This window comes from Pontibacter sp. JAM-7 (genome assembly GCF_048548695.2).
Lineage (GTDB): Bacteria > Pseudomonadota > Gammaproteobacteria > Pseudomonadales > Balneatricaceae > Neptuniibacter.
Window position 1 is genome coordinate 178855 of the sequence record NZ_JBLYIF020000006.1, and the last position, 57671, is coordinate 236525.

Below are 57671 nucleotides of genomic sequence, written 5' to 3' on the forward strand. Positions count from 1 at the left end.
AAGCGGGAATAGCTCAGTGGTAGAGCACAACCTTGCCAAGGTTGGGGTCGCGAGTTCGAACCTCGTTTCCCGCTCCAGTTACATACCTAATGTGTCCCATTCGTCTAGTGGCCTAGGACACCGCCCTTTCACGGCGGTAACAGGGGTTCGAACCCCCTATGGGACGCCATCAATGCTCTCTTCGTGCTATTGCTTTTAGACTGTAGTTCAGTTGTACTCGGTATTGCTTGGGTCTACTCTTTAGACTCGCGTAGTTATAGTGGCAGGCATGAAAAAATTCCTGATTTTATTGATAATTTTTTTATTCCTTCGGCCCGGCTTAGGTGTCGCTGGCATCATTGTTAATCCTGATGTTGCTGTCGAATCGCCGGTTAGCCGATACATGCTACTGTCGATTTTCTCCATGCGCTTACGTACCTGGCCGGACGGTCAGGAAATTCGGGTCTTTATCTTGCCCGAACAATTCCCCAGTAATGACCAGATTATTAAAAGTCAGCTGGGCATCTTCCCTTATCAGTTACAAAATATCTGGGACAGGCTGGTTTTTTCCGGTGCCGGTCAAGCGCCTGTTGTCGTGGCTTCGCCACAGGATATGCTGGAAAAAATCAGTTCTGTACCTGGCGCTATAGGCTATACCACAGCAACCATTACAGGAGAGCAAAATGTCAAAGTTCTGCAAGTGGACTAGGGTGCTGTGTGCCTGTGGTTTGCTGCCGATGCTTGCCAATGCTGCTCATGATCATGAAATTGTGGGTGACACAGTATTTAACCTGCATGGCTTCATAACACAGGGCTATTTCGTCTCCGATGATAATAATGTCAGCGGTGATAGCGAAAGTGGTAGTTTGGATTTCCGTGAAATTGCCCTGAATAGTAGCTGGAGCCCTGCGCAAAACTGGTTGTTATCTGCTCAGTTAATGTCCAGGCGTATGGGCGAAGTGGACGATGGTAATCTCAGAGTCGACTTTGCCCAGGTGGATTATCGTTTTTTTGATCATACTTCCGGCTTTTTGGGTGCGCGGTTGGGGCGGGTGAAAATTCCCTACGGAATCTATAATGATACCCGGGACGTAGCGTTTACCCGGCCTTCCATTATGCTGCCACAGTCCATCTATCAGGAAGGGACGCGTAATCTATTGCTATCCGCCGATGGATTGATGCTATATGGCAGTCACGGTTTTAGTCAGGGGATAATCGACAGCGAACTGTTGGCCGGTTATCTGGTGGTAGATACCGAACTGGAGCAGGCGCTGATCGGATTTGACGCCCCTGGCAAACTGGATGATAGTCCGGCCGCTTTTTGGCGGGTCATGTATAAAAGTTATGATCAGACAGTACAGTACGGGCTTACACTGGCCCATGCCAAGGTGCGCTATGATTCGGTGGGAGCGGGTGACCTGTTTCCTGCGGATGGCGAGATTGCCGTTGATCAGGCGGTGTTGTCCTATCAATATAACTGGCAGCGCTGGGCGTTTACGAGTGAATACCTGTTTCGGGAATCTGAGGTCAGGGGATTTGGTGGAATTTTCGATAGCCAGAAGCCAAATATGGGGGATGCTGTGTACGGGCAACTGGAGTACCGGGTGTCACCCAAAGTCAGCCTGTTTGTTCGCCGGGAACTGGGCTACGCCAATAAACACGACCGTAATGGTAAACAAGCGGCTGCTGAATCAGGTATGCCGGCTCACCGGGGCTACCTTCGCGACTGGACTTTAGGTGCCGGGTGGCAACCGGCGATGCATTGGCTACTGCGTGCGGAGCTGCACCACCTGAAAGGTACTATGGGTTTGTCACCGCTAGATAACCCCGATAGTTCAGAGCTAGAGCAAAACTGGAATCTGTTTATCCTGCAAGCAACCTACCGGTTCTGATTGCGATGATTTTTGGGCGTTTTTCAAAACAGCATTTTCTCAGCCTGAAATGGAAGGTGGTGGTATACCTTGCATTGGTGCTGCTGGTTACCCAGTTGATCTATGCTGTTTATGCTTATCGCCAGTTGACTCACAATTTGGATGTTAACCAGCAACGCTCCATTCAGCGCGATCAGGCGACGTTACAGGGGCTGGTAGATAATTCTTTTGAACGCTTACTCGAGGCTGGGGGAGTTGTCCCTTTGCTTGCCGCGGTTAGCAACACTAATCCAAGCCAATTTGACTTTATTGCAGCTATTCGGGATTACTTACCGGATATGATGATCTCCGGCGTATTGGATGGTGCTTTTCTGTATAACTCCAAAGGCGAATTGCTGGAACGTCAGGGCTATATCTCAGCGTTACCAATAGCCTTGGTGCAAGATGTATTGACCACTGAAACTCCCAAGCGCCATTTTCACTGTGCCAGAACTTGTGTGCGCTCGGTAGCGATGCCCGTTTTGTTTAATGGTGTCAGTACCGGGGTGTTGGTCGTGAGCCGTGAACTCAGGGATATCGTGCTGGAGTTCAAAACCCAGTACGGGCGTGATATCGGTTTGGCGGTCAGACCGGGCGGCGGGGATAGGCAATTTGATCTGCAATACTTGACGCAACGGGAAGAAAACTTAAGTGTCATTAATCGTTTGCTTAGCACGGAAAATATTGGCAGCGATGGTGGTATTTTCCCGCTGGAGTTTGAAACGCATTTCTATCAGGTTGTGCTGCAGCCCGTATCAGCTGAAACTGCTGAGGCATTCTGGGTGCTGGTCTATGACCGCACCGAGTTACATCAACGGGCGGCCAAGGAATTAATTCGGCAACTGACCATTGCTGCTATAGGCCTGTTGTTTGCGGGGTTGGTCCAGTTATTGGTGTTGCGGGGGCCCTTGCGTGCGTTAAGTGAAATTGCCTGTTTACTGCCGTTACTGGCCAGCAGTAGTTATCGTGAGGTGCGTCATGGGCTTAAGCGTCACCGACAGGGTAATATTTTCCAGGATGAGTTGGATATGTTGCAGGACTCCACCGGGGAGTTAACCAACCAACTTGAACACCTCGAAGCCTCTTTGATCCAGCGGGCACAGAACCTGCAGCAACGATCACAACAGCTGCAAACTGAACGTGATTTCGTTACCAGCCTGATGGATACTGCCGAAACCATCATTATGACCATGAGCAGTGACGGGCGGGTGGTGACCATGAACCGTTATGGTCGGGATCTGTTTCGTCTTAAGGATGAGCCGATCAGCCTGAACTTTCTTAAACTGCCTCATCAGGCCGGTGGTCTGGAAAAACACCTCCAGGCATTTAAGCAGGTATTTTCCGGTCAGAAAAACAAGCTTCAGCTGGAGACCGCTTTACTGGATGATGCTGGGCACCTGATTCATATATCCTGGTTGCACTCCCGCCTGCAGCTAGTTGATTCCGACGCGGTAATCTTATCCATTGGTATGGATATTACCGAACGTACACAGGCCGAGCAGCAACTTTCGTGGCTGGCCAACCATGACCCACTCACTAAACTTCCGAACCAGATGATGTTTAACAGCAGTCTTGAGCAGATATTAGGCATGCAAGGGGCTGCGGGTGAAGATCAGTCGCGGGTAGGTATCCTGTTCTGCGATTTTGATGGTTTTAAAGATGTGAATGACTCATTGGGTCACCCTGTGGGTGATGAACTGCTGCAGCTGGCTTCGAAGCGAATTGCGAATGTTGTTGGTGGCAGAGGTATGCTGGCGCGGCAGGGCGGGGATGAGTTTTCGGTTATTCTCAGTGGTTGTGATGGTTTCGAGAGTGTCGCCGAGGTAGCGCAACTCATACTGGAAGCATTTCGTTCGCCATTTTCGATCTCGGGTTATGAGATTTTCTCGAGTTTGAGTATCGGTATTGCAGTCTACCCGGACCATGGGGCTGATCGAATTACGCTGGTTAAGCATGCCGATGTGGCGATGTTTGAGGCCAAAGATCGGGGTAAAAACCAGTATTGCTTCTTTGAGGGTGATAGAGGCAGTGACCGTTATGAACGTTTCTCCCTGACCAATGACTTGCGCAAGGCGCTTGAGCGGGATGAGTTTCGGTTGCATTACCAGCCGCAGATTGATGCCCGTAATGGGCAAGTGATAGGGGTGGAAGCGCTATTGCGTTGGCAGCATCCGAACCATGGTTTTATTCCTCCAGATAAGTTTATTCCGCTGGCAGAAGAGACCGGTTTGATTATCGAGATTGGCCGTTGGGTGTTATATGAGGCATGCCGTAATACCCAGCAATGGAATCAGCAAGGCATGCGGTTCCGGATCGGCGTTAATGTGGCGGGGCAGCAAATTTTGCATGCGTCTTTGCTGGATACCCTGCAGCAAGTGCTGGCGGAAACGGAATTGCCCCCTGAGCTGTTGGACTTGGAGGTCACCGAGAGTTTCCTGTTAAAACAGCCTGAGGTGACCTTACCCAAGCTGCGTCAGGTCCGTGAGATGGGGATCTTTTTATCCATGGATGATTTTGGTACCGGTTATTCATCCCTGAGTTATCTGAAAAAATTGCCGCTCAATACGCTTAAAATCGACAAGAGTTTTATCAATGATATTGGTGATCGCGGTGAGGGTGAAACCATTATTAAGGCGATTATCAGTCTGGCGCAGGGTCTGGGACTTGAATGTATAGCTGAGGGGGTCGAAACCCCAAGGCAACTTACTTACCTGTTGAATCATGGTTGCCATCAGATTCAGGGCTATTTTTACAGCAAACCATTGCCCGCAGAAGAGCTGCCGGCTTATGTGCGCCAGCAGATGCGTCAGAGCCTGCAGTTGAAAAAATAATCAGTGCAGGCCGAGGATTCTGGCGCGTACGACTTCGTAGTTAAATTCAGTATTACCCGAGGCTTCGGCTTCATAGCGCAGTTCATCCAGTTGCTGATAGAGACTGATCTCTTCATCCGGCATAAAGTGCAGGCAACTGCCGCCAAAAAACCAGAACAGGTCACGCGGCACCAGCGGCATCAGGTCGGGGTAGGTGATGGCGATTCGTTCCAGAAGTTGCTGACCCAGACTCAGGTCAACCTGATCGGAGAAATGCGCAATAAGCTGCTGCCATTGTGCCATGAGTTCTGCCGATGTGTGGTCATTGGGGTCATCGAAAGGCGTATGACGGGACAGGTTGTTATAGGCCAACTTCAATAGATTTAGATGAAAGGCATGATAGGCATCGTGCATAGCAACTTTCCTGCAAAGTGTCCGGTGAATCAGGGGGACAAGTGTACCCACTGCCAGACAAGCTGTCGCCCCGTAACACTCTGTTGCAGTGGCAACGCTTGAAATCAGGCACCTAAAGCCCCACCTTACAGGCCTAAACTCTGTTTACCGGATGTATCTGATGACAGCAGCATTGCTAATTGAAGACCTGCATAAGGTCTATGACAATAAATTTGAGGCGCTAAAAGGCATCTCACTTGAAGTAAAACAGGGTGACTTCTTTGCGTTGCTTGGCCCCAATGGTGCGGGCAAGTCCACCACCCTTGGCATCGTTTCCTCGTTGGTCAATAAAACCCGCGGTACAGTCAGCGTTTTTGGTCATGACATTGATCAGTCGCTGACCCGCGCCAAACTCTGTCTTGGCGTGGTTCCCCAAGAATTTAATTTCAATGCATTTGAGCGGGTACTGGATATTGTTGTAACCCAGGCCGGTTTTTACGGTATCCCGAAAAAGCAGGCGACGGAGCGCGCTGAGCACTACCTGCGTAAGCTGGGGCTGTGGGAAAAACGTTTTGAAGTCGCCCGCATGTTGTCCGGAGGTATGAAGCGCCGATTGATGATTGTCCGTGCCCTGGTGCATGAGCCACAGTTACTGATCCTTGATGAGCCGACTGCCGGAGTCGATATCGAACTGCGCCGTTCCATGTGGGAATTCCTTAAGGAGATTAATGCCGCAGGCACCACCATCATTCTCACCACTCACTATCTGGAAGAGGCGGAAAGCCTGTGTCGCAATATTGCCATAATCGATCACGGTAAAATTATTCAGAACAGTTCCATGAAGTCTCTATTGTATAAACTGAATACAGAGACCTTTGTCCTCGATCTTGAACAGGATGTTGATGTGTTGCCTGTGGTTACGGATTACACCGTACGCTTGTTAGATGAGCATACCCTGGAAGTGGATGTTGCAAAATCCCAGGGCATCAACCCACTGTTCGAACAATTATCGGCACAGGGTATTGCGGTAAGCAGTATGCGTAACAAAGCCAATCGACTGGAGGAGTTGTTTGTTTCTCTGGTTGAAAAGAACCTGCCACGGGAAGAGGTAACGACGGCATGATTTCAACTGCACCCCCGGAACTTACGGCAGCAGGACACAGAAAACTGCTTTGGACCGCGTTCACCACCATTGTGGCTAAAGAGATACGTCGTTTTACCCGCATTTGGGCGCAAACGATGTTGCCACCGGCGATTACCATGACCCTGTATTTCATTATTTTTGGTAATCTGATTGGTAGCCGTATTGGTGAGATGGGTGGTTTTGGCTACATGGAATACATCGTGCCCGGTCTGATCATGATGTCGGTGATCACTAACTCCTATGGCAATGTGGTGTCATCTTTCTTTGGCAGCAAGTTTCAGCACAATATTGAAGAGCTGCTGGTAGCGCCGGTGCCTAACTGGGTGATCCTGAGTGGCTATGTCATTGGCGGTGTATCGCGTGGTCTGGCGGTGGGCTGTATCGTTACTCTACTGTCGCTGTTCTTTACTGACCTACAGATTCACCATCTGGGGGTGACTGTTGGTGTGGTGATTATGACGGCGGTTTTGTTTTCACTGGGCGGCTTTATCAATGCGGTGTATGCCAATACCTTTGATGATATCGCGATTATCCCAACCTTTATTTTGACACCGTTGACCTATCTGGGCGGGGTGTTTTATTCGATTAACCTGCTGCCCGAGTTCTGGCAGGGGGTGTCGCAGCTGAATCCGATTTTGTACATGGTTAACAGTTTCCGCTACGGCATCCTCGGGGTAAGTGATATCCATGTGGGATTTGCTTTTAGCATTATTTTACTATTTATTGGGTGCCTGTTTTTCTATTCATTGCATTTGCTGAACACCGGCAAAGGGATTCGTAACTGATGAACCAGCCTGACCCGCTGCACACTTCACCATTGGGACAGCAGACGGACTACGTCAACCAGTATGCTCCGGAATTGCTGCACCCGATCGCTCGCCACCTCAACTGGACGGCAAAAGGTATAGAGCGCAGTGCTCTGCCGTTTAAAGGGGTGGATATCTGGAACGCTTATGAGTTGTCATGGCTGAACCTTCGGGGCAAACCGGAAGTTCGTCTGGCTGAGATCAAGGTGGCCGCGAATTCAGTTAATATCATTGAATCCAAATCCCTGAAGCTGTATCTCAACTCGTATAACTTGACCCGGTTCGAATCACAGTGGCAGGTGGAAAAGCAGTTGACTGAAGACCTGTCTGCGGCGGCAGAAGGGGAGGTTAAGGTGCGCCTGTATCATCCTGATCAGGCACCGGCATTTGGCCAGTTCACCGGTTTTTGCATCGATAATCAGGATGTTGAAATTGAGCACTACCAGCCCGCTCCCGAGCTATTGAGTATCGGTGATGATGAAGTTGAAGAGGTACTGTATAGCCATCTACTGAAGTCCAATTGCCCAGTCACAGGGCAACCCGACTGGGCTACGATTGGTATCAGTTATAAAGGGCGCGATATTGAGCGTGAAGGTCTGCTCAAGTACCTGATCTCTTACCGTGAACACGGTGACTTTCATGAGCAGTGTGTTGAGAATATCTTTATGGATATCTGGCAGCAGTGTCAGCCGGAGAGCCTGAGTGTCTATGCTCGCTACGTGCGTCGTGGTGGGTTGGATATTAACCCTTTCCGCAGTTCAGAGATGGACGATATTGATAACCTGCGCCTGAGTCGCCAGTAATCCGGAGGCTAATATGGATGCACTAAGCCTGTTACATGAACGGGTTTCTATGCCTCTGCTGGAAGCACCGGGTCCTACCTCAGAGCAGCTGGAGCAGATCTTTACTGCCGCAGTCAGAGCGCCGGATCATGGTGCTTTAAAACCCTGGCGGTTTCTGCTGATAGAGGGTGAGGATCGCGCGGCGCTGGGAGAATTATTTACTCAGGCGGCCCTCAGCGATAATCCGGACCTACCTGCAGAAAGGCGGCAAAAGACTGCGGGTAAACCCCTGCGCGCGCCCTGTATTGTTGTCGTAATTGCTAAGGCAGTTGAGCATGCCAAAGTGCCGGTGCTGGAACAGCAAATTTCGGCCGGATGCTGTGCGCAAAATATGATTCTTGCAGCTCATGCTTTGGGGCTGGGTGCGATGTGGCGTACCGGTAGTATGGCCTATCACCCTACAGTGCACCAAGGCCTGGGCCTTGTGCCGGAAGAGTCGATTATTGGTTATGTTTACTTCGGGACCCCGGTGCGGCAGCGTCGGGTGCCCAAGCTAGAAACCAGTAAGTTTGTTGCCCGCTGGCCGGAATCTGACAATGACTGATCGTGTCACAGGGGACGCCTTTCTCAAACGCTTGAATCGAGAGATCCCTCTGACCTGTCACATGGGGCTTAGTGCACCGCTGTGGGATGGCCATAACCTGGAGATGCCTGCCGCGCTGTTACCTAATGTGAATGATAAGGGCACCGGCTTTGGTGGCGCTCAGGTAGCACTGGCTACGTTGTGTGGCTGGAGTCTGACGACATTGTGGCTGGAGGAGCAGGGCATTAAAGCTGCCGTGGTGGTGAAAGATAGTCAGGTAGAATATCTAAAACCGGTCACGGGCGATTTTACTGTGGTTTCCCACCTGCCGGAGGCGGACGAGCTGGCTTCGGTGCTGGCACAGTTTGAGCAGCGCGGCCGAACCCGGCTGAGATTGCAGGTTGAAGTACGTCAGGGTGAAAAAGTGGCGTCGCGTCTGCAAGGTCAGTATGTGGCATTTCTGCCTTGAAACAGTGAGATAAAAGGCAGTGCAGGGCTGCACTGCCTGTTAGCATTTACTGAGCGTTCTTGCGGAATGCTTTCTCTATTGTGACATCCTGTTCCGGCACATCACGGTGGCTGCCTTTCATCATCGTGGGCAGATTATTAATCTTGATAACCACATCCATACCATTTACCACCCGGCCGAATACGGTATAACCCATGCGACCTGGGCGCAGGTTAAGCATCGGATTATCTGCGGCATTGATGAAAAATTGTGCTGTAGCACTGTCGGGGTTGCTGGTACGGGCCATGGCAATGGTGCCCTGCAAGTTTGCTAAACCGTTATTGGACTCATTGCGCACGGGTGCTCGGGTAACCTTGCGGTCAAGGTCCGCGGTAAAGCCACCGCCCTGAATCATAAAACCACGAATAACGCGGTGAAAGATGGTGTTGTTGTAAAAACCATCGTCGACATAGGTCAGGAAATTTGCCACTGTTTCAGGTGCTTGCTCCGGGAACAGCTCAAGTTCGATAGTCCCCTGGCTGGTTTGCAGGATGACCTGAGGATTGACCTGTTCTGCCTCTGCATGACTGAAAGCCGCAGTTAGCATCAGGCACAGAGAAAGAAGGATATGTCGCATAGTCGTTAGTCCTTGACGTTATTGTTGTTAATAAGACAGGTTTGCACTTACCCGTAACTGAGTGCCGGGCCAGAGCAAAAGTTCCGAAGGCATTCTAAAGTATTCTGATAAGCAGTGCGAAAAACGTGTTGCACTGAATTTGAGGTGTCTGGATGTTCTCGATTATTGGCATAGACCATGTGGTAATACTGTGCCGGGATATTAAGCGCAGCATGGAATTTTATAACCGTATACTGGGCTGTCGCCTGGAACGCACAGTGGCATCTGTCCCGCTTTATCAGTTGCGTGCGGGCAATACCTTGATTGATCTGCAGCCGGTTGAACAGCAACCAGCGGGGCAGAATATGGAACACTTTTGTTTACGTATTCGGCCGTTTGATGCGGATAAGTTGCTGCCTTACTTCCAAGCAGAGGGAGTCCGACTGTTAAGCGCAGTTGAACGGCGTTATGGTGCTACCGGCTTTGGTGATTCGCTCTACATTGAAGATCCCGATGGTAACTGTGTTGAGTTAAAGGCTGAGTTTGATGACACCTGAGACTAAGGGTTTTTGGTTAATTTTTCTGGGTCCAGCAATTGGCAGAGGGTTTCCCGGTCCAGCTCAGTTTCCTCTTCCGCCACATCGACAATAGGCCGCTGCTCCGTATAGGCCTTCTTGGCAATCGCGGCTGCTTTCAGGTAGCCGATCTCAGGATTAAGCGCGGTCACTAAAATAGGATTTCGGCTTAAAGCCTGCGCCATTTGAGTCTGATTGATCCGGAAGCTGCTGATCGCTTTATCTGCCAGTAGCTGACAAGCATTGGCCAGCAATGACAGGCTGTCCAATAAACTGTGGGCGATCAATGGCAGCATCACATTCAGCTCAAAGTTACCCGATTGTCCGGCAACCGTAATGCTGGTGTCATTGCCCATCACCCGTGCGGCCACCATGGTGACGGCTTCAGGGATGACTGGATTAACCTTGCCGGGCATGATGGACGAGCCGGGTTGCAGTGCTTCCAGTTCAATCTCTGCCAATCCGGCCAGAGGGCCAGAGTTCATCCAGCGCAGGTCGTTAGCGATTTTCATTAAACTCACCGCCAGGGTTTTCAGCTGTCCTGACAAGGCAACGGCGATATCCTGAGAGCTCATATGAGCAAAAAAACTCGCTGCAGGGGTAAAGGTCAGTCCGGTGGCTGCACTGAGTACTTGGCAGAATGTTGTGGCAAAGCCCTCTGCAGCATTAACACCGGTGCCCACAGCGGTCCCGCCCTGAGCCAGGCTGTGGAGCAGGGGTTGCAGTGCAATCAGTTGCGAACGGTTCTGGTCAATCTGGGTTGCCCAACCCTCTAGGGACTGGCTCAGTTGCACTGGCATCGCATCCATTAGATGGGTGCGTCCGGTTTTGATGACCCCACTGACCTGATCGGCTTTATCCCGAATTGTCTGACTGAGGTGGGAGAGGGCAGGCAGAAGTGCCTGATCGAGCAACAGGGCAGCACTGACATGGATTGCTGTTGGAATCACGTCATTGCTGCTTTGGCCGTAATTGACGTGATCATTGGCGGAGACCGGTTGCCCCAGCTGACGGCTGGCCAGCGTGGCTAATACCTCGTTTGCATTCATATTACTGCTGGTGCCGGAACCGGTTTGGTAGATATCCACCGGGAAGTGCTGCATCAGCTGGGGACTGTCACGTAATTGATCTGCGGCTTCGGCAATCGCTTCCCCAAGTTGTGGCGGCAGTTTATCCAGTGTGATGTGGGCGCGGGCTGCGGCCGCTTTTATATGTAACAATGCCTGAATAAACGCCTTTGGCATGGCTTGACCGCTCACCGGGAAATTGTCGACGGCGCGCTGTGTTTGGGCTCCATATAGGGCGTCGGCAGGAACTTCCAGGGTACCCATGCTGTCCTGCTCTGTGCGTGTTTTTTTCATGCTGTTCACCTCACTCATAAGCATAGTGTCTGACAGCAGAACTGGTATTTGTTCACTGGTACAATTCTGAGATCATTAACCTGAGTGATAGTCGGCAGGACCGCTTTTGTCGACATAAGGAAGCTATATATGGCCATGCAGTGGCACCGCCTGTTAACTACCCGTCGATACGGGCATGCAGAATTGCCAGCCGAAGAGGCAGGCCGCAGTCACTTTCACAAGGATCAGGATCGGATTATCTTTTCCAGTGCTTTTCGGCGGCTGGGCCGCAAGACGCAAGTCCATCCGATGTCGCTGAATGATCATATTCATACTCGACTCACCCACTCTATCGAAGTGGGAAGCCTAGGCCGTAGTCTGGGGATTCGTGTCGGTGAGGCGATTCAGGAGCAACTGCCTGATTGGGCCAGTGCATATGACATCGGTATGATTGTGCAGTCAGCTTGTCTGGCGCATGACATCGGTAACCCGCCATTTGGTCATGCTGGTGAATACGCCATCAGGGATTGGTTCAAACGCCACCAGGACAGTGTGCAGCTCAGTCGTCTGACGTCGGCTGAACGATTGGATCTGATGACCTTTGAAGGTAACGCTCAGGGTTTCAGAGTTGTGACCCGGATAGAGAATCACCTGTTTGATGGTGGTTTGAGATTGACCTACCCAACGTTGGGTGCCTTGTTGAAATACCCCTGGAGTTCGGCAGATGCCGGTGGGCGGGGCAAATTCAGCGCCTATCTGACTGAGGTGGAGATTCTTGATCACCTGGGCACAGAGCTGGGACTGGTGGCCAAGGGTAAACACCGTTGGTGCCGTCATCCACTGGCGTATCTGATGGAAGCGGCAGATGATATTTGTTATGCCATTGTTGATCTGGAGGATGCGGTGGAGTTGAGTATTCTGCATTTTGAAGAGATTAGACCAATCCTTATGCAGCTCTGTGGCGTGGATAGTTTTGATGATGAAATCCTAACATCCCAGGCATCCGCCCGGCGCAAGATCTCTGCCCTGCGAGGTCGGGCAATGGAGCATATGGTCAACTCCAGTGTGAGTGCTTATCTTGCTAATCAGGAAGCCATTATGTGTGGTGAATACCAGGGTGAACTGCTGCTGGATGGTGATCCTGATGTGGCGTCGGGTATCCGACAGGCCAAGCAATTGGCTCGGGATCAGGTGTTCCCGGATACCCGTAAGACTGAATTGGAAGTGGGTGCCTACACTATCTTAGGTATTCTGCTGGAAGCGTTTTGTCATGCCGTTTATGAAAATCATACGCGTGAGGGGCAGGAGCTAAGCTACCGCAGTGAGAGAATTATCAGTCTGATGGGCATTCATGCCCCAACGCCTGATCTGCCCTTGTACCCTTCATACATGCGCGCATTGGACTTTATAAGTGGCATGACGGACAACTACGCGACCTATCTGGCGCGGCAGATAGGTGGGCTTAACTGAGTTTAGGGGGGGCGGCGATGTGGTTGGCAGGTCGCTTTGCCGAGTTGATGCCGCTTATATAGCCCATGCTATGATCGGATTAACATGGTTAGTTAACAACAGGAATACATTTTGGCGTCATTGTCAGATCAGTTAACAGGTTTGGTGTACTCAACAGAAAAAGGCAACCTTTGCCCGGGCTGTGGTGAGGCAGTGGCGGAATGCCGCTGTGCGGATCAGGCCGATCAGGCGCGCTTGGCGGGTCTGGACGGTGTTGTACGGATTCGTCGGGAAACCTCGGGCCGCAAAGGTAAGGGTGTGACCACCATCAGTGGTGTTGCTTTGCCTGAAGCAGAACTTAAGCAGTTGGCAGCTAAACTGAAGAAAAGCTGCGGTACTGGCGGTGCCTTAAAAGAGAGCGTGATAGAGATTCAGGGCGATCATCGTGAAAAGTTGCGGAGCCTGCTCGAAAAAGAGGGCTTCACTGTCAAGCTGGCGGGTGGTTGAGTGGCGAATAAGAAAACCTGCCTGCGCTGCTGGATGGGGCGCCTGGTGATGGTATTAATGTTGCTGGTTATGCTGTTCATGTGGCAGGGGCTAGCTGGCTACTTTAACTGATCAATATCACGTGACGATCATAGCGGCAGGATACGCATCATGGAGAAGGGATGAAACGATTTTCAATATTGGTGTTTATTGTGGTTGTACTGGCAGCGTATGCTGCGGGAGTGTCCTATACCGGCCAGCAAGCAGAGCAGGCGTTGGAGGAAGAACTGAGTCGCCTGCAAAGCCGCGCACCCTTCCCAGTTGCACTTAACCTGATAGGTCAACGGGGCTTTTTTGCCTCGAACTATCGGCTGGAAGTGATACTGGATAATCCACCTGCTGAGGTCAGGCAGTTACTGGGAGGGGATATTATTCCCTTCGATCTGGCAGTCAGTAATGGTTTTTTAACAGCGGATTACTTACTGCGTTTTTCTCCTGGTGTGATCCAGGATCACCTACTGCAGTGGCAGAATACTGCAAGTAACGCACTACCAGAGTTTCGTCTGGCACTATCGCTTGATCCGTTTAACCAAACCCTGAGCCACCAATCCAGTCTGAACAGCCCGGCATTGACGATACCGCTTAATCAGGGAACATTCGTGTTTGGCGAATTACAGGCAGATGCTGAGTTCAGTGCAGGCGAGCTGAATATGGCCGCTAACTTTGAAGGTTTGGAATTAACCGTGCCGGCTGGCAGGTTTGCAGTTGGCGTGATGACGTTGGAGCAGCATGCCGTATTGGTGCCGGGCACAGACCTGCACAGTGGTCAGTACGCAACCGCCCATGCTCAGCTGTTGCTGGGGCCGGTGATGATGGATGCCATGCGCAGCCAATTCAGGTTTCAGAGTCTGACCATGGAGATGCAGCAGCAGGCGGATGCCCCGCGCCTCTATCTTGATAGCCGCAGCCGCATAGACGGTTTTGAGATGCAGGACAAAACCAGCGATAAGCATTTTGAATTTAACCACATGTTGCTGGATAGTCGACTTGATGTTGATTTGGCAGCAGCGATGGCGTTAACCGCTACTTTGGCGCAAATGACACCGCAACAAGCCAGTGATCCGCTGACCATTTTGCCGGTATTGGATAGCCTGACAAGGCAAGGTGTGACGCTGCAGTTCAATCAGGTTGAGCTTGAATCTGAGCATGGCAGATTGAATGCTACGGGTGATGTGGTAGTAGGCAATCTGGCGTTGGATCAGTTAATGGCGGATCCGAACCTGTTGCAAAAACGCCTGTTGATAGATCTGGAATTGGCTATGGATATTGCCATGGTGACTAATTTAGATGACCCGCAGGTGACCGGCCGGTTGGAGCACCTTAAGGCCGAGGGTTATCTGGTGGAGCAGGCCGGAAAATTGACCAGTCGGATACAACTGGAGCAGGGTGAGTTGCGCATCAACGAGATTCTGGTAGGGAAATTATGATGCGAAGCGCGATGCTGATCTGTCTGCTACTCAGTATGCCTGCGCTGGTTGAGGCGCGTATTTATCAATATGTTGATGATACTGGACGTAAGGTATTCGTGGATCAGCTATCTAAAGTACCTGCACGTTACCGCAATCAATTGGAAACCCGAGAAGAAGAGCATGACCGTCTTGCGCCTGGAGAGCTGCAGGCACTGGATCAGCAGCGTCAGTTGAAAGACTGGCAACAGCAGCTCAGCTATAACCGCGAGCAGATCAAAGCCGCGATGCAGGATTGGATCACGCCTATTGGTATGCACCACAGCCGTATCACCGTGCCAGTGAAAGTCGTGTATGGCTCACGTAGCCAATACCTGACGCTCGTGATGGATACCGGGGCTACATCTACCGTCTTGCATAAGGGTGCCATAAGTAGCCTGGGTGCTCAGTATTTGCCCTCGGGTTATGCCAGAGTGGCTGATGGTCGTCGGGTGAAGACAGAAGCCATTAATCTGGACCGGATTGAGGTTGGGCCCTATAAAATCAAAAATGTGCGTGCCGGGATCATAGATTTTCAGGGCGGATCACAAGATACCAATGGCTTACTGGGGATGGATTTTCTTTACCATGCGCGTTACGAAATTGATCGGGATAACCAGCAAATCATCTGGGAGCCGGAAAAATATCAGAGTTTGCAGGATGAGCTTAAACGCCTGGATGAAATAGAAGCAGAGATGCTGGCACGCCAGCAGGGTGATGGGGACAAACCTCAGAAATAACGCTCCAGGGTCAACTGCAGGTGGTCATCCTGGCGCAATTGATACACGGGATCTCGCGGGTCATCTGCGCTGAACAGGCGTCCATCCAGACTGATTTTCCAATAACCGCCCAATCGGCGGCTTGCCTCAAACACCAAAGAGTGGCTTTGGTTATCCAGGTCATGACCCACGCCAAACAGGATCTCACTGCTGGCGCTGTCATTCAGCGCCAGCCGGGCACCCAGCAGCAGATCCCGCTGAAAGGTAGTCGTGCTGCTTTCGCCACGCTGATCCCAGCCATATTCTAGCAGCAGGCCGAGATCGGCGAATGAATCGGCCATGCCATACAGGGTGTATTCAACGCCGCCCTGCATCGCCCAGAAATGTTCGGGCTTACTATCCCGGTAAAGTAGTTCTAGCTTCCACAACCAGCTGTCCAGCGTGGCTTGCAGGTCGAGGCCAAACTGATCCATTTGCGGATAATAGGGTACTAATACCGGTGAACCATGCTTGTGTGCGACATTGAGCAGTGGATCACGCTGGGTACCATGAAACCAATATAAGCCGATATCGAACAGGTCAATACTATTGCTCCAGCGCAGGGCTGTATCCAAATGTTTTTCACCTGCAGCGGACTCATACTGAGCTTGATCGGTGTCTACAGGCAACTGACTGCGTAAGCGTCCCTCATCACCGGCAAAGGTACGTTCTCTGAAGCCGGGTAGAAGAAATAGATCGACGATACCCCAGCTTCGTACCAGGGACAGGTTCAGCATGGGCTGACCTAATTTGTCTTCACCGTCCAGGTCTTCTATTGCATCGGTTTGATTGATGACATCCACCAGATGCTGAAACTCGGTGACACCCCAGAATACCCGGCGGATTCCGCTGCGCAGCTCCCAGTCTTCACTCAGATGGATCCAGCTCAGATCACGGATATCAAAGTGGCTACGCTCACTGTCTCGTTGGTCGAAGCGCAGGAAGGGGGTAATCAACAGACTGTCGTCACCCGATTCAGACTGCCAGTAAAACTCGGGTTGGGCGGCGAGCGCAAAAGCAGACTGATAATCCTGTTGATCATACAATCCAGTGTCACCGAAGTACCTTAGCTCAGCAGAGATACTTCCGGACAGCGTTATAGCCTGACTGGTGGGAGCCATAAGTAAGCACAGTAACAGGCCGGTTAGACGAAGATACTGCATAGATCAACGGGCCCGCTTCAGACTGTTGCGGTTGAAATCGGCGGCATCTAATCCGGTTTGAAAACGGTAGTTCTGCCAGGTGAGTTCGGTACTTTTACCGGTTTGATGATTGACCATCAGCATGCGATCCGGACGCCAGTAGTGATTCAGGTATTGCTGATAATCTGAGTGGGTCAGGGTTTTTAATAAGCTGTTTTTGCGGTCATAGAACTCTATTTTCCAGGGCCGGTATTCGTCCACATCCAGCCAGACAATCTGGCGGGTATAACCTGAATGTGGATCATTGGGATAATATTCTGCGACATGACATGTCATCGGCTGGTCGGGGCAAACCTCATCACGCAGGTAGCGGTAATGGTACTTGGCGACTTCGAATGATGCCAGGTCTTCATAGGCAAATTCCGACCCCATAAACGGTCCCGATTTGTTGCGCGAAGAGATACGTTTAACCCGTTTTAATGCCGGTAGGTACAACCACTGCTCGTCGGCTTCCACTGCATGAGAAAAGCTTAAGAATGCAGTGCCTTTCACATCTGCCGGATGATCAAAAATGGTCAGGCTTTTATCGCCATCATCGGCAATTTCCAGGGTTTTTATGCGCAATTCACGACGGCTTTCCTGGCCTTCACTGTTGCTCAGAATCATCGCCATATCGGCCTGACTATCCTGCCAGCCTTGGTCACGCTGTTTTGCTTCTTTAGCAATACGCAGGCCCTTTTCTTCAGCAGTTTCGGCCAGTACATGGTTGCTGGCGGTCAGCAGGGCCAGAAAAATCAGCGGGGTGAATCTAGGATTGTTGAATAACATCATGGTCTCCTGAAATCGGTGGTTCTTGCTTTTGAGGGGCTTTTGCCGGACTGCGATCAAGCAACATCAAAAGCGGTGGCAGGAAGAAAAAATCTACGGCGAGGGCCAGCAGAATGGTGATTGCGGTCAGCAATCCCATATCGGCATTCACCTTGAAGGTCGATTGTGCCAATACCAGAAAACCCGCTACGAGAACTGCCGTGGTAATCCACAGTGCCCGGCCGACACTGTTAAAGGCATATGCGACGGCGGCTTGGCTGTCCATGCCATGTTCCCGCCGGGCCCGCAGGTATTTACTGAGGAAGTGGACCGTATCATCCACCACAATACCCATGGTCATGCCAGCAACAACGGATAGCGCCAGCCCGACCTGACCATCCAACAGGTACCAGACGCCGAAACCCATTGCGGCCGGGGCGATATTTGGCAGCAGACTGATCAGGCCAAAACGCAGGGAACGCAGGGCGATACCCAGTAATACTGAAATCAGCACCAGGGCAAATATCACTCCCAGTAACATGCTTTGCACGTTACGCTGGCCGATATGGGCAAACATGATACTGGGGCTGGCAATTTTCAGGTTGTAGTCGGTAGCCTGAGCAGTGAACCAGTCTTGAACCCGTTGCTCCAGATCAATAAGCCCCTGACTTGTCAGGTTATCGGTGGTGACGATAAGACGGGTGGAGGATTTATCGACATTTAACTGGTTGTTCAGGTCCAGCCCGTAGGGCAGAGACATTTCATATAACAGCAGGTACTGGGCGCTGAGCTGGCGGTCAGCAGGCAGGCGATAATATTCCGGATCATCACCATGCATGTTTTTATTCAGGCGCTTCAGGGTATCGCTGAGGCTGTTCACATGATCAACTTCTGGTTGTTGTCTTAACCAGGCGGTCAGGTCGCCCAGCAGCCTGATAAATGCGGGCTGGTTTATGCCACTGCTTTCACCACTCTCCACCGACAGTTCCAGGTATGCCATCCCGGAAATATTTTCTTGCATGTAGTCTGTCGATTGGCGGAAAGGCACTGACTCATCGAAGTATTTTACAAAATCATCGTTGATCTCATTCTGCGGCAGAAACAGTATCAGACTGCTCATGATCACCACCATACCCGGTAATAGCAGTTTCCGATGGCGGATCACCCAACTGCCCAGGTGTTGCATGAAGGGTTGGGTCTGTTTGGGCTGCACGCTGACGTGCAGGGGTAACAGTTGTAAGAGGGCGGGAAACAGGGTGATGGACATGACAAAAGCCAGCATTACTCCGGTGGCGACCATGGTACCAAGATCCCGAAACGGCGGTGAATCAGAAAAGTTCAGACTGAGGAAGCCGATGGCGGTCGTAATACTGGTCAGGAATATGGGTTGAAAATTAATGCGCAGGCTGTTGTGGATTGCTTCAGTTTTGCTTTTACCCTGGCGCATATCGTAATACATGCTGCTGAGTATATGTACGCAATCAGCTACTACCAGAGTGAGTACCATAATCGGAGTGGTCGCCGAAGGGCCTGTGAGGTAGTAACCCGCCCAGCCAGCAAGGCCCATGGTCGCGGCAATTGAAAACAGAATGATGATTACGGTGGCAAGGGTGCCACTAAAGGTACGTAACAGAACAATCATACTCAGGATGACCACCGCAAACATCAGGGGCACCAGAGTGGCATTATCATGCAGAGAGGCCTCGGCAAAGCTGTTGTTCATCACCACCATGCCACTCAACTGGATATTGATATCCGGGTACTGCTGCATCAGGTCAGCTTGGATTTCACGGGCTTTGCTGATCACTTCAGGGACTTCCACAACCAGATTCTTGCCGGGCAGTTGAATGGTGACATTGACCACGCTGACATGAGCCTGATCAGAGATCAGTTTGCCGATGAGCAGGGGCTCACTCAGCGCTATCTGGCGGCGTTGTTCCAGTGCTTCGGCCGTCATGTTTGCCGGATCGGCGATGAGGTCTTCAACCACCATGTCGTCGCCTTCTGCCCAGGTATACTGAAAATTGGTCACAGAATCGACTCGAGTAGAGTAGGGCAGCTGCCAGGCTTCTTCCGTCAGCGCATGTAGGGCACTCAGCGTGCGGGGCGTGAATACTTCACCGTCAGCGGGAGAGACAATAAATGCTACGTTATCGCTCTTGCTGTAACGCTTTTGCATCTGCTCAAAAGCAGTCAATTGCGGATTGGCTGCACTGAAAAATACCCGGTAATCACTTTTGAATACCAGCAGATGTGCGCCGGCCGCTGACATCATTACTAGAATAATGCTGATGACAACGACCCACACCGGGTGTTTCAGGACAAAATTGAACAGGCGTTGTCTCATTTTTTGTACCGTTTTGTCTGTTGTTTTATTGGCAACGTTAGTAAGTTGATTTTCATGACGTCCCCTTGAGTTGCAGTTTTAAATCGCCCTGGTTGCCCACAATTTTTGAGGGTTTGCTTGATAGTCGCGCATGATGAGTTCAACTTGTCACGCACTATCGTAATGCATCTGTCTGCAACATACCTACAATTGGCTGCCTGCCGGGTTCCAGCTTTTATTAAACAGCGGGTTTTTAGGTGTTTCATGAGCTATGATCCTGCTCCTATGCTGGGGTGCGTTATCTCGAATGCATTGCTTTAAGCCCTGTAGACTCATGCGACTTAACTGACCTTACAGCCGTGAAGTCAGATCTTGTCTGGCATTAAATAAAGCGGACGCCATTTTTAAATGGCGATTTGATGTTGTAATCAGCGAACTGGCTTCACGCATCTTTGATGCCTGAATTTTTGCTTCTGGGCTGATGCCTGTAACCGACTTTGTTTCTCCGTTTTAAAGGTCTTTTAAATGTGGTCACTTTACCGTTGCCCCGCTTAATAATATCTAAGGTTATTTGGTTGTTGCATGTTGACCCTCAAAATCTAAGTTAAGATTGCAGGGCTAGAAAAATGAAATCAATCGCCATAATTGGTTCTTGCGAATAACTGGCAACTTTCTTTTATCTTTCTGGCAAATTTCGTTACTTTTTGCTGTTTTATACAGACTTCTCAAAAAATAAAAAATTTATGGACTTTTCAGGAGTAGTATAAAATGAATAAAATAAAAGCAACAAAGGAAATGAGAACGGTTTTTTTGTCAGAGGTTTATGGTGAAGCGGCATTTAAGTCTGCTTTTACTTTGTCTTCTGGGGATAAAAAAAGAAAAGCAGGTTTGCTTTGGCAGCTAGAGAGTCAGACCAAGCAGTGTGTGGCTGAATATTACGAAAGTGAAAATATTGGTTTGCCTTTGTCTGTGTTGTCTTCGTTTAAAGGTAAAATAATTGGAGCTATATTTCCATTTTTTCCATGGCGTTTGGTTTTGAATATAATTTTATTTGAAACAAAAGGCTATTTTATTTTATTCGAAAGGCTTGAGAGCCAGGCTGATGAAAAACATAAAGCATTTTTTAAATATCTTGTCGATCATGAGATAGCAGTACGTGTTTTTGCTCAACAAGAACTTGACCGTAACCCGGAAGCGGCAGAACAAGCAATTATTACTTTATTAAAGACTTAAAATTCTTGCTTGGGTCGCATGAATATGTATTTTTCATATTTAGTACCGTTGCTCTCATTCATTACCTAGTTTAATCTGATATGATGTTCATGTGTTTGTCAGGTTCATACGTGTATGATTTTTCGAATATTATTGTCTTTTTTGTTGCGTGCTTTTATGGTGGTTCTGTATTGTTATAGCCCCATCAGCTCAGCTGAGAATGAGGCTGTAAAATCAGCTGCTGTTGGTATATTGCACCAACAAAGTTTGTTAATTGAAAAATTTGCAGTAGAGCGTGCACTTACTGAAGTACGATTGCATCAAGCAGCCTCTCCGTTAATTCAAGCCATAGGCATTTGGAGTGACAGCAAGACTATATTTCCCGATCCGGAAGATACCCCTCATATTTTCGATGCTGTTATTGCGCATAACAAAAGTCGTCTTGAATATTTGCGAAATGTAGAGGTACAACCTGCTTTAGAAGCTTTTGATATCCATGCTGATAGGATTTTTTACTGTAATAAGCTGTCTTTTTCGATTTGTCTTCTTGTAAGTGCTGATGAACTGGCGAGTACAATTAATGTATCTAAAGCGGAATTGGTAGCAAGTATTTTCACTAAAGGTAGTGTATCCGCATTAAAATATAATCTGGCTATATTGGTAGGGGTGTTATGTGTCACGCTTTTAAGCGTATATTTAATTGGATTGATATTTAAGTTTTTTATTAAAAGAAGATTTAATGATAATTCGTTGGGAAGGGAGGGCGCGCCGGAAATGGAATCATCTTCACCACATATTATTCATATGGGTGATATGGAGATAGACTCTAAGCGTATGTTTGTCAGGCGTGGTCAGTATCAGGCAAATATAAGCCAAAGGGACTTGAGGTTATTAGTCTACCTAGCTGAAAATCCAGATGTAGTCATTACTAAAGATCAGCTTTATAACGTAGGGTGGGGACGTGAATTTGTGCCCAATAGCCGATCTTTAGAGCAGCATATCCTTACTCTTCGGAATAAAATCGATCCTAAACGTGAACGTGTAGTTCTCATCGAAACGGTACATGGACAAGGTTATCGTTATCCCAAGCCGCTTTAAAATTATTGATTCTTAAGTTTTTTTAGCAATATATTTGCATTTTTCTTACAAAATTCTGACATATATTTGCCGACTATCTTGTACATATCAAGCTTGCCCAGCGCTTAGGTTTAGGCGCTGGCCACTCGCTGCTATTTCGGATGATCTTGGTAATGTTGATGTCTCGCTTGTTGTGCCTCTTGCCACTTTTTTTGTTATACGCCCCTACGGCTTTTACTGCTGGCTCAGTTGAAAGTTCCAGTATTAAGGTGGTGAGCGTTATGAATAAAGTGAAGTTGACCTCATTGTTCCCAGAACCTTACGAAGTGGGTGATAAAGATCCAGAGCTTGAGTTATGGCCACTCATGAAACATGAGGTTACTGGATTGAACTTAATTGGGTATATTTATGAGTCGATTAATTACTCTGTAATTCCAGGATTTATGGGCGTGCCATATAATTTATTGGTTGTGATCGATACGGAAGGAAGTTTTTTGGATGTGCAGGTATTATTTCATCGAGAGCCTATGTTTGTTGGTGGAGTAGGGGAAAAGCCTATGTTCGAATTTATAGAGCAATATAAAGGTCTGTCCCTAATGCACAACATTAAATTTAACGAAAATCAAGGTCAGAGAAAACCGAGTGATGGTAAAAATACTTACCTTGATGGTATTTCAGGTGCAACGGCCTCTATCCGAATACTTAATCAAACATTGTTGTCTTCTGCGTTAAAAGTTGCCCGTGCACGGTTAGGTTTTGGTGGCGGCAAAGATCCAGACTTGATTGCTAAAATTGATACTGAACTTTTTCAGGAAATGGGTTGGCAAGCTTTGTTAGCGTCAGGTCTGATCAAACGAAAAGTGGTCGACAACCAAACAGTAAAAACGCTATCTGTGGATGCTCGCGTTGCAGGTGGAGGAGCAAAAGCTGATCAGCTGTCGGAAGGTCCACTGATTGAGCTGTATGTGATGGATCTTGCTATACCTACGATCGGAAAAAATGTACTTTCGCCGGAAGCTTGGGCTTTTTTGCAGGATAATCTTGATACTGGAGATCATGCGATATTAGTTGTTAGTACGGGGCGGTATTCCTTTAAGCATGACAATACTTTGCGAGGTGGCATCTCTGACAGGCTTTTGCTACGGCAAGAAGGGTTGCCCGTCGAGATGCGTGATTTGGATTTTGATGACCGTACTGACCTTTATGAGATGGACTACAAGGTAAAACTGCCCTTGAGCCTTAAAGATGCGGATTGGATGGTGTATAAAATCATCGATACTTCTGGTATCGATATTGCCTTACCTCTAGATTTCGAATTATCTATAAATGGCGATGGCTTGTCGCAGGCGCCTACTTTATCTAATAGCCTTTTTTTTAGTTATATTGTACCTGAAAATTATTATTTTGAAGCTGATGGTGGAAATAAAACATGGGTTTCTATTTGGTATAAACGCCAATGGGATGTTTTTATTTTGGTCATTGGTTTGGTGGTATTGATATACATATTATCTATGCCGAAATGGATGCTTAAGCAGCCTATAACTTTTCAGCGGATTCGATTTTCATACTTAATTTTTACCTTACTTTTCATTGGATGGTATGCCCAAGGCCAGCTATCTATCGTAAATATAACCGGTGCAATGCAAGCGCTATCTGCAGGCGGAAACCTACATTTCTTTTTATATGACCCTATGACATTAACTCTCTGGATTTTTGTCATATCAACGTTCTTCTTCTGGGGACGTGGGGCTTTTTGCGGTTGGTTATGTCCTTTTGGAGCAATGCAAGAAATGCTTAGTAAAGGTATGGCATTTTTTAGCCTCAAGCCATATGAGCCAAGTGATAGGCTAGATTGCTGGCTCAAACGTGTTAAGTACTGCGTTCTATGTTTGATTTTAGTGGCTGCGTGTATTTCCCCTGTATGGACAGATCGTTTGGTTGAAATTGAACCGTTCAAGACAAGCATCACGCTGTATTTCGTGCGTTACTGGCCTTTTGTGCTTTGGGCCATTTTAACTGTTTGTTTTAGCGCATTTATTTACAAAGGCTATTGTCGATACCTTTGTCCACTAGGTGCGGTTATGGCAATCATGGGTAAATTCAGGCTTTGGGACTGGTTAGTGCGCCGCTCTGAATGTGGAAGCCCATGTCAGTTATGCAAAAAGAGTTGCCAGTATGAAGCGATTAAGCGTGATGGCACTATTGATTATGACGAATGCTTTCAGTGTTTGGATTGTGTTGTTATCTATGAAAATGACACTCTATGCGTACCTAAGATCGTAGAAAAACGAAATGGTAGAAAGCTGAAAACCTCATCTGACGTTATAGCCGTTGAATAATTGATAGCACATCGCGGGTCATGTAATGCTGACGGACAGGGACCTGTCCGTCATGAACGGTACGGTTAGCCTCTTTGTTTGGTTACGACTAGCCAGACAGCGTGGGCGATACCAGGTAACCAGCCAAGGAAGGTAAGGATCAAATTAAGGACCAGGTGCTTGGTGGCACCTACCTGGAGGTAGGCACCCAGTGGTGGTAACAGAATGGCACAAATAAGGTTAACAATGTTCATAACCGGCTCCATTGGTTAAATGTTGTCCGTTTAATCTACTCCAGTTGGAATAGAAATCACAGCTGTTTTTGTGCGCTGCACAAAATAGACTTATAGCTGAGCTTCTGCCAGGCGTAGGTCCACAATTGACTTTAACAGCTTGAATAGCTGAACCGACGCTTCAATCTCTTCTTTGCGATTGGTCAGGCTCTCAATATTGAGGCCGAGGGGGATACCCAAAGGCAGTACTGCTTCAAGAATCTGTTCCAGGTTGCTGCGACAGATTCGGATCGATTCCTGCAGCGGGTTTTCAGCATCCAAAATGCGAATGTTGGTGGCTTGTGGCACAGAGATCCCCAGCCACTCCATGAATTCCAGCGTTTTTGCGCTGCCGCAGGGGGTAAAGGTGAGAATGACCCGCTGCGGGGTTAAGCCCAGTGTTTTGCATTCCCGGGCATAACTGGTCAGCATATCGATTGTGGCTTGAGGGTTGTAAACGGCCTGCGAGACGAAGAACTCGCAGCCATTCTGGCCCTTGCTGATCAAGCGCTGGTGTTCGTTACCTTTTTTTGCATGCCGTTCAGCGATAGTGACTCCGCCCAATTGATAGGGCAGTGGCTGTGCGATCAGGGTGCTGTAGGCATCATTCAGGCTCAGTTTGATTTCCCCCTCTGATGAGGGGCTGCCAACCAGGACAATATCTCGTATCCCGTATTCCTGCCAGGCTTCGTTGAGCCAGTCGGTAAACGCTGCACGATCGCGCTGAGAAACGCTTTTATAGGTGACTACCGGTCGGCCGGAGCGCTCCCGCAGCAAGCGGGAATACACGCGTGGGTCCAGGGTATGCATAAACGGAAATGGGCGCGGAGTGTTAATCCGGCTGCTTTCATCCTGGATGTCGTAGACAATCATGCCATCAAACTCCAGAGACTGGAGCCGGGCGAGCAGTTTGTCAGCGATCTCGGTCATTTTTTCCGCTGATGTGCCCTGTTTAGGAGGTGTGGTGCCAAACAGGTAGACCCCACGCGTAGGGTCGGTAAATTTTTCTCTGAGATCCGTATTCATTATCCATTCTTTCGCTGGCCGGTAAAAACTTCGGCAATTCTAACAACATTTGCAGGTAAGGTGCTGTATGAGACAGATGAAACTTTTTGCAAATAAAATGAATGTTTTTAATGAAGCGTGAATTTATTTGCAACAGCATCTGTTTAAATTTGCGGAGTTTGCTGCCGCCGATAAAAAAACCGCTACCCAAGGGTAGCGGTCAAAAAGCCCAGCAATGTCAGAAAGTGGGCAAGTAGTCCCAAAGGTAGGGGTATGACTACCTAAGGGGCAGGAAGCTCATCCGTGAGCGGGTAGTATCATGAGTGTCAGCCTCAGGCTGACACGATCTCGACATCGTCACCCTTCAGGCGAACCGGCCAAACCGGTACCCGTGTCCCAGCATCCTCCAGGCAAGCGCCAGAGGTCAGGGAAAAGTGTTGTTTGTACAGCGGTGATGCGACAACCAGCTCACCTTTGAGGTCGCCGACAATGCCGCGTGCCAGTACATTGGCGCCGCTGAACGGGTCGTGATTGCCGATGGCAAACACTTCAGTATCATTTCCAGGCAGGTAGAACAGTGCTACCTGCTGGTCTTCGTGCCAGGCTGCGACCCCGGAAAACGGGATCAGGTCGGCCTTGGTACACAGTTTTGTCCACACAGTATTAGGATTTGCAGTCATGGTTTCTTTCCTCACAATCAGGCCGGGCGAATCTGGTCGCGTTCGATGATGTTTACGATCTGTGGATCATCACGCTCGTCATCGTTAACGAAGGTACGGAAACGCTTGAGTTTTTCCGGGTCCTCAATGGTGGATTTCCACTCGCACTGATAGGTTGAAACCACGTGTGCCATCTGTGTTTCAAGTTCTTCACAGATACCCAGTTTGTCTTCGATGACTACTTCGCGCAGGTAGTCCAGACCGCCTTCCAGGTTATCCATCCAGACGGAGGTACGTTGCAGGCGATCACCGGTTTTGATGTAGAACATCAGTACGCGATCGATATATTTGATCAGGGTGTCGTCATCCAGGTCGGTGGCAAATAGATCAGCATGGCGTGGTTTCATACCGCCGTTACCACATACGTACAGGTTCCAGCCTTTCTCGGTGGCAATTACCCCGATGTCTTTGCTCTGTGCCTCCGCACATTCACGGGTACAGCCGGAAACCGCAAATTTCAGTTTGTGGGGTGAGCGCAGGCCTTTGTAGCGGTCTTCGATGTCGATCGCCATGCCGACACTGTCCTGAACACCATAACGGCACCAAGTGCTGCCGACACAGGATTTTACGGTACGTACCGATTTGCCATAGGCATGACCGGTTTCAAAACCGGCATCAACCAGCTCTTTCCAGATCAACGGCAGTTCATGTATCTGTGCACCAAACAGGTCGATACGCTGGCCACCGGTGATTTTGGTGTAGAGGTTGTATTTTTTGGCGACTTCACCCAGCACGATCAATTTGTCAGGGGTGATTTCACCGCCGGCAACACGCGGTACGATGGAGTAAGTACCGTTTTTCTGCATGTTTGCCATGAAGGTGTCGTTGGTATCCTGCAGGGCAACCAGCGGTTCATCCATGATGTGCTCGTTCCAGCAGGAAGCCATGATGGAAGCGGTGGCGGGTTTACAAATATCACAACCCAGGCCTTTGCCGTGTTTCTGGATCAGGTCGTGGAAGCTACGGATGCCCTCAACCCGAACAATGTGGTACAGCTCTTCGCGGGTATACGGGAAGTGTTCGCAGATGTCTTTGCATACTTCAACGCCGCGTTTTTCCAGCTCGTGATCCACCAGGTTTTTCAGCATGGCAGCACAGCCACCACAACCGGTGGTTGCTTTGGTTTCTGCCTTGACGTCAGCCACCGAGGTCGCGCCACTATCAATGGAGCAGCAGATTTGCCCTTTGGTAACGTTAAGGCATGAACAGATCGTGGCAGTATCTGGTAGTGCATCCGGGCCTAGGGTCGGTGCCGCAGCGCCGTCCATTGAAGGCAGGATCAGCGCCTGTGGTTTTTCCGGTAGATCAATACCGTTCAGGGCGTACTGCAGCAACGTGTCATATTTGCTGTTGTCACCGACCAGTACTGCACCCAGCAGTTTGCTGCGGTCTTCGGAGACGATGATGCGGTAGTAGGTCTGCTCATCTTCATCCAGGTAACGGTAGCTGATGCTGCCTGGTGTACGGCCATGGGCATCACCAATAGAGCCAACATCCATACCCAGTAGTTTCAGCTTGGTGCTCATGTCAGCGCCGGTAAACAGGTTGTCGCTGTCACCATTAATAGCGGATACGGCGACTTTTGCCATGGTGTAGCCCGGCGCTACCAGGCCAAAGATCTGGTTATTCCACAGAGCACATTCGCCGATAGCGTAGATGTTTTCATCGGATGTCAGGCACTGGTCATCAACGATGATGCCGCCGCGTTCGCCAATGGTAAGTGCGGAACTGCGTGCCAGGGCATCCTGTGGGCGAATACCGGCAGAGAACAGGATCAGGTCGGTTTCGAGATGTGAACCATCACTGAAGTTCATGCGATAGCGGCACGTCTCGCCAGCGACGATTTCAGTTGTTGCTTTGTTGCAGTGGACGTCTACATCCAGGGCCGCAATTTTTTGCTTCAGCAGTTCGCCGCCATCTTCATCCAGCTGTACTGGCATCAGACGTGGTGCGAACTCCACGACATGGGCTTTTAGTCCCAGTGATTTCAGAGCGTTGGCTGCTTCAAGACCCAGCAGGCCGCCGCCAACTACCACACCCACCTTGGAGGATTCAGCGCTAGCGCGAATCTTATCCAAGTCTTCCAGGGTGCGATAGACAAAGCAGGCCTCACCATCATTACCCGGTATTGGGGGGACAAACGGGTAAGAACCTGTTGCAAGAACGAGTGTGTCGTAAGGGTAGGTGCCTTGCTCGGTGAAGACCTGCTTTGCATCGCGATCGATCTGTGCTGCACCTTCATTCAGGTGAAGGTGAACACCATGTTCTTCATAAAAATTGTCTTTTACCAGACAGAGGTCTTCATAGGTGGAGCCACCGAAGTATTCGGACAGGTGCACGCGGTCGTACGCGGCACGGTCTTCCTCTGCAAGGATATGAATTTCGTAGTCGGCAGCCACACCACTGGTGACGAAATTTTCCACAAAGTGGTGGCCTACCATGCCATTACCGATAACAACTAACTGACGTTTACTCATAGATATACCCAGATTTTCTGCCTGAGTTTGCGACGTACAGAATGGGCTACCAAAAAGCAGCTGTGCTCTGTCGGCACTCAGGTCGTTGTTTTGTTTCAGTTGGTCGAAATACCACTGTCCTTCCCGGACATCGCCGTAGAGTACGGCACCGACCAAGCGGTTGTTGCGCAGCCAGAGTCTGCGATATTCGTTGTGTTGCAGATCCCGATAGACCAGTGTTTCGGTGTCTTCGGCATCTGTCAGGGAACCGCAGGAGAAGAGTTCAACACCGCTCACCTTGAGCTGTGTGGCAACTGCTTCGTCACGGTAAAGGACATCGTTGCCCGCGAAGTTTTGGCTTAGCACATCCGCCTGTTGCCAGATGGGCGCAACCAAACCAAAAATCTGCTCCTGGTGCTGACAGCATTCACCCAGGGCATATATGTCAGCGTCGCTGGTCTGCATCTTTGCATCGACCAGAATGCCACGCTGGCAACTCAGCCCGGCATCCTTAGCCAGTGCTGTGTTCGGTGTAATGCCGATGGCGGTAACTACCAGATCGGCAAGAATTATTTCGCCGTCGGCCATACGTACAGAATCCACGGCATCCTCGCCCTGAACTTCTTCGGTAATGGCATCAAGACGGAATTGCATGCCGCGACTTTCCAGCGCGGTTTGCAGCAGGCCAGCAGCGGTTTTATCTAATTGATTATTTAACAACCAGGGTGCGCGCTGCAGCACGGTGACTTTCATGCCTAGGCGGCGCAGGCCTTCAGCCGCTTCCAAACCCAGAAAACCACCACCAACAACCACTGCATTTTTCTTGTTGGCAGCAAGCTGTTGCATCCGTTCCACATCCTTCAGGGTGCGGAAACTCATGACGTTGTTTTTTTCCAGGCCAGGAATGGGTACTTGAGTGGGGTAAGAGCCGGTGGCAATGATCAGCTTGTCATACGGAATATGCAGGCCTTTTTCGCTAATAACCTGTTTGTGGGCACGATCAATACGAACGACAGGGTCGCCGCTATGCAAAGCAATACCGTGATCGGCATACCAGGAGGTGGACAGGGTCATGACCTGATCCAGTGTCTTTTCACCGCCTAGTAGAGGAGAGAGCAATACCCGGTTATAGCTACCACCCGGTTCTTCACCAAAAACAGTGACGTCGAACAGGCCCGGACTGCGCTCCATGAGGAGTTGCAGCAGGCGGCCTGTTGCCATCCCGTTTCCAATTATGACCAGATGTTGTCTCATGTAATGTCAGACCCCGTAAATAAAAAAAGGCGTTCTTCCCTCAGCAGTTGTCTGCTGGAGTAGAACGCCTTTGTTCTTAATTCTCGGTAAAAAAGTAATGCGGCTTCCGACATTGGAAGTGAACTGATTTTAATAAAGCATGTAGTGTGCCATATTATTTAAATTCTTATAAAACAGTATTTTATGTTTTATTGGTGCTTTTTTGTGCAATAAATCAAGCCCTAACTGGCTTGTTTATGATGCGACTGCACAATCATTGCCCAGTTTTGGTGCGCGATCGATTTATGAGATACAAGAGCTACTTGAACTTCATCGTATGCTTATATATAAATTTCCGTTGGCTTATACTCATTCATTGATTTCCCTGGATAACTTTGACTCAGAGCGGGGGTGGTTCTGAGTGTATTCAATTTATCTATAAACAGGCCGCTTTCAAATCAGGTGTGCTGCCTAAGAGAATCGGTATGACTGACAATAATACAGAAACGGATTTGCAAAATGTCACACAGGAGCGTGGCGATGATGTGCGACTGGAACAGGCAGAGTTACCTACTGAAAAAATGCCTGATATAGAACCGTCAGTTGAGATAGATAAAAAAGACCAGCCTCTGGAGAGGCCTGCTGCCGTCGACCCGGAAAGTTCGCTGATTGTGGTTGGTGTGGGGGCCAGTGCCGGTGGCCTAGAAGCATTACAGAGTATGGTGTCAAATCTGCCGCCTGACATCAAAATGAGCTTTATCGTGGCACAACATCTGTCGCCTTCTTATCGCAGTATGATGGTGGATCTGTTGGAGAAAGATTCCACATTGGCCATTTGTGCAGCTAAGGATGGTGATATTTTGCGTGCCGGGCAGATATACATATGCCCTCCGAATCATAATATCGAGCTGTATCCCGGCGATACCATCAAGCTAACCAGTTACCCAGACGTGCGTTACAAACCGCGCCCATCAGTAGATATGTTGTTTGAATCTATCGCTCTGGTCAAAGGTGAACATGCCATTGGTATTGTTTTGTCCGGTACCGGTAGTGATGGTGCCCGTGGCATCAGGGCGATCAAGGGCGAAAACGGCCTGGGCATCGTGCAGGAACCTTCCAGTGCCAAATATGATGGCATGCCAAATGCTGCCATTAACTCCAGTAATGTCGATTTGATTATTCCCGCCACTCAAATTGGCGATGAACTGCTCAACTACATGATGTTTCGGCAAAATCGGGCTATCGACAGTGAGCAATCGATGGCACGGGAAACCTACAATGGCATTATCCGCCTGCTGAAAAAACACTGTGATGTGGATTTCGGCCTATATAAAGAAAACACCATTTTGCGGCGTATCGAACGTCGCATGACCACGTTGAAAATCCGCAAGGCGGAAGAGTACCTCAAGTATCTGAACAAGAATTTGGATGAGGTGACCTTCCTGTTCCAGGATATGCTGATCGGTGTGACCTCTTTTTTCCGTGATGGGCGCGCGTTTGAGCAACTCAACACTGAGCTCAAACACTATGTACATAATAAGAAAGAGAAGGTGCTCCGGGTCTGGTCGGTAGGTTGCTCTACCGGTGAGGAAGCCTACTCACTGTCGATGATGATCAGTGAAATTCTGGGCGATAAAATCGTCGATTATAAAATTCAGATATTCGCGACAGATATTGATAAGCAGGCAATTGATTATGCTCGTAACGGGGTTTACCCGGAGGTGGCGATTCAGAACCTGCCAAGATACATGAAGGAGAAGTACCTGCTGGTTAAAGGTGACCAGTATGAGGTGATCAAGCAGATCAAGGCGATGGTGATCTTCTCGATCCATGACGTGAACAGTGATCCACCTTTCCTGCGCCTTGATCTTATTACCTGCCGTAACTTGATGATCTATTTCACAGTTGAGTTACAGCGTCAGATATTTCCTACGTTCCATTATGCGCTCAACCCCAAGGGGCTGATGATGTTGGGGCAGTCGGAGTCTATCGGTGTTTTTCAGGAGCAGTTTAGGCCGCTGGTGAAGTCCGGAAAGATCTATGAAAGTGTTTATATTGGTAAAAAACTGCCACCAGAACGCAATAACAAGCGCCGCCCACCTTTGGCCGATTATGTTGACCTGGTGGAACATCCGCCTTCCCGTCAAACCGGTGCCACTAAAAAGCTCGATGATCAGTTTGTGGAGCTGATTATTGAACGTCTGCAACAATTGGTGCTGCCGCATGCAATTCTGATTAATGAAAACCATGACATTATCTTTACTGAGGGGCAAAACCCCCTATTAGTGCGACCGCAGGGGCTGCCAACCAATAATATATTCCGCAATATGCACCCTCAGCTGACGGTGGAGTTGCGCTCTGCCTTGCATTCACTGGAGTGTGGCAAAGAGAAGGCTGATACGGGCTTCCACGCTCTGGTGATCGATGGTGAAGATGTCTGGGTTAAGCTGTTATTGATCCGAATTGTAAAAGAGAATCCGCTGGGCAATCTGACCCTGATATTCAGCCAGATCGAAGATCCGATGAATATCCCTATGGTGAACCAAGAGGGAGACCTCGCCAACGAAGCCATGGTGCAGGAACAGCAGCGCTTGCTGGTTAAAACCAAAGAACAACTGCAGGATGTCATCGAAGAGTTGGAAACCTCCAACGAAGAGATGCAATCCATGAATGAGGAGCTGCAAAGCTCCAATGAGGAGCTGCAGAGCTCCAATGAAGAGTTAGAGACTACCAACGAAGAACTGCAATCCACCAATGAAGAGCTGCAAACAGCCTACTCTGAGCTGCGTGTCGCTTATGAAGATAAAGAGCAGCAACAAGCAGAACTCTTACAGCTGCGCAACGAACTTGAGCAGTCCAACAGCCTGTTAGAAGAAGCGGAGCGAATCGGTCGCACTGGGTCTTGGTTGTGGGAGGTGTCCAGCCGTAAATTTACCTGGAGCCGTGGTTGTTATCGGATCTTTGGCCTGGATGAGCGTGTGTTTCATCCTTCATTTGAAGCCTTTATCGGCTTAGCCCATGCTGATGATCGCAATCGCCTGGAAGAGCACCTTAAGGGCCTGCTGCAAAATAAAGTTAAACAGCCATTTGTCTTTAAGTCACCGGTTGGTGAGACGGGGCTCAAGGTTATCTCGCTGGAAGCACTGGTGTCTTTTAATGACCTTAAACAGGCAGTCAAGGTCATGGGCAGTATGACGGATATCACTGAGAAGGTTGTGTACGAGCGGAATAATTCTGAGCATAAGGATAAAATTAATTTCATCCTGAATAGCAGCATGAATGCCGCATATATTTATGATGTACATGATCAGCAGCTGGCATTTATCAATCCGCGCTTTACTCAGCTGCTTGGTTATTCGCAGGATGATCTGGACGAAATTAACACAGATGATTTCTTAAAACTGTGTCACAGTGCTGATCGTAAACAGTTACAGGCATTGTTCACTCAGTTCCAGTCATCAGCTAAAGCAGGGCAGACCTACCCACTGACCTATCGTTTAAAACTGAAGGGCACGAAAAAATTCCTCAAAATTCATGCGAATCACGCGATATATGAAATGAGTGAGATCACTGGCATGGCCAAACAGATTCTGGTTACTTTCTTTGCCGCGGAGAACGTCGAGAGTTAATGCTGGAAAATGATGACGCTATTACCAATGCGCTTTTAGGGCTGGCTAAGGTCACAGGCGTGCCGCGGACGACCAAGTCTGATGATGGGTTCGATGGTGTCGGTTTTGCCGTCAAGTCCTTACTGCATAGTCCTCTGCCGCTGCTTGTTACCGATGAGCGGCTATGTATTTGTTATGCCAACCAGGCTGCTACGTCTATTATCAACCTGTTACGGGGGCAGCGAGAACAATCCATACTGAGTCTGGGGAAGTGCATTGCCAGTCCATATGGTGATTTCATCCGCTGGTTACAGGGGGACAGTGCCAGCGGTCTCGAAATCCGCTTGATGATCACGCATCCAAATGATTTTGTCGTCTATAAGCACGCTTTTGAGTACGCCGGTAAGCTTTATTATGCCTTGGCATTTTGTTCGCGGGATAATTTGCTGTTTCTTAACCGGGAACTGAATATCTATCAGGCTGCCTTCAAATATGCCCGTCAGGCCATTTTTATTACTGATGGCAATGGCATCGTTATATCGGTGAATCCCGGTTTTTGTGAACTATCAGGGCTTGCTGATCGTGAAGTGGTTGGTCGTTCGATGGAGCAGCTGTTTAACCGCAGCGATATGCTGCAACGTGCGATCAACGACACTCTGGTTGATGCTACCTTCTGGGAGGGGCGGGTGCTGGTGAGAGACCTGACTGGGCAGCATATCCATGCTCAGCTAAAAGTGGTTGATGCCGATCCTGAAGCGACCAATCCTGATGAGGCGGTCCGGATATGTATACTGGAAAATATTGAAGCGCAAATGGCCAGGGAGAATGCGCTTAAGCGCAGTGCTGAAACCGACTCCCTTACCGGGTTGTATAATCGTGCCGGCTTTGATCGCTACTTTATGGAAAGCTTCAGTGAGGCCCAACGAACGGGTGAAGGATTAACCTTATTGTTTGCCGACCTGGATAATTTCAAGGCATTGAATGATAACTTCGGGCATGCGCTTGGTGATCAGGTGTTAGTCCATGTCAGTCAGCGGTTACAGCATAACCTGAAAAAAGCCGATTTTATTGCTCGTATCGGGGGTGATGAATTTGTGGTTGTGCTCAACGGAAGTCTCAGCGACACGGCCAAGAATATAGTGGCTAGCAAGTTGGTTACCAGCCTGGGCCTTCCGTATTTGCTGCAGGGTACAACCTATCATTGCTCTGTCAGTATCGGGATTTCCAGTTATCCTGACGATGCTATTCATGCAAAGGCGTTGATGAATACAGCGGATCAAGCGATGTATCAGGCCAAGGAGTCAGGTCGAAATCAGTTTTGTGTCTATCAAACAGCGTCGCAGGCAGATGACCTGAGTTCTGACGCTTCTGTCGCACTTGCGCTGCCAGATAACGCTGGGCTGGATCAATTAAGTCTTCGGTTCTCCCCCTATTATGCAATCGGCAGTCAACAGGTGGCGGGGGCACTGGTTAGCTTGCAACCGCAAGCGACGTTAAATTCTGCTCTGCCCGAGGGCGCGGAAAGTACCGAAATGACAATGCTGAAGTTGTCGGAGCTGTTTGCATATTTTGACCGAAAGGCAGCTGATATTGTTCGCCTACCGTTGACTATTGCGGTTAAGCCTGCACACCTTATGGCACCTGATGTGGTGCGATTTATGAAAGCCAAGCAACAGACTTATCCTGATCTCGTGGAGCTGATCTGGCTCCAATTAACCGCTCAGGACATTCGTGATGCACAACCGGACTTGATTGCGCAGCTGGGTTATTTGTCCGGCTTGGGTTACGGCCTGGCAGTTGAGGGTATCGGTGAATCGCTGAGCTTGCATAGCTGGTTAAGTGAGTTGAATTTTAATTTGGCTATTCTATCTTCAGATATATGTCAGCCCGGTGATGCTTTAACAGCCACGGTGCAGACTTGGCGTGCTGCGCTGTGCAGCTTTTTACATCATATGAATTCGCGTATGCTGGTAGCGACAGGCACTGACATGGCCGGAAATGAACTGGCGGAATGGGGTGTTGATTACTGGTACCAGGCATTAACGCCTGCATCAGTGGATACTGAAGCGTATATTGCGCTGCTTACCCAGCAATCTTCTTAGTTGTCGTTCTCTTCTACATTGCCAATTTGAGGCAGCTTTCTCATGAAACCAAAAGTTTTAGTCGTCGATGATGAACTCTCTGCGCTGGCGTTGCTCACCTCAGTGCTTGAAGCGGGCGTAGATGTGCTGACCGCCGAAAATGGTCAGCAAGCAATTGCGAGCGCTATTGCGGCCCAGCCAGAGCTTATTTTGCTGGATGCGGATCTGCCCGATATGTCGGGCTTTGAAGTGTGTCGTCGGCTAAAGGAAGAGCCTAAAACCCAACAGATACCGATTATTTTTCTCACGGGTTTTGATGATTTATTGTTCGAAATACAGGCGTTTGAGGCGGGTGCGGTAGACTATGTCGTGAAATCGGTCAGCCCGGTTCGAGTATTGATGCGGGTTCGTGCACATATTAAAAATGGCCGCGATATTGAATTTGGTAATATTTCACCGCTGGTGAAAAGTTATCTGGAAAAAGCGGTTAGGGAAAAATCTTCTACATCTGAGATTGAATAATTGCAGCATAACCAGGACTGATCGCTATGCCCATGGAGCTATTCCGCCGCGCCAGCGCCTTGATGCTGGGAACTCTGTTGCTGTGTTTGTCCTTGTTTGCCTGCTGGCAGTTGTATCAGTCTGATCTCGAGCAGCGGACGGAACAGCTTCGGCAGACCCTGCGAAGTGAAGCCGCGCGCGACTGGGCCCTTTTCAGTGATCGGTTATTGCGTTACTCCTCGAAATTGATCAGCTTAAAGCTGGCAAGTGTCGAGAGTGGCCTCTTTAATGAAGCGGGCAACCCAGAACAGGACATCAGCCAGCGGCTTTTCAGTCAAATATTTAGTGATATGCCGGAGCTGGTGCAAGCGCGGTGGCTGGATGCGCACGGGCAGGAAAAGTTGCGCTTTAATCGTGCCGTCAGTGGCAGGCAGGAAGCCAGCCAGATAGTTGCCAGTACCATTTTGCAGGATAAATCCGACCGCTATTATTTTCGCGAGGCGATAAAGCTGCAATCCGACCAGGTTTATGCCTCAAATTTTGATCTCAATGTTGAATTTGGCCATATTGTTGAGCCTTATCAACCCACCTTGCGATTAGCGAGCCCTGATCGCACCGCTTCGGGTGAGCTGCGCGGTGTGATGGTACTGAACTTCGATGTAACGTCATTGTTTGCCGATCTGGCGTCAAGTTTTGATGAACACATCATGCTGCAAGTGGTTGATCAGTATGGTAGTTGGAAGTTACATACCGAACATCCGGAGCTAAATTGGCATGATCTGCTGCACAACTCTGGGCGCTCTATGGCGACTGAAGCACCACAGCAGTTCGCCAAATTGGTCGCGCTCCAGCGTGGCAAACGTTTGCCAGATGACAGTCCGTTTGAGCTATTGCAGGAGTTGCCGCTCAATCAAATTTTTGCCACAGAATATCGTCTGTTTATGTTGGCATATATTCAGCCTGCAGCGGTGACGGCGTTGCACCATGAGGTCATCTCTAGGGCACTGTGGTACTTAGCACTGTTGTTAGGCATTTCTGCGGCTTTTGTCTTCTGGGTTCGGCGAAGTGAGCAGCAGCGTCGCAAGTTACTGCTTAAGCTTCAGGAACAGTTGCGGCATACAGAATCGGCCAGCGCCTATAAATCCCGCTTTTTAGCTAATTTGAATCATGAGATAAGGACGCCGGTCACCGCGGTACTCGGCATGGTCGAGCTGCTGCAGTCAACTGACCTCAAACCTGATCAGAAGCAGCGCCTGGATTTTATTGCCGCATCGACAGAAGACTTGCGCAAGGTGGTTAATGATCTGATGGACTTCAATAATATTGAAGCCGGACGAGTGGCTTTACATCCGCGCTATTTTAACCTGACTGAAATCCTGGAACAGACCGTTCAGCTGTTTGCCACCTCCGCTGAACTGAAAGATTTAGAGCTGATCCTCGAACACGACGCTGAACTGGCGAATCTGGATATTTATAGTGACAGTTTCCGGTTGCTGCAGGTACTGAATAATCTGCTTAGCAATGCAATCAAGTACACCGCTAAAGGCTCTGTCCGTATCAAGGTCAGGGCTTTATCGCGACAAAACGCCACCATCCAGTTGCTGTTTGAGGTGATTGATACCGGTGTGGGTATTGAGTCAGCAGTAGTGTCCCAGTTGTCCCTACCGTTTGATCAGGGTGACTTGTCGATTACACGCAAGCTGGGTGGTACTGGGTTTGGTCTGGCCATTGTTAACTATATGTTGTCGCTTTTCTCCAGTCAGCTTGAGATCGAAAGTAGTCTCAGTAAGGGTAGCCGGTTTAGCTTTGTATTGGGTGTGCCTTATCGGACAGTAGAGCGTCTAGCTCCATTGGAAAACAGCAATTTGGCTGCAAAACGGGTGTTGGTGGTGGATGATCAGCCGCTGGTGGCGAATGGCCTGGTGCATATGCTGGAACACTGGGGGGCAGATGTACAATCCGTATTTGACGCAACCGCCGGCCTGGATCTGGTGCAGCAAACCCAAGCCAGTGAAACGCCCTATGATGTGGTTATGATTGACTGGCAAATGGCCGGTGGGCGTGGTGTGGATCTGATACAGCGTCTCAAATTAAATAATGAGTTGCTGGATTCGAACGCACCATTACGGGTGGTGGTATTGACCAGCCATTCTGCAGAACCTCAACTGGCCACCAGTAGCCTGTATGAATCGGGTATGTGTATATTACATAAACCGGTGACATATAGCGGACTGCAAGCAGTCTTGGAGCAGTTGGGTTGGGTCGTTGTTGTGGGTAACAAGAAGCAGGAAGATCGGGCTCAGATACGCGATAAGCTGATACGGCGTCTGCGTGATCAGTTGGCCTATAGTACACCGCCGCGGATCTTGCTGGTGGAAGACAGCAAAACTAATCAACTGGTAGTCAAAGAGCTGATCAGTAGTTTTGGTCTAAGCTGCGATATTGCCGAAAATGGTGAGCAGGCTCTGATGATGTCGGCAGGTGTCAAATATGATCTGATTTTAATGGATATCCAGATGCCGGTGATGGATGGGCTGACTGCAACTCGCGAGTTCAGACAGCGTTATTCACATAAAGAGCTGCCGATTATTGCATTGTCGGCCGCAACCCAGGACGAAGATGTGATTGCTGCCGAGGCAGCCGGGGTGAATGCACATCTGGCGAAGCCGCTGGATGTGCTGAAGTTGCTCAATGTGATCATTCAATTCTGGCAACCGGTACTTAAAGCGAACAGGACTCCTCAGGCAGCGGTGGAGAGTCAATTAAGTGTTCTGTCTGATGTTTCTGGTCTTGATATTAATGCTGCGCGTCAGTTACTGCAGTGCTCGCCGGATTTTGAACTGGATAACACCGTCTATAAGTGGTTGGGGCTGGAAGCTTATCAGCGCGTCTGCATGGGTTTCTTGCAGGATATTTTGCCGCAACTGGATTATTGGCGCGTGTCAGGGGGCGACCAGCCGGACGGGCAAAAACGCAAATTTATACACCGTTTGAAAAGTGCCGCAGGCAATGTGGGTGCGTTCCGTTTGCAGGCGTTGGCAACCCAGGTCGATGAACGTTTGTCACTGGGGGAAGATGTGGATATCAGCAACTTGTTAACGCAGCTTGAAACCGTCTGCGGTATTCTTAAGCCGCTAGTAGGGGATTCCCCTGATCAAATCCAGTCGGATTTAAAAGGCTAACTGCAGAAGATTCCCTACCAGCAGCGCCAGCGCCAGCAATTGCCAGACCAATACCGGTTTGCGCTCAATTAACGGCTGTTGCATGACTTTATCGGACAGACCCTGATTGGGCTGTGTCAGATCCTGCAAAAACTCTGAAAATGCCATATAGCGGAAACGTGGATTCGGTTGCAGCGCTTTGCGCAGGCAGCCTTCTACCCACAGTGGCAGATTTTTTCGGTGCTGTAGCGCGGGCGTGTAGTTCAGGTCGCTGTAGCTGTTTATCCGCGCCTGGCTGGTGGACATTTCAGTATAGGGCAGCATGCCGGTTATCATTTCGTAGACAATGACAGACAGTGAGAACATGTCAGACAGATAACTGCCAGGTTCGCCCAGCAGGTATTCCGGCGCCACATAGTTAACCGAACCTTGGGGAATGGATTTATCCAGAGGTGAGTTCATCTCTTCTACACCGGCGATTTTCACGGTGCCGAAATCGAGAATCTTTACCCGCCCGTCCTGATTAATCATGATGTTTTCTGGCTTCAGGTCCTGGTGCACCATATCAGCACGCTGAAACGCACGCAGCCCATGAATGATCTGCCGGGTCAGGCTGCGTACTTCGTCTAGTGGGGGAGCAGGGTTGTCGTCCATCCACTGGCGCAGGTTCATGCCCTGAATATGCTCACCCAGATAGTACATGAAACGTTTTTCCCGCCGCGGTGCGTAGGTTTTCATGACATGGGGGTTATCCAGGTGCTGGCCAACCCACTCCTCACGGATAAAACCATCCAGATACAGCGGGTCTTCGGAAAAATTACTGGAGGGCGCTTTCAGGACATACTTTTCCTGACTGTGCAGGTCTTTTACCAGATACATATGACTACGGGTGCCGCTGAAGATCACTTCCAGCACTTCATAATCATCAATTTTGTTGCCCACGGCCAGTACGGGAGGGATAGGCAGCTGCAGCAGCCGGTCGTGGCTTTCGTCCAGAGTCTCCAGCGGTAGCTGGTCAACGACAATGATCAGGGCGGTAAGGTTATCCTGGCTACCGTTTTTCAGGGCGGTGTCGATCAAGGTCTCGGCAGCTTGTTCCGGGTCATCTTTGGCCGAGTGGAGAATCTTTTTTAGATCACGATTACTGATATATTCATGAATACCATCGGTGCTAAGCAGCAGAATATCGTCTTGTTGTAGCAGACGGGTGGCATAATCCACTTCTAAATGCTGATCACCACCCATGGCACGCGTCAAAATTGTGCGGCCGGAAGAGAGCCGTACATGATCCCGGGTGAGTTGTTCCAGTGAGTTGTCCTGCATCAGATAGATGCGTGAGTCACCCACATGAAACCAGTGCAGAGTATTTGATTTCACTACCGCAGCGGAAAAGGTACAGAGCATACTGTCCTGTTCCCGGGTATGTTGTTGATTTTCCCGATGCAGCCAGCTATTCAGTCCGGTTAATACCCGGCTCACAGAGTTACTGACGCTCCAGCTATGCGGTGTGCTTAAATAATCCTGCAGGAAGCTGGTGACGCTGGTTTGGCTGGCGATATGAGAGTCCTGACAGTTACTGACTCCATCGGCAACCGCTGCTGCAGCGCCTTTGTAATCCAGGTCAGCTCCAGAGGGGAGATGAGCGGCAAACGCATCCTGGTTAATGGATTTAACGCCGGCGCTAGAGCGGCCGCCAAAACGCACTTTCAGGGATTGTTTGCTCATCTAAGCACTACCAATCAGGAAAACAGAGGGATGAAAGCCCGGTGGTCAGAGACCACCGGGTAAAGCTTGGGTCAGGTTACCTTGATCAGCTCAACGCTACCATCCTCTTTCACCTCAGCCATGTGGCCTTTTGGCTCTTCAAGGAACAGCAGGGTAACGAAGCCGAGCACCGCTGTAGCAGCGATAACGGTGAAGAAGGCACTGTATTCAACCATGGACAGTACGGTCAGATAAAATACTGCACCGACGTTACCATACGCACCGGTCATACCTGCGATCTGGCCGGTCAGGCGGCGTTTGATCAGTGGTACTACGGCGAACACGGCACCTTCACCGGCTTGGACGAAGAAAGAACAAACCATCGCGGCGGCAACAGCCATAACCAGTGGCCAGGTACTGTCGATCAAGGACATAACGGCATAACCTACTGCCAGACCCGCTGTCAGGATCAATAGGGTTTTCTTGCGACCAAAACGGTCACTGATAAACCCACCGCCCGGACGCGACATCAGGTTCATAAAAGCATAGGCTGATGCCACCAAACCGGCATACACAGGGTCCAGGCTAAAGGTGTCAGCAAAGAAGAGGGGTAGCATGGAAACGACTGCCAGCTCAGAACCGAAAGTGGCGAAGTACAGGACGTTTAATACAGCCACTTGCTTGAACTTATAACGCTCAATTTCAGGTACCGGCGTCGTAAATATCTCTTTGTTAACCTTGTAGGCACCGTACCAGTCATAAATAAATATAGCCGCCAGACCGATATAGATACCGGTTGCCGCCATATCGGACAGAATGGAAACGCCTGCAGGAGACAGTTTCCAGGTCAGCAGGGACAGTGCAGCGTACATTGGCAGCTTCATGATCAGTAGGAAGACAAAGTCAGATTTACTGGTGACTTCCATACCGCCAATGCGTTTTGGTTTGAAATAGGTGCTGCCTTTCGGAGTGTCACTGACGTTTTTGTACCAAATAAAGCTGAAGATCAGGCTCAGAGCACCTGTAATACCGACCGCATAACGCCAGCCATCTTCACCGCCAAAGATAAGCGCCAGAGTTGGCAGGGCCATCGCGCCAGCGGCAGAACCGAAATTGCCCCAACCGCCGTAAAAGCCTTCAGCCGTGCCCAGCTCATTCGCCGGGAACCATTCTGAAACCATGCGGATGCCCACGACAAAGCCGGCACCAATAAAGCCCAGCATGAAGCGAGATACTGCCGCCTGAACGAAGTCGGTTGACAGGGCAAACATAAAGCAGGGGAAACTGGCCAGGAACAGCAGCGCAGCATAGGTGATACGCGGGCCGTATTTATCGGTCAACATGCCGATGATAATTCGGGCCGGAATCGTCAGTGCTACGTTAAGAATCAATAGCGTTTTAACCTGGGGTTTGGTCAGGCCGAGTGATTCAGCGATGGCTGCCAACAGTGGTGCATGGTTGAACCACACGAAGAAGGTGATAAAGAATGCAATCCAGCTCATGTGCAGGATTTTCATCTTGCCGGTGAATGAGAGCAGATTAAAATTGCCGCTATTGCTCATGTTTAAGGCCTCAAAATTTATGCAAATAAAAAGGCGTTCAACTCACAGGCTAGACTCGCTAGTCGGTGAATTGAACGCCTTTGTTCAAAAATGTATCAAAAAGACCTGTTATGCAACTTTTTGGTGCGTCATTGCGCCTGGGGTCGCATCAAGCCGGACTGTTCAGCTATCTCTGTCAGTCCGGTGATTCGCCTTTGATACCGGGGCTGGCGGAGATTATGCAGCTTCTTCAGCCTGCTTTGTCTTTTTCTCTGATTCAGGGCTATGCAGTTCCTGTGCCAGCTTTTCGTCTTTGGCTTCGTCTTGCTTGGCAATATCCGCATCAATCGGCTTGCGTTGCTTCTCGTACAGGAAGCTCAGCACTTCATGGCGATAGTGGTTGTATTTGGCGTCATCCGCCAGTTCTATACGGTTACGAGGCCGCGCCAGGTCGATATCAAGAATCTCACCTACGGTTGCCGCCGGGCCGTTGGTCATCATGACAATACGATCGGACAGCAGTACTGCTTCATCTACATCGTGGGTAATCATGATCACAGTGTTGTTGAGCTCTTTTTGGATCTCCATGAGTGAGTCCTGCAGATGCGCCCGTGTCAGTGCGTCCAGTGCACCAAACGGTTCATCCATAAGCAGAACAGTAGGTTCCATCGCAAGAGCCCGAGCGATGCCAACCCGTTGTTTCATACCGCCGGAAATCTCATCCGGACGTTTGTGCATGGCATGTTCCATATGTACCAGAGACAGGTTATGTACAATCCAGTCACGCATCTCTGCTTTGGTTTTGGTTTTGCCAAACACCTGCTTCACCGCCAGTTCAACATTCTCATAGGCTGTTAGCCAGGGAAGCAGTGAGTGATTCTGAAACACCACGGCGCGTTCAGGGCCGGGGGCATTGACTTCTTTGCCGTCCAGCAGGACACCGCCTGTGGTCGCTTGATAAAGGCCGGCAACAATATTCAGTACAGTTGACTTGCCGCAGCCAGAGTGACCGATCAGGGAGACGAATTCCCCTTTGCTGATGGTCAGGTTCACATCCTGCAGGGCTTTAAAGGGGCCATGAGGTGTGGGAAAGTCAATCTCAACTTTGGTCAGTTCAAGATGATTCGGTGGAATACTCATAATCTCTCTCCTCGCGCCCTGTTAACGGGTAATCGCATTTTTGTCCCAGGAAACTTTACGCTGCAGCAGTAACATGCAACGGTCCAGCAGGAAGCCGATCATGCCGATGACCAGTACGGCGACCATGATGCGGCTCAGGGACTGGGAGCTACCATTCTGGAACTCATCCCAGACAAATTTACCCAGACCTGGGTTCTGCGCCAGCATCTCTGCGGCGATAAGTACCATCCAGGCGATACCCAGTGACAGTCGTAAGCCGGTAAACATCATGGGAATAGATGATGGCAGTACGATTTTAATAATATGGGTCATCCAGCTCAGGCGCAGCACCTGAGAAACGTTCTGTAGATCCTTGCTGATATTGGATACGCCGACAGCGGTATTCAGCAGAGTAGGCCACAGAGAACAAAGTGATACAGTGATCAGCGAAGTGATAAATGACTTGGCGAACATTGGATCATCGCTGACATAAACAGCACTCACAACCATGGTCACCAGCGGTAGCCAGGCCAGCGGAGATACTGGTTTGAACAGCTGAATCAGCGGATTCAGCGCAGAATAAAGTTGTTGGTTCAGACCGATCATGATGCCGCCGGGAATGGCAATAAAGGAGGCCAGTAAAAAGCCACTCATGACCGTGATCAGGCTGGTGCCGATCTGGTCGAAAAATGTTGGTGCACCGGTGTAAGGGCGGATGCGTACTTCAGCATCTGGATTTTTTTCCAGTTTTTTCGCGTTACGCTTTTCCTGACGTTCGATAAACGCCACTTCACGTTCACGTTCAGCGCGGTGCTCTGCAATCAGACTTATGGACTGCTCATAAACCGCTTTGGGGCCAGGAAATACGCCGAGTGATGTGTTGATGCTTTTAGCACCGACTTCCCAAACAAACAGAAATACCAGCAGACCAACCAGAGGTAAAAGCACGGTTTTACTCAGCTTGGCCAGGCCAGCTCGTGGGTTTTCAAACAGGGCGCTGAGGCCCAAAGTAGCGATCATTTGACTCATAACAGGTTACTCCCTCGGTGATCTGGGCCCCTCCGCAGCGCGGAGGGGCTAGGGTGGCACTCAGATCAGATTTTGTCGTCACCTTTCAGGCCAATTTCAAACTTCTGCAAGTAGTCGTTTGGTTTGCTGCCGTCATAGGTGATGTTGTCGATGAAGTGGGTCTGCGGTGCACGGAAGCCGTCTTCCACATCGAAGTCCGGGAACATGTCTGCAGACATTTTGCCTTCAGCGATCAGTTCTTTCGCGGCCAGTGTGTACAGGTCAGGACGGTACACTTTCTTCGCGATATCCATGTACCAGCTATCTGGCTTAGCATCGGAAATCTGACCCCAGCGACGCATCTGAGTCAGGTACCAGATAGCATCGGAGTAGAACGGGTAGGTTGCGTTGTAACGGAAGAATACGTTGAAGTCAGGCACATCACGCTTATCGCCTTTCTCGTATTCAAAGGTACCCGTCATGGAGTTAGCAATAACGTCGTAGTCGGCGCCGACATAGTTAGGCTTCGACAGAATTTTCACTGCTTCCGGACGGTTGGCGTTATTGTCATCATCCAGCCACTTGGCTGCACGAATCATCGCCTTGATGACACGCAGGTTGGTGTTGGGATATTTGTCAGCCCAGTCTTTAGATACACCAAATACTTTCTCTGGGTTGTCTTTCCAGATCTCGTAGTCAGTGATAACCGGTACACCAATACCTTTAAATACTGCCTGCTGGTTCCATGGCTCGCCTACACAGTAACCATAGATCGTGCCGGCTTCCAGGGTGGCAGGCATCTGCGGTGGTGGTGTAACGGACAGCAGGGCGTCTGCCTGAAGCATTCCTGAAGTGTCACCTTTATGCGGGGCATAGAAACCCGGGTGGATGCCACCGGCAGCCAACCAATAACGCAGTTCATAGTTATGGGTGGATACCGGGAACACCATTCCCATGTTGAATGGCTTGCCCTCTTTTTTGTATTTCTCTACTACTGGCTTCAGGTAGTCGGCTTTGATCGGGTGAACCGGTCGGCCGTCTGCCTGTTTTGGAATATTGGGTTTCATCTGTTCCCAAATGTCATTGGAAACGGTGATGCCGTTACCATTGAGGTCCATGCTGAACGCAGTGATGATGTGCGCCTGGGTACCAAAACCGATGGTAGCGCCCAGTGGCTGGCCTGCAAGCATGTGTGCGCCGTCCAGCTGACCGTCAATTACGCGGTCCAGCAAAACTTTCCAGTTAGCCTGTGCTTCCAGAGTGACGTACAGACCTTCGTCCTCGAAATAGCCTTTCTCATAAGCAATTGCCAATGGAGCCATGTCGGTCAGCTTGATAAAACCAAACTTAAGATCTTCTTTTTCAGGTTCGCCAATCTCAGCCCAGGCGCTACCTGCGCTGAGGCCTGCGGCCAGCACCGCTGTGCTAATAAGCTTACTGAGCAACGCCTTTTTATTCTTGAGCATGGATATTTCCTCCTGATCTTAAAAACAAAAAGGCGCCCGCAGAATTACAAATCTTTGCAATCTGTGAGGCGCCTTTGCCGTGTTCGTTTCTGTTGGCTTTCGGGAAGCCGGATAAAACTTAGAAGTTAACCAACGTTGGTAAACTCTTACTTGGTGAAATGCATAGCCTGTGCCATTTTTTTTATTTATTTAAAAAACAATAACTTAATTGTTTTTGGGCGGTTTTTTAGCGACCAAAATTCTTTTATTGCGCTGCAGCATGGTGCAGTGTGATTTTTAATGGTGCATCTAGAAAACATCTTTTGGGCTCAATGCTAGATATGGGTGCGCAATCATTGTGCGCGGCAGGAGGGCAATAAAAAGCCGGCCACGTGGGGCCGGCTTAGATTAACGATGCGGTACTTTAAAGCCAGGCTTCATACAGGTCGCTACGATAAACTTGGTCAACTATCTTGCAGGTTTTGCTATCCAGTTTATTCAATTGTCCGCAGGCCAGCATCTGTTGCAGTAGGAAGCGTCCATACTCCGGATCTGGCCGGTTTACATTGTCGCCAAACATATGCTGGTGCATTGGATAGGGCGAATGGAAACCGGAGAGCTGGCGTGCTGATTGGTCCAAATAAGGCGGCAGTGCCAGTATGTGCAGCAGTTCTTCGCGGTTCTCAGCAGCTTCAGCCCAGCGACAGGCGTTATGCAGTGCTTTTACCAATGCCTGGTGGGTGTTGGGGTGTTGTTCGGCCCATTCCCGGGTGACACCCAGGACTTTTTCCATATGCGCGCCCCAAATCTGGAACCCGGTGGTCAGTATGCCGCCAATATTGCGCAGCAGTGCCAGGCTGTTCCATGGCTCCCCGACACAGAAGCCATCAATTAAACCATCTGCCAGGCTGCCCACCATCTGTACTGGTGGCACTGCGACCAAGTTGACGTCCTGGTCGACATTGATCTGATTCTGCTTTAACCAGTACAGTAATTGATAATGGTGATTGGAGTAGGGATAGACTGTTGCCAGTACCGGGCGTTTGTCAGTCTTTTTAACCCAGTCATGAAATGCTTTGCCAACCGCTTCGGTGTCGCTCCAATCGGTGATGTGCTCGGAAATTTTCAGGTAAGGTTTTCTGGACAGCGTGATCGCGGTACCGTTCTGACTCAGTGATAACGCGGTTAGCATGTCGGTCTGGTTGCCGTTCATGCCCAGGGAGGATGCCAGAGGCATCGGTGCCAGCATTTGCGCAGCATCGAATAGCCCAAAGCTCACTTTATCGCGAATAGAGGCCCAGGATGCTTCTTTGCAAAGAATGACATTCAGGCCCTGATCATTAAAAAACCCTTTCTCCCGGGCAACCACTAGGGGGGCACAGTCAAGCAGGGCGACAAAGCCGAGCTTTAGATCTGTTTTTTCCGGTGTCAGTGGTGCTGACATATGGTGTCCTCTTTATTCTACCGATTGGCGCTACTGGTCAGTTCCAGTACTTCAATTACATTGCGCGCAACATCAATCAATTTCTGCCCACGATCCATGGCCAGTTTCCTCAGGGTGCTATAAGCCTGCTCTTCATCGCATCCCTGGTGTTTCATCAGCATGCCCTTGGCTTTTTCTATCATTTTGCGATCCGCCAATTGCGTCTTGGCTTTATCCAACTCCTGACGCAGCGAGTTGTACGCATCAAACTGAGCAATAGCTGTATCCATAATGGTTTTTACCCGATCAGGCTGCAGTCCATCTGCTACATAGGCGCTCACGCCAGCATTAATCGCTGCCGCCATCGCTTTGCGGTCATTTTGTTGCTCAGCAAAGAATATGATTGGGCGAGGGTTCTGCTGACTCATGGTTGCCATGCTTTCCAGCGTATCTCGATTGGGCGAGTCCATGTCTATAATGACGATGTCGGGCTCGGTTTGCTCGACATGTCTGTTTAGTTCATTGGGTTGAGTCAGGTGACAGACGACGTTATGACCCAGTGCGTTCAGCGCATCCTCCAGCGCTTTGACACGGTCAGGCTCTTCGTCGATCAACAAGACCTTGAGTTGTGTTTCGTTGGTCATCAATCCGGTTCCCGAAGTGGATGCCCAATAATGCAGCAAGAACCATTCCAATTTACTGGCATATTTATTGCGTTGTAAGTGCCCCCATAAGTGTGCCTTTTGAGCTGAACTTTGTTATTTAATCAGGTACACCAGCGGCATCTTTTAAGCAGATGTGTAGATAGAAAGTGTAGTTAATAATAGGGATGCTGCTGCGCATCTTGGTTGGAGGATTCAATGCAAAAACAAACTACCTGTCCTTACTGCGGCGTTGGTTGTGGAGTAGATGCCGAGGTTGTGAATAACCAAGTGACAGGGGTAAAAGGGGATATCGATCATCCTGCCAACTTTGGCCGTTTGTGTGTCAAGGGATCTGCCCTGGATAAAGTGCTCGGAACCGATGGAAGGCTGTTAGCACCGGTGGTGAATGGCCAGTCTGCGACATGGAATGATGCACTAAACAAGGTCGCCGAGGGGTTTTTAGGCACTATAAAAGAGCATGGTCCGGATTCTGTAGCATTTTATCTGTCCGGTCAGTTGTTGACAGAAGATTATTATGTGGCCAATAAACTGCTTAAAGGCTTTGTTGGCACCTCCAATGTTGATACCAACTCACGTCTCTGTATGTCCTCTGCTGTTGCTGGATATAAGCGTGCGTTTGGTACTGATACTGTCCCCTGTTCCTATGAAGACCTTGAGCAGGCTGGTTTGTTGGTTCTGGTAGGTTCTAATGCTGCCTGGAATCATCCGATCCTGTTTCAACGTATGAAGGCTGCAAAAACAGCTAACCCTGATCTGAAGGTTGTGGTCGTTGATCCACGGCAAACGGCTACCTGTGACTTGGCTGATCTGCACCTGCCGATTAAACCAGGCTCCGACACCTCGCTGTTTTCAGGGCTACTGGCTCATGTGGCGCGTCAGGGTGCATTGGATACAGCATGGATTGAGCAATATACCGAAGGTTTTGACACTGCCCTGGAAGCGTCGCAGACAGAGTTTGCCGACCTAGCGTCAGTGGCACTGGCCTGTGATGTTGATGTCACCCTGTTAGAGACCTTTTTTACTTGGTTTCTGGCTGAGCCGAAAACGGTGTCCTTCTATTCACAGGGAGTTAACCAGTCATCCAGTGGTACTGACAACTCAAATGCGATCATTAATTGCCATCTGGCGACGGGGCGTCTTGGTAAGCCGGGTGCTGGGCCATTTTCGATTACTGGGCAGCCTAATGCCATGGGTGGCCGCGAAGTGGGCGGTCTGGCGAATCAGCTGGCAGCCCATATGGATTACAGCTCCGATGTGATGATCGATAAAGTTGCACGGTTCTGGGAGGCCCCCAATATCGCCCGCAAAGAAGGCCTCAAAGCGGTTGATCTGTTTGAGGCGATCGAAGCAGGTAAAGTTAAAGCCGTGTGGATTATGGGTACCAATCCGGTGGTGAGCCTGCCCAATGCCAATCAGGTCAAACGGGCATTGGAGGCCTGCCCACTGGTGGTCGTGTCAGATTGTATTGCCAATACCGATACCATGCGGGTCGCCAATGTTTGTCTGCCAGCGACCGGCTGGAGTGAAAAGAACGGCACGGTGACTAATTCTGAACGACGCATCTCGCGGCAGCGCAGTTTACTGTCCCCAAGCGGCGAAGCGCGCCATGACTGGTGGATTATCTCTGAAGTGGCTAAGCGTATGGGCTATGCCGATGCGTTTGCTTATGACCACCCGTACCAGATTTTTGCAGAGCATGCGGCACTCTCCGGGTTTGAAAACAATGGCAGTCGTGATTTTGATATTAGTCTGCTGCAGAGCCTGGATGAAAACGGCTATGACAACCTGGCTCCAATACAGTGGCCGGTTAATGATGAGGCTCCCTACGGTACCGCGCGGATGTTTGCCGATGGTAAATTTTTCACCCCATCAGGTAAGGCGCGCTTTATTGCGATCACTACCCGTCAGCCGGTTCAGCAACCTACCGCTCAGCAACCCCTGATCATGAATACCGGTCGGATACGTGATCAGTGGCATACCATGGCGATCACTGGCCGATCTGCACTGTTATTCCAGCATCGGGCAGAACCCTTTGTTGAGTTGCACCCGCAGGATGCAGCTGCCTATCAAGTCACTGAGGGGCAACTGGTCAGGATCAGCAATGCTCATGGTGAATTTATAGGTCGGGCACGTGTGCCGGAGCAGGGACAGCGGAAGGGTGAGATTTTTGTGCCGATGCACTGGAACGGTTTGTTCAGTGCTCAGGGGCGCATGGGTACGCTGGTTGCGCCGGTGACAGACCCGGTTTCAGGCCAGCCGGAAGCTAAGCATGCCGCCGTGCAGCTCAGCCCGTTGCAGCCCGCCTGGGAAGGTTGGTTGATGACCCGTGAAGCGTTAGCTCAAGATTTGCCGGTGACATATTGGTCACGGGTGCCGAAGGATAATGCATCACTCTATTATCTGGCTGATGATAAAGCGATGACTGATGGACTGGCCTGGTGCCGTGAGCACTTCGGCACGCCGGATATCTGGCTGGAAGACAAGGGTATGGGCAGCTTCCGTGCCGCTGGCTTGCAGGGCGAGCAGCTGGAGTGGGCGTTCTTTATCATGCCTTATGGTCAAATCCCGTCCACCATGTGGCTGGAAGAGATGTTTGCTGAAACAGAGCTGGAAATGGATCAGCGTCGCTACCTGTTAAGTGTCACGGGGTGTGAGCTGGAAGATCCGGGTCAGATTATCTGTAGTTGCTATCAGGTGGGCAGCAATGCCATTGAAGATGCTATTAGCATGGGCTGCAAGTCGGTTGAGGCGTTGGGCGATAAACTGAAGTGTGGTACCAATTGCGGTTCCTGTATTCCTGAGCTGGCGGCACTGTTGCACAAAGGCTGAGAAGGCTGGCAGGTTAGCTAAGGAGATAGCTGGAAAGAGGCGCGTGGGTGCCTCTTTTTTGTGTGTGTTGTCTGCGGTTAGAGTTTGTTTTGTATCTGCCTCTGTACTCGCTGCATAGCATAGCGTTGTATTGACCTGCCTCAGCGATAAGTAAATTCAAACACCTCTATGAAAAGTTTCAATGCAAAAGCCTCCACGATCCGGCTTGGCTGTTCTATTCTAAAAGCAGTAGCTGAAAAAGGGTGCAACGATGGCAGAACAGATTGGACGAGGTGTTTACTGGTTTTGCGGTATGCTCTGTTTGCTGGTGGGCATAATAGGTGTGGTTGTGCCACTTTTGCCGACCACTCCTTTTGTCTTATTGGCAGCTTTTTGCTTTTCCCGTAGTTCTGAGCGCTTGCACCAATACCTGTTGAATCACCGGGTATTTGGTAAATTGATTCGGGACTGGGAGGCCTATGGTGTTATTCCGCTGCGGGCAAAATGCCTGGCTAGCAGCATGATGCTTATTATGGTCAGCTATCCCTTGTTCTTCAGAGAGTTTCACTACGGCCTGAAACTACTGGTGGTAGCAACCATAGCCGCTTCACTTTGTTATATCTGGTCGCGGCCTTCTGAACCAACTGCTGTGCCATGTCGCAGCCGTATTGGTTCATCAGGTTGATGACAGATCTGTTCGGTTTTTATGTTTTAATCTTGAAATATTTTCATAAAACTAAGATGAAAATTTTCAGAAAAACATACGATAAATCTGAAAGTTACCGTATTTAAAGGGTTCTGAAGTAAGTTTAAACAGGTGTTTAATTCTTGCTGAAAATATGAGCCTTTTTTTAGTAAAAACTGACTTTTATCTCTCCTTGCACTAACTACATTAGTGAACATGACAGATCGGCAAACCGGTTCATGCTGGGTTTTTGCTGGTCAACAACATTGTGGTGAGCGTTATGTCAGTCAAGGAGAAAACTTCAGCACGTGCCTTTAGGGTATTGATGCTGGATACAACCGGTGGGTTTTATAACTGGGTCAATAATCTCGGCACGGCTGCTGCTAATTGGCAAGTTAACCGGCTCGACAATGCCGCATCGCTGCTTGATCTACTTAAGCAGTCAGGCTGTGATGCCGTCATACTGAGTTGTTCTACCCGGGCGCAGAGCGATCTTGATCTGATGCAGAAAGTGGCGGGGCTGCAGCCTAAAGCGATCCGCGTATTTATTGGTGGTCAATTCTGGAGTGCTGAGCAGCGTGCCAAGGCCGGCGAAATTGCACATCGGGTATTCCCGGATCAGGTTAATATGCACGATCTGACATCCAAACTGGAATACCTATGCAAGGTTACCCGTCTCCTAAATCGTTCCAGTCTGCATGATTATATTGGCAACCTTAAGTGCCTGCCGTCTCCGCCGGGAGTATATAAAGAGTTAACCGACGCGATTCAATCGGATGTGGCTGACGCCATGGCCATCAGTCGTATTATCGAAGGCGACCCCGCGGTGGCTGCGCAGGTAATGCGTCAGGTGAACTCGGCTTATTTCGGCTTTCAGCGTGAAATAAGTAACCTGCGTGAAGCGGTAACTCTGCTGGGACTGCGCAATCTCAGAGGGCTGGCACTGAGCAGCCATCTGAACTCCCAATTTAAACAGTCGGATGACTGGAAAGACTTTTCTTTTGAACGCCAGCATGAGCGTTCATTGTTGGTGGCACGATTAGCGCAGTCCATCAGCCGTAAAGCCGGGGCCAGCAAAACGACTCAGGATCATGCATTCCTGGGGGGCTTGTTACATGACCTCGGGGTGTTGATTTTTGCCTCTCATGATCCAGAACACTATCGCAAGGTACTGCGTTACTCAGCGAAAAAACAGAAACCTCTGCATCTGGTCGAAAAAGCGGTCTACGGCTTTTTTCACGGTGAGTTGGGCGCAGCACTGCTGGCAATGTGGCGGTTGCCAGAGCCGGTGGTGGAAGCGGTGATGCTGCATCATGTGCCGCATCTCTCGGCAGATGCGGGTTTTACTGCGCTGACGGCCGTCCACGCCGCAGACGCTCTGCTGCCATCCGTAGAGGTGGTGGGTAAATGTAATATGGCCAGTGATCTTTCCATGCGGTATCTGGAACAGATCGGGGTTGAGTCTGAGCTGCCCCAGTGGAAGATGCTGGCGAACGAATACCGCCTGAAAATGGTGGCTAATGCCTGAATGATGACAGCCTTCGGGCTACCTTTATGCCGGACACCATTGAGGGCTTTCCAGCAAGGATGCTGGGGTGGTGTCCGGCTCTTTTTTCTGGGCGATATGTCACCACACTTCCAGCCCATTGAAATTTCTGATCTCTCCCCATATCTCTTCTTCTACACCGGACGCCGCTAAGCTGTTTCCGTACTGCCTATGTGTTTGGTAATGCAACCAAATGCTTGTGTGCTTGGTCATAAATTCGCAACAGTTGATCATCAGCACTGACTTCCGGTGTCTGGTCGATCGCATTTATTGAAACATGATTGCTGAACGTGCTCTTGATTGAAGGAGGAACAAGCCGCATGAAACCGATCGTGCATTGTCTGCTGCTGATACTCGTGACCAGCTGGATACCCACTGGTTTGGCTGCTCTGCCTGCTACTGACCCTCAGGGACAGCCACTACCTTCATTGGCTCCGATGCTAGAACGCATCAATCCGGCGGTGGTGAACATCGCAACCTACTCTAACCTGCAGTATCGCTACAACCCCTTACTCAACGACCCATTCTTTCGGCGGTTTTTTAATTTGCCGGAGCAGATGCAGCCGGGGGGACCACATAAGCGGCAGCAAAGTGCCGGGTCCGGAGTGATTGTTGATGCAACAGCCGGTGTAGTGATGACCAATTACCACGTTATTAAGGGCGCGGATGAAGTACATGTCTCTCTAGTGGATGGCCGTCAATTTAAGGCCCAGGTGTTGGGGCATGATGCGGAACTGGATATCGCGGTATTGCAGATCGACGCACAGAATCTTACTGAGGTGACATTGACCGACTCAGGTAACCTTAGAGTAGGGGATTATGTAGTGGCAATAGGTAATCCTTTCGGTTTGGGGCAGACTGTTACCACCGGCGTGGTCAGCGCGCTGGGCCGCAGTGGATTGGGTATCGAAGGTTTTGAAGACTTTATCCAAACAGACGCCTCAATCAATCCCGGTAACTCAGGGGGCGCACTGGTCAATTTGCGTGGTGAGCTGATCGGTATTAATACTGCGATTTTTGCACCGTCTGGCGGCAATATCGGTATTGGTTTTGCTATTCCCATCAACATGGCGAAAGCCAGTATGGAACAGATTCTGCTGCATGGTGAAGTGAAACGTGGTCAGGTGGGTATTACGGTCCAGGAGCTGAACCCTGAGTTGCGTGAGGCACTGGAACTTAAAAATGGCCAACAGGGTGTGCTGATTACCGGAGTAGCACCTGATTCAAGTGCAGCCAAAGCCGGTCTGAAGCCCGGAGATGTGATTACCCACCTGAACAATAAACCGGTACTGAACAGTGCCCAGTTGCGTAGCCGGGTTGGTACCCGGGCCATTGGCCAGACGTTGCAGATTCGCTATCTGCGCCAGGGCAGAGCAAGGGACACCAGGGTAACCATTGAGCCTTACCAGACCGCAGCAGCTGATCAGCCGTTACACCCATTACTACAGGGCGTAGAGTTGGCGGATGATCCGGAAGGTGGCGTACGAGTGGTCACCTTGATGCAGAGCTCTACGGCTGCTTACAGCGGCTTGCGTCCCGGCGACCTGATTGTGGGCGCGAATAAGCGCCGAACGCCAAACCTGTCGGTACTGGAGCAGGCGTTAGAAGTTGAACGACGAACCCTGCTGTTACAGATAAACCGCAACGGCACGTTGTTTTATGTGGTGATCCGCTGATGTGGCGGCAGTACCCTGTAAGCCTTGCTCTGGCAGGGCTTTTTTATGTTAGGCCTATAGCTGAGACGTATTTTAGTGAGATGGATCAAGATTGTGGTTGATTTTGACTTTAATGTGCTTGATTTGCCGGGCTGAAGGCTATGTTTAAGTAGCAGGGCCTGCATTTGATGGTTTGAATTGGCTCTGCAATAACTGGGTGAAAGCCCCTGGCCGGGACTGCCCAAGGAGTGAAATATGAAACCTGTACTGATGAGTCTGGTTTTTACCAGTCTATTGGGCTCAGCAATGTTGGTTGGCGCCCATCAAAACCATGCGGCGGAGCCACCGCAACAAAATAGGGATCAGCAAACACGTATGATGCAGATGCGAGAGCATCTTGGACGTGCTGAAAACATCATGGGTCAGATTCGAGACAGTAAACAGCCTTCTGAACAGCCAGCGTTGATGCACCAGCATATGCAGCACATGCGTATGGGTATGGATATGATGCAACGTCACGGTGCGATGCATGAGGGGGGTAAAGATGGATCTGAACCCTGTCCCTACATGGATCAGCGCATGGGTATGATGGAAACACAGATGGAGATGATGCAAGGCATGATGCAACAGATGATGGAACATCAATCGATAAGAGATATGCCTAAGCACGAGTAACGTTGACAGGCTGACTTTTACCTGGCCCCAATCTTACCCGTAACCCTGCAGGGCAGAGGCTTTGCGCGGGTGGTTGACTGCGGGTGAGGGTTAATACCAAAACACTCGGAAATCTGATAGTCTCGGTTTTATTCGATCAGACATCAGTGTCATGCTTTTAGTCAGCCCGTAATGCGACAAAAATTGTTTTTTCTTTTTCTTCTGATGCTGTTGTTTCTGCAACCTCCCCAGGGCGGCTTGTTGGATCTGCATAGTTGCGCTGCAACGGATCATCATGATCAGTTGCAGCATCAGCAACACACCTCTAGTGGTGATGAAAATAACTGCCACTCGGGCCATTCTATGGCGGCGCTGGGTGGTTGTCTGGTGGGCGATATTGCCGGAAAAGGTTTGCTTAACGTGTTGCTCTCACTGTCACATTATCATTTTTATCAGGTGCTTGAACTGCCACCACCAAAACTCGCCTAAGAGTTTTTGTTCTGTATTTTCGTTTTTGTTTAAGGGGAAGAAAAATGCTGAAAAAAACAGTGAATGGACTGCTGTTGTCTATGGTTTTGCTGACACTCTCCACTCTGGTTGTGGCACATAGCGGCGCAAGTGGTGTGGTTAAACAACGTATGGATGCGATGAAAGATATGAAAGATTCTATGAAGACCATTTCTGATATGTTCAAAGGCAAGGCGCTCTATGAGGCAGACAAGGTACAGGCAGCGGCTGCAGTTATCAGAGATCATGCAGGAGAGCAGCTTACTAAACTCTTTCCTGAGGGCAGCCTGCAGCACCCAACGGAAGCAAAACCTGAAATATGGCAGGAGTGGGATCGGTTTAGCCGACTGGCCGCGCATCTGGGTGTGCTGAGTGAAGGCTTGCAGCAAGCTGCTCATAATACCCAGGCGACACAGGCAGCGGGCGCGATGATGTCCGATGATGCGATGATGGGGCATGGCGCCATGATGGGGGAAGCAATGGCTCATACTGCAGAAGAGTACGGTAACATGCCAGTCGAAGCGGTGTTTAAAAAGCTGACAGATAACTGCTCGTCTTGCCACACCGATTTCCGGGTAGAGAAAGATAAATGAGGCGGTTATTGGTTGCTACACTGGGGGGGCTACTGCTGGTAGTTATTACTTGGCACTCTACCCGTAGCACAGCGGTATCGGAGGACTTTCCTGCAAACCTGACAGGCGATGTTGCCAAGGGTGCGTATTTGGCCAGGGCATCTGGTTGTATCGCGTGCCACACCGATCTGGAGCAGGGAGGGGCGCCTCTGGCAGGAGGGCCGCCGCTAGTCACGCCATTTGGAACGTTTTATGCACCTAACCTGACAACAGATAAACACCACGGTATAGGAGGTTGGAGCATTGAGCAGTTTGCCCAGGCAGTGAGGCAGGGCAAAAGTCCCCAGGGAGAGCGTTATTACCCTGCTTTCCCATATACTTTCTATACTCGGCTAAGCGATCAGGATATCGCTGATTTATGGGCGGCTTTCAGTACTGTCCCACCGGTGCCGATGGCAGCCCCCCAGCATCAGCTGGATTTCCCCTATAACCTGAGGCAGGGCCTTATCGTGTGGCAGTCACTGTTCTTTACTGAGGATCGCTTTCAGCCCCGACCAGATAAAACTGCTAGTTACAATCGTGGTGCCTATCTGGTGGAGAGTGTGACTCATTGTGCTGCCTGTCATGGGTCTCGGAATGTTTTTGCTGCGCTGGACTCTGAACGACCATTTTCGGGTGGTCAGTCTTTGCTTCAGGGAGAGGGTAAGGTTCCCGCCATTACTGCAGCAGCCCTGTCAGGTAAAGGTTGGACGGAACAGGATCTGGCGTATGCACTGCAGGTGGGGCTGAAGCATGATGGCGATGCGTTTGGTGGCAGTATGGGAGAGGTTGTCAGGT

At 49.8% G+C, this 57671-nt stretch carries 45 protein-coding genes and 2 tRNA genes (1 of these 47 running past the window's edge); 30 read left to right on the top strand and 17 right to left on the bottom strand.

What is annotated here, in order from left to right:
* Positions 1-2 precede the first annotated feature (2 nt).
* The 5 genes from ACFVYJ_RS10045 (at position 3) to ACFVYJ_RS10065 (ending at position 4720) form a co-directional block, all read left to right on the top strand.
* Positions 3-77: transfer RNA gene (locus ACFVYJ_RS10045), tRNA-Gly, on the top strand.
* A 16-nt stretch (positions 78-93) separates the two neighbouring features.
* Positions 94-169 (top strand) — tRNA-Glu (locus ACFVYJ_RS10050).
* Between the two features lie 99 nt (positions 170-268).
* A complete protein-coding gene (locus ACFVYJ_RS10055; RefSeq protein WP_419415726.1) occupies positions 269-688 on the top strand; it encodes a hypothetical protein in 420 nt (139 codons plus the stop codon).
* Entirely contained in the window at positions 663-1871 is a 1209-nt protein-coding gene (locus tag ACFVYJ_RS10060) for a hypothetical protein (RefSeq protein ID WP_419415725.1), read from the top strand. The genes ACFVYJ_RS10055 and ACFVYJ_RS10060 overlap by 26 nt, the downstream gene beginning before the upstream one ends.
* Positions 1872-1876: 5 nt before the next feature.
* Positions 1877-4720 carry a bifunctional diguanylate cyclase/phosphodiesterase gene (locus ACFVYJ_RS10065; RefSeq protein WP_419415724.1) on the top strand — a complete coding sequence of 948 codons (2844 nt, stop codon included), beginning with the start codon at positions 1877-1879 and terminating at the stop codon, positions 4718-4720.
* On the opposite strand, the gene ACFVYJ_RS10070 is transcribed toward ACFVYJ_RS10065, so the two are convergent.
* Positions 4721-5113, bottom strand: coding sequence for a PA2817 family protein (locus tag ACFVYJ_RS10070; protein WP_419415723.1), 393 nt, complete (start codon positions 5111-5113; stop codon positions 4721-4723). It lies immediately after the preceding gene.
* A 160-nt stretch (positions 5114-5273) separates the two neighbouring features.
* Here ACFVYJ_RS10070 and ACFVYJ_RS10075 point away from each other — a divergent pair, with 160 nt between their 5' ends.
* Genes ACFVYJ_RS10075 through ACFVYJ_RS10095 form a run of 5 tightly spaced genes read left to right on the top strand, consistent with a single transcriptional unit; the run spans position 5274 to position 8876 of the window.
* Positions 5274-6215: an ABC transporter ATP-binding protein gene (locus ACFVYJ_RS10075; protein ID WP_419415722.1), complete on the top strand. Its 942-nt coding sequence runs from the start codon at positions 5274-5276 to the stop codon at positions 6213-6215.
* Complete coding sequence (locus ACFVYJ_RS10080; protein ID WP_419415721.1) at positions 6212-7021, top strand: ABC transporter permease; 810 nt, start codon at positions 6212-6214, stop codon at positions 7019-7021. The genes ACFVYJ_RS10075 and ACFVYJ_RS10080 overlap by 4 nt, the downstream gene beginning before the upstream one ends.
* Positions 7021-7845 (top strand): NADPH-dependent 7-cyano-7-deazaguanine reductase QueF, encoded by an 825-nt coding sequence (gene queF / locus ACFVYJ_RS10085; protein WP_419415720.1) that lies wholly within the window; start codon positions 7021-7023, stop codon positions 7843-7845. Before ACFVYJ_RS10080 ends, queF begins: the two co-directional genes overlap by 1 nt.
* A 13-nt stretch (positions 7846-7858) precedes the next feature.
* Positions 7859-8428 carry a nitroreductase family protein gene (locus ACFVYJ_RS10090; RefSeq protein ID WP_419415719.1) on the top strand — a complete coding sequence of 190 codons (570 nt, stop codon included), beginning with the start codon at positions 7859-7861 and terminating at the stop codon, positions 8426-8428.
* Entirely contained in the window at positions 8421-8876 is a 456-nt protein-coding gene (locus ACFVYJ_RS10095; protein ID WP_419415718.1) for a YiiD C-terminal domain-containing protein, read from the top strand. The genes ACFVYJ_RS10090 and ACFVYJ_RS10095 overlap by 8 nt, the downstream gene beginning before the upstream one ends.
* A 46-nt stretch (positions 8877-8922) precedes the next feature.
* On the opposite strand, the gene ACFVYJ_RS10100 is transcribed toward ACFVYJ_RS10095, so the two are convergent.
* A complete protein-coding gene (locus tag ACFVYJ_RS10100) occupies positions 8923-9492 on the bottom strand; it encodes a peptidylprolyl isomerase (protein WP_419415717.1) in 570 nt (189 codons plus the stop codon).
* 152 nt (positions 9493-9644) lie between these two features.
* Between ACFVYJ_RS10100 and ACFVYJ_RS10105 the strand changes: the two genes are divergently transcribed.
* Positions 9645-10028: a VOC family protein gene (locus ACFVYJ_RS10105; RefSeq protein ID WP_419415716.1), complete on the top strand. Its 384-nt coding sequence runs from the start codon at positions 9645-9647 to the stop codon at positions 10026-10028.
* A gap of 2 nt (positions 10029-10030) precedes the next feature.
* Here ACFVYJ_RS10105 and ACFVYJ_RS10110 read toward each other — a convergent pair whose 3' ends face one another.
* Positions 10031-11407 (bottom strand): class II fumarate hydratase, encoded by a 1377-nt coding sequence (locus tag ACFVYJ_RS10110; RefSeq protein ID WP_419415715.1) that lies wholly within the window; start codon positions 11405-11407, stop codon positions 10031-10033.
* 129 nt (positions 11408-11536) lie between these two features.
* Between ACFVYJ_RS10110 and ACFVYJ_RS10115 the strand changes: the two genes are divergently transcribed.
* From ACFVYJ_RS10115 to ACFVYJ_RS10130, 4 genes are all read left to right on the top strand, one after another.
* The gene (locus ACFVYJ_RS10115; RefSeq protein WP_419415714.1) at positions 11537-12856 is read left to right on the top strand and encodes a deoxyguanosinetriphosphate triphosphohydrolase; all 1320 of its coding nucleotides are present in this window, start codon (positions 11537-11539) and stop codon (positions 12854-12856) included.
* A 111-nt stretch (positions 12857-12967) separates the two neighbouring features.
* On the top strand, positions 12968-13342 hold the full coding sequence (locus ACFVYJ_RS10120) for a translation initiation factor Sui1 (protein ID WP_419415713.1): 375 nt from the start codon (positions 12968-12970) through the stop codon (positions 13340-13342).
* A 161-nt stretch (positions 13343-13503) separates the two neighbouring features.
* Entirely contained in the window at positions 13504-14808 is a 1305-nt protein-coding gene (locus tag ACFVYJ_RS10125; RefSeq protein ID WP_419415712.1) for a DUF945 family protein, read from the top strand.
* Positions 14805-15566 carry an aspartyl protease family protein gene (locus tag ACFVYJ_RS10130; protein WP_419415711.1) on the top strand — a complete coding sequence of 254 codons (762 nt, stop codon included), beginning with the start codon at positions 14805-14807 and terminating at the stop codon, positions 15564-15566. The genes ACFVYJ_RS10125 and ACFVYJ_RS10130 overlap by 4 nt, the downstream gene beginning before the upstream one ends.
* Here ACFVYJ_RS10130 and ACFVYJ_RS10135 read toward each other — a convergent pair.
* The 3 genes from ACFVYJ_RS10135 to ACFVYJ_RS10145 are packed head-to-tail and all read right to left on the bottom strand — an operon-like array spanning position 15557 to position 19880.
* Positions 15557-16747, bottom strand: a complete 1191-nt coding sequence (locus ACFVYJ_RS10135) for a hypothetical protein (RefSeq protein ID WP_419415710.1) — start codon at positions 16745-16747, stop codon at positions 15557-15559. The two genes, ACFVYJ_RS10130 and ACFVYJ_RS10135, sit on opposite strands and share 10 nt — an antisense overlap.
* Before the next feature lie 3 nt (positions 16748-16750).
* Positions 16751-17554, bottom strand: a complete 804-nt coding sequence (locus ACFVYJ_RS10140) for an outer membrane lipoprotein-sorting protein (RefSeq protein WP_419415709.1) — start codon at positions 17552-17554, stop codon at positions 16751-16753.
* Entirely contained in the window at positions 17535-19880 is a 2346-nt protein-coding gene (locus ACFVYJ_RS10145; RefSeq protein WP_419415708.1) for an efflux RND transporter permease subunit, read from the bottom strand. Before ACFVYJ_RS10145 ends, ACFVYJ_RS10140 begins: the two co-directional genes overlap by 20 nt.
* A gap of 747 nt (positions 19881-20627) precedes the next feature.
* On the opposite strand from ACFVYJ_RS10145, the gene ACFVYJ_RS10150 reads away from it, so the two are divergent.
* The 3 genes from ACFVYJ_RS10150 to ACFVYJ_RS10160 all read left to right on the top strand — a co-directional run bounded on the left by ACFVYJ_RS10150 (position 20628) and on the right by ACFVYJ_RS10160 (position 24487).
* Positions 20628-21092, top strand: coding sequence for a hypothetical protein (locus ACFVYJ_RS10150; RefSeq protein ID WP_419415707.1), 465 nt, complete (start codon positions 20628-20630; stop codon positions 21090-21092).
* 114 nt (positions 21093-21206) lie between these two features.
* Positions 21207-22169, top strand: a complete 963-nt coding sequence (locus tag ACFVYJ_RS10155) for a winged helix-turn-helix domain-containing protein (protein ID WP_419415706.1) — start codon at positions 21207-21209, stop codon at positions 22167-22169.
* Positions 22170-22429: 260 nt separating this feature from the next.
* Positions 22430-24487, top strand: coding sequence for a 4Fe-4S binding protein (locus ACFVYJ_RS10160; RefSeq protein WP_419415705.1), 2058 nt, complete (start codon positions 22430-22432; stop codon positions 24485-24487).
* 65 nt (positions 24488-24552) lie between these two features.
* Here ACFVYJ_RS10160 and ACFVYJ_RS10165 read toward each other — a convergent pair whose 3' ends face one another.
* The 4 genes from ACFVYJ_RS10165 to nirB all read right to left on the bottom strand — a co-directional run bounded on the left by ACFVYJ_RS10165 (position 24553) and on the right by nirB (position 30172).
* Complete coding sequence (locus tag ACFVYJ_RS10165; protein WP_419415704.1) at positions 24553-24720, bottom strand: YqaE/Pmp3 family membrane protein; 168 nt, start codon at positions 24718-24720, stop codon at positions 24553-24555.
* 90 nt (positions 24721-24810) lie between these two features.
* On the bottom strand, positions 24811-25764 hold the full coding sequence (locus ACFVYJ_RS10170) for a hypothetical protein (protein WP_419415703.1): 954 nt from the start codon (positions 25762-25764) through the stop codon (positions 24811-24813).
* A gap of 311 nt (positions 25765-26075) precedes the next feature.
* On the bottom strand, positions 26076-26423 hold the full coding sequence (gene nirD / locus ACFVYJ_RS10175; protein WP_419415702.1) for a nitrite reductase small subunit NirD: 348 nt from the start codon (positions 26421-26423) through the stop codon (positions 26076-26078).
* A 17-nt stretch (positions 26424-26440) separates the two neighbouring features.
* A complete protein-coding gene (gene nirB, locus ACFVYJ_RS10180) occupies positions 26441-30172 on the bottom strand; it encodes a nitrite reductase large subunit NirB (RefSeq protein ID WP_419415701.1) in 3732 nt (1243 codons plus the stop codon).
* A gap of 464 nt (positions 30173-30636) precedes the next feature.
* Here nirB and ACFVYJ_RS10185 point away from each other — a divergent pair, with 464 nt between their 5' ends.
* The 4 genes from ACFVYJ_RS10185 to ACFVYJ_RS10200 are packed head-to-tail and all read left to right on the top strand — an operon-like array spanning position 30637 to position 39523.
* Entirely contained in the window at positions 30637-33780 is a 3144-nt protein-coding gene (locus tag ACFVYJ_RS10185) for a CheR family methyltransferase (RefSeq protein WP_419415700.1), read from the top strand.
* A complete protein-coding gene (locus ACFVYJ_RS10190) occupies positions 33780-35861 on the top strand; it encodes a diguanylate cyclase (RefSeq protein WP_419415699.1) in 2082 nt (693 codons plus the stop codon). Before ACFVYJ_RS10185 ends, ACFVYJ_RS10190 begins: the two co-directional genes overlap by 1 nt.
* 42 nt (positions 35862-35903) lie before the next feature.
* Positions 35904-36362, top strand: a complete 459-nt coding sequence (locus ACFVYJ_RS10195) for a response regulator (RefSeq protein WP_419415698.1) — start codon at positions 35904-35906, stop codon at positions 36360-36362.
* A 26-nt stretch (positions 36363-36388) separates the two neighbouring features.
* Complete coding sequence (locus ACFVYJ_RS10200) at positions 36389-39523, top strand: hybrid sensor histidine kinase/response regulator (RefSeq protein ID WP_419415697.1); 3135 nt, start codon at positions 36389-36391, stop codon at positions 39521-39523.
* On the opposite strand, the gene ACFVYJ_RS10205 is transcribed toward ACFVYJ_RS10200, so the two are convergent.
* From ACFVYJ_RS10205 to ACFVYJ_RS10235, 7 genes are all read right to left on the bottom strand, one after another.
* Positions 39512-41227, bottom strand: a complete 1716-nt coding sequence (locus ACFVYJ_RS10205; RefSeq protein WP_419415696.1) for a protein kinase domain-containing protein — start codon at positions 41225-41227, stop codon at positions 39512-39514. The genes ACFVYJ_RS10200 and ACFVYJ_RS10205 overlap by 12 nt on opposite strands.
* 71 nt (positions 41228-41298) lie before the next feature.
* Positions 41299-42768 (bottom strand): NarK family nitrate/nitrite MFS transporter, encoded by a 1470-nt coding sequence (locus ACFVYJ_RS10210; protein WP_419415695.1) that lies wholly within the window; start codon positions 42766-42768, stop codon positions 41299-41301.
* 216 nt (positions 42769-42984) lie between these two features.
* Positions 42985-43887 (bottom strand): ABC transporter ATP-binding protein, encoded by a 903-nt coding sequence (locus tag ACFVYJ_RS10215; RefSeq protein WP_419415694.1) that lies wholly within the window; start codon positions 43885-43887, stop codon positions 42985-42987.
* A 21-nt stretch (positions 43888-43908) separates the two neighbouring features.
* Positions 43909-44895, bottom strand: coding sequence for an ABC transporter permease (locus ACFVYJ_RS10220; RefSeq protein ID WP_419415693.1), 987 nt, complete (start codon positions 44893-44895; stop codon positions 43909-43911).
* Between the two features lie 65 nt (positions 44896-44960).
* Positions 44961-46340, bottom strand: a complete 1380-nt coding sequence (locus tag ACFVYJ_RS10225; RefSeq protein ID WP_419415692.1) for a CmpA/NrtA family ABC transporter substrate-binding protein — start codon at positions 46338-46340, stop codon at positions 44961-44963.
* A 403-nt stretch (positions 46341-46743) separates the two neighbouring features.
* On the bottom strand, positions 46744-47763 hold the full coding sequence (locus tag ACFVYJ_RS10230; RefSeq protein WP_419415691.1) for a CmpA/NrtA family ABC transporter substrate-binding protein: 1020 nt from the start codon (positions 47761-47763) through the stop codon (positions 46744-46746).
* 17 nt (positions 47764-47780) lie between these two features.
* Positions 47781-48386, bottom strand: a complete 606-nt coding sequence (locus ACFVYJ_RS10235; RefSeq protein WP_419415690.1) for an ANTAR domain-containing response regulator — start codon at positions 48384-48386, stop codon at positions 47781-47783.
* 216 nt (positions 48387-48602) lie between these two features.
* On the opposite strand from ACFVYJ_RS10235, the gene ACFVYJ_RS10240 reads away from it, so the two are divergent.
* The 8 genes from ACFVYJ_RS10240 to ACFVYJ_RS10275 all read left to right on the top strand — a co-directional run.
* The gene (locus ACFVYJ_RS10240; protein ID WP_419415689.1) at positions 48603-51236 is read left to right on the top strand and encodes a nitrate reductase; all 2634 of its coding nucleotides are present in this window, start codon (positions 48603-48605) and stop codon (positions 51234-51236) included.
* Positions 51237-51486: 250 nt separating this feature from the next.
* The gene (locus ACFVYJ_RS10245) at positions 51487-51900 is read left to right on the top strand and encodes a YbaN family protein (RefSeq protein ID WP_419415688.1); all 414 of its coding nucleotides are present in this window, start codon (positions 51487-51489) and stop codon (positions 51898-51900) included.
* Positions 51901-52180: 280 nt separating this feature from the next.
* Positions 52181-53428, top strand: coding sequence for an HDOD domain-containing protein (locus tag ACFVYJ_RS10250; RefSeq protein ID WP_419415687.1), 1248 nt, complete (start codon positions 52181-52183; stop codon positions 53426-53428).
* 338 nt (positions 53429-53766) lie between these two features.
* Positions 53767-55122 (top strand): DegQ family serine endoprotease, encoded by a 1356-nt coding sequence (locus ACFVYJ_RS10255; RefSeq protein ID WP_419415686.1) that lies wholly within the window; start codon positions 53767-53769, stop codon positions 55120-55122.
* A gap of 234 nt (positions 55123-55356) precedes the next feature.
* Positions 55357-55776, top strand: a complete 420-nt coding sequence (locus ACFVYJ_RS10260) for a hypothetical protein (protein ID WP_419415685.1) — start codon at positions 55357-55359, stop codon at positions 55774-55776.
* 171 nt (positions 55777-55947) lie between these two features.
* Positions 55948-56244, top strand: coding sequence for a hypothetical protein (locus tag ACFVYJ_RS10265; protein ID WP_419415684.1), 297 nt, complete (start codon positions 55948-55950; stop codon positions 56242-56244).
* Between the two features lie 44 nt (positions 56245-56288).
* Positions 56289-56855 (top strand): c-type cytochrome, encoded by a 567-nt coding sequence (locus tag ACFVYJ_RS10270; protein ID WP_419415683.1) that lies wholly within the window; start codon positions 56289-56291, stop codon positions 56853-56855.
* Positions 56852-57671, top strand: the 5' portion of a protein-coding gene (locus tag ACFVYJ_RS10275; protein WP_419415682.1) for a c-type cytochrome. It continues 68 nt past the right edge of the window; only the first 820 of its 888 coding nucleotides appear in the window; its start codon is at positions 56852-56854; its stop codon lies beyond the right edge, outside the window. Before ACFVYJ_RS10270 ends, ACFVYJ_RS10275 begins: the two co-directional genes overlap by 4 nt.

Excerpts from the sequence above, each read along its gene's own strand:
- ACFVYJ_RS10055 (WP_419415726.1), top strand. The coding sequence starts at position 269 with ATGAAAAAATTCCTGATTTTATTGATAATTTTTTTATTCCTTCGGCCC.
- ACFVYJ_RS10060 (WP_419415725.1), top strand. The coding sequence starts at position 663 with ATGTCAAAGTTCTGCAAGTGGACTAGGGTGCTGTGTGCCTGTGGTTTG.
- ACFVYJ_RS10065 (WP_419415724.1), top strand. The coding sequence starts at position 1,877 with ATGATTTTTGGGCGTTTTTCAAAACAGCATTTTCTCAGCCTGAAATGG.
- ACFVYJ_RS10070 (WP_419415723.1), bottom strand. The coding sequence starts at position 5,113 with ATGCACGATGCCTATCATGCCTTTCATCTAAATCTATTGAAGTTGGCC.
- ACFVYJ_RS10075 (WP_419415722.1), top strand. The coding sequence starts at position 5,274 with ATGACAGCAGCATTGCTAATTGAAGACCTGCATAAGGTCTATGACAAT.
- ACFVYJ_RS10080 (WP_419415721.1), top strand. The coding sequence starts at position 6,212 with ATGATTTCAACTGCACCCCCGGAACTTACGGCAGCAGGACACAGAAAA.
- queF (WP_419415720.1), top strand. The coding sequence starts at position 7,021 with ATGAACCAGCCTGACCCGCTGCACACTTCACCATTGGGACAGCAGACG.
- ACFVYJ_RS10090 (WP_419415719.1), top strand. The coding sequence starts at position 7,859 with ATGGATGCACTAAGCCTGTTACATGAACGGGTTTCTATGCCTCTGCTG.
- ACFVYJ_RS10095 (WP_419415718.1), top strand. The coding sequence starts at position 8,421 with ATGACTGATCGTGTCACAGGGGACGCCTTTCTCAAACGCTTGAATCGA.
- ACFVYJ_RS10100 (WP_419415717.1), bottom strand. The coding sequence starts at position 9,492 with ATGCGACATATCCTTCTTTCTCTGTGCCTGATGCTAACTGCGGCTTTC.
- ACFVYJ_RS10105 (WP_419415716.1), top strand. The coding sequence starts at position 9,645 with ATGTTCTCGATTATTGGCATAGACCATGTGGTAATACTGTGCCGGGAT.
- ACFVYJ_RS10110 (WP_419415715.1), bottom strand. The coding sequence starts at position 11,407 with ATGAAAAAAACACGCACAGAGCAGGACAGCATGGGTACCCTGGAAGTT.
- ACFVYJ_RS10115 (WP_419415714.1), top strand. The coding sequence starts at position 11,537 with ATGGCCATGCAGTGGCACCGCCTGTTAACTACCCGTCGATACGGGCAT.
- ACFVYJ_RS10125 (WP_419415712.1), top strand. The coding sequence starts at position 13,504 with ATGAAACGATTTTCAATATTGGTGTTTATTGTGGTTGTACTGGCAGCG.
- ACFVYJ_RS10130 (WP_419415711.1), top strand. The coding sequence starts at position 14,805 with ATGATGCGAAGCGCGATGCTGATCTGTCTGCTACTCAGTATGCCTGCG.
- ACFVYJ_RS10135 (WP_419415710.1), bottom strand. The coding sequence starts at position 16,747 with ATGCAGTATCTTCGTCTAACCGGCCTGTTACTGTGCTTACTTATGGCT.
- ACFVYJ_RS10140 (WP_419415709.1), bottom strand. The coding sequence starts at position 17,554 with ATGTTATTCAACAATCCTAGATTCACCCCGCTGATTTTTCTGGCCCTG.
- ACFVYJ_RS10145 (WP_419415708.1), bottom strand. The coding sequence starts at position 19,880 with ATGAGACAACGCCTGTTCAATTTTGTCCTGAAACACCCGGTGTGGGTC.
- ACFVYJ_RS10150 (WP_419415707.1), top strand. The coding sequence starts at position 20,628 with ATGAATAAAATAAAAGCAACAAAGGAAATGAGAACGGTTTTTTTGTCA.
- ACFVYJ_RS10155 (WP_419415706.1), top strand. The coding sequence starts at position 21,207 with ATGATTTTTCGAATATTATTGTCTTTTTTGTTGCGTGCTTTTATGGTG.
- ACFVYJ_RS10160 (WP_419415705.1), top strand. The coding sequence starts at position 22,430 with ATGAATAAAGTGAAGTTGACCTCATTGTTCCCAGAACCTTACGAAGTG.
- ACFVYJ_RS10165 (WP_419415704.1), bottom strand. The coding sequence starts at position 24,720 with ATGAACATTGTTAACCTTATTTGTGCCATTCTGTTACCACCACTGGGT.
- ACFVYJ_RS10170 (WP_419415703.1), bottom strand. The coding sequence starts at position 25,764 with ATGAATACGGATCTCAGAGAAAAATTTACCGACCCTACGCGTGGGGTC.
- nirD (WP_419415702.1), bottom strand. The coding sequence starts at position 26,423 with ATGACTGCAAATCCTAATACTGTGTGGACAAAACTGTGTACCAAGGCC.
- nirB (WP_419415701.1), bottom strand. The coding sequence starts at position 30,172 with ATGAGACAACATCTGGTCATAATTGGAAACGGGATGGCAACAGGCCGC.
- ACFVYJ_RS10185 (WP_419415700.1), top strand. The coding sequence starts at position 30,637 with ATGACTGACAATAATACAGAAACGGATTTGCAAAATGTCACACAGGAG.
- ACFVYJ_RS10190 (WP_419415699.1), top strand. The coding sequence starts at position 33,780 with ATGCTGGAAAATGATGACGCTATTACCAATGCGCTTTTAGGGCTGGCT.
- ACFVYJ_RS10195 (WP_419415698.1), top strand. The coding sequence starts at position 35,904 with ATGAAACCAAAAGTTTTAGTCGTCGATGATGAACTCTCTGCGCTGGCG.
- ACFVYJ_RS10200 (WP_419415697.1), top strand. The coding sequence starts at position 36,389 with ATGCCCATGGAGCTATTCCGCCGCGCCAGCGCCTTGATGCTGGGAACT.
- ACFVYJ_RS10205 (WP_419415696.1), bottom strand. The coding sequence starts at position 41,227 with ATGAGCAAACAATCCCTGAAAGTGCGTTTTGGCGGCCGCTCTAGCGCC.
- ACFVYJ_RS10210 (WP_419415695.1), bottom strand. The coding sequence starts at position 42,768 with ATGAGCAATAGCGGCAATTTTAATCTGCTCTCATTCACCGGCAAGATG.
- ACFVYJ_RS10215 (WP_419415694.1), bottom strand. The coding sequence starts at position 43,887 with ATGAGTATTCCACCGAATCATCTTGAACTGACCAAAGTTGAGATTGAC.
- ACFVYJ_RS10220 (WP_419415693.1), bottom strand. The coding sequence starts at position 44,895 with ATGAGTCAAATGATCGCTACTTTGGGCCTCAGCGCCCTGTTTGAAAAC.
- ACFVYJ_RS10225 (WP_419415692.1), bottom strand. The coding sequence starts at position 46,340 with ATGCTCAAGAATAAAAAGGCGTTGCTCAGTAAGCTTATTAGCACAGCG.
- ACFVYJ_RS10230 (WP_419415691.1), bottom strand. The coding sequence starts at position 47,763 with ATGTCAGCACCACTGACACCGGAAAAAACAGATCTAAAGCTCGGCTTT.
- ACFVYJ_RS10235 (WP_419415690.1), bottom strand. The coding sequence starts at position 48,386 with ATGACCAACGAAACACAACTCAAGGTCTTGTTGATCGACGAAGAGCCT.
- ACFVYJ_RS10240 (WP_419415689.1), top strand. The coding sequence starts at position 48,603 with ATGCAAAAACAAACTACCTGTCCTTACTGCGGCGTTGGTTGTGGAGTA.
- ACFVYJ_RS10245 (WP_419415688.1), top strand. The coding sequence starts at position 51,487 with ATGGCAGAACAGATTGGACGAGGTGTTTACTGGTTTTGCGGTATGCTC.
- ACFVYJ_RS10250 (WP_419415687.1), top strand. The coding sequence starts at position 52,181 with ATGTCAGTCAAGGAGAAAACTTCAGCACGTGCCTTTAGGGTATTGATG.
- ACFVYJ_RS10255 (WP_419415686.1), top strand. The coding sequence starts at position 53,767 with ATGAAACCGATCGTGCATTGTCTGCTGCTGATACTCGTGACCAGCTGG.
- ACFVYJ_RS10260 (WP_419415685.1), top strand. The coding sequence starts at position 55,357 with ATGAAACCTGTACTGATGAGTCTGGTTTTTACCAGTCTATTGGGCTCA.
- ACFVYJ_RS10265 (WP_419415684.1), top strand. The coding sequence starts at position 55,948 with ATGCGACAAAAATTGTTTTTTCTTTTTCTTCTGATGCTGTTGTTTCTG.
- ACFVYJ_RS10270 (WP_419415683.1), top strand. The coding sequence starts at position 56,289 with ATGCTGAAAAAAACAGTGAATGGACTGCTGTTGTCTATGGTTTTGCTG.